Below are 57,406 nucleotides of genomic sequence, written 5' to 3' on the forward strand. Positions count from 1 at the left end.
CCGACCAGCCGCGCGTGAAGCGCCGCGTCGTCATCTCCGGCCGCGAGGCCTTCGGCAATCAGCTGGCGTTTGTCGGACTGGGCCATGATGAAATCTCCTGCGACCGGCTCAAGGCTATGCCGATGACAGGACTATGACAATCAGTCCCCTGCCGGCCCCCGATAATCCTTCCCGTAAACCGCGGCGCGGAAGTCGCGGTGGAGCGTGCCGTCATAGGGCATCGTCTGGACAAAGAAGACTGCAGCCAACCGGTTGGCCGGATCGACCCAGAACAGGGTCGAGGCAGCGCCGTCCCAGAAATATTCGCCGGTCGCGCCGCGATTCTCGGTCGATGTCTGCGGCGGTTTCTTGCGCACAGCAAAGTCGAGGCCGAAACCGACCGCGCCCTTTTCGGGAAGCCACAACCGTTCGGTGATCGCAGGGTCGAGCTGATCGGTCGCCATCAGCCGCACAGTCGAGGACTTCAGGATCCGCGCGCCATCGAGCTCGCCCTGGTTCAACAGCATTCGCGCGAACCGCTGATAATCGTCGAGCGTCGAAGCGAGCCCGAAGCCGCCCGGCGTCAGCGCATGGTCGCGGAAGTTGAGCATCCGGGCGTCGGCATCGGGCATCTGACCCAGCACGCCGTCCTTCTTCACATTCATCGCCGCAAAGCGCGGCAGTCGCGCGTCGGGCTGGCGCCACGCGGTCTCGGTCATCTTGAGCGGCGCGAAGATATGCCGCTGCACATAGTCGGCGAAACGCTCCCCCGACAGCGTCTCGACCAGCGCGGCCTGCACATCGACCGCGGCGCTATAGCTCCATTGGCTGCCCGGCTGGAAAAGCAGTGGCACCCTCGCGAGCCGCCGGCTTGCCTCCGCCAGCGGCACGTCGAGCGCCAGCGGGTCAGCGGCAACATAGGCATCATGCGCCGGCGTCGGCCCCGCGCCATAGGCGAAACCCCCCGTGTGGCGCAGAATGTCGCGCACCGTGATCGGACGATCGGCAGGAACATAGCGCGCCGTCCCGTCGTCATTCTTGCCTGCATAGACCTGCATCGCCGCATATTCGGGCAGATATTTCGCGAGCGGATCGTCGAGGCGGAATTTGCCCGCCTCCCAAAGCTGCATCAACGCGACGCCGGTCACCGGCTTGGTCATCGAAAAAATCTGCGCGATCGTGTCGCGGCGCATCGGCCGCTTTGCCGCGCGGTCGGCCATGCCGGCGGTGCCGAAATAAACCTCTTTCCCATCCCGCCAGATCAGCGCCGAGGTGCCCGCGGCGCGGCCGTCGTCGACCATGGCTTTGAGCGCCGCGTCGATGCGCTTCGTATCGATCGCAAGCATTTCGGCAGGCGCGATCTGCGCCTGCGCCGGAGAAGCAATTGTCGCGGAGCCGGCGGTCGCCAGCATCAATGTCAAAGCCAGTCGCGCGCGGTGCATATTCTCTCCCGTCCGGTCTGACGCCATCATGTGGCGCCCATGACATGCGATAGTGGCGCCCGCGTCAACGCGTTTCGGCGTTGAATAGGTCTGCGTTATTCGGCGGCCGGGGTTTCTGCCGCCGCCAGCGCGCCCTGCCGGATCAGCCATTGCGGATAATCGGCCTGTACCGACGCCATGATACGGTCGACCGCGGCCGCGACCTGTTCCCCCTCGGCTTCACGGTCGCGTTCGACAACGACACGCCGCGCCTGTGTATCGATCAGGATATGGTCGCGGGGCACCAGTTCGCCGACCGTCAGTCCGGCAAGGATCGCCCGGCTATCGGCATCATGCTGCTCGAGCGCCGCGATACGATCGCTGAGGCGCTCCTCGACCTGCACCGCAGCATTGCTCTGCTTCTTGAGCTGCACGATGGTGACTTGCGCAGCGCCCCCCAGTTCGCCGCGAACCTTCGCGGCCAGATCAGCGTTGAGCCGTGCCGCATATCGATCGACCAGGACGACCCCGTCGACCGCGACGTCGTCGCCTTCCATCCGGACATTCAGGCTGTCTACCCGGTCGCCTTCGCCGAGCAGTCGGTTGAGTTCGGTCTGAACTGCCGAACGCGCCCGCACCTCGCGCGCGATTCCGTTGAGCGACAGAGCGAGCGGAATCGACAGGATGCCGAGCGTCACCACGATTCCGAGCACCTGCACCGCCGTGTGCTGCGGTGTCAGCGACGGGCCGAAATGATTGAGCCGCGCCACGATGGTCGCGGCAAAGGCAATCGCGAGCGTGTTGGTAAGGAACAGCAGCGCCGCACCCAGCGCGAAATCGGGGCGACCGGTCACAAGACCGAAACCGACGGTCGACAATGGCGGAACAAGCGCGGTCGCAATGGCGACACCGACCATGACACCCGACAATTTGCGCATGATCGCATAGACGCCGGCGATGCCGCCGACCACCGCCACGCCGAGATCGAGCAAGGTGGGCTGCGTCCGCGCACGCAGTTCAGGGGTCACGTCGCTGATCGGCGAGATCCAGATGATCAGCATCGCGACGAGGACGGCAACGACCATACCCGCTGCCAAGGTCACAAGCGACCGGCGGATAAGGTTGTGCTCGAGCGTCGCGAGTCCAAAGCCGATGCCCATGATCGGCCCCATCAGCGGCGACACAAGCATGGCGCCGATGACGACCGCTGTCGAACTCTGCAGCAGGCCGAGCGTCGCGATGGATGCCGCGAGGATGATCAGGAGCAGGAATTTTTTGTCGAGCCGCGCATCGCGCGCCACACTCGCCAGAATCAACGAGCGGTCGAGGGCGTCATGGCCCTCGACCGCTTCGTCAAGATCGTCATTCCGCGTTGCCCGACGGCCGCCCGCATTGAAGGGGGCATCGCCGATACCGGGCACGCCGGGATGATCGCCGGCCATGATCAGATCTTGCCGGTCAGCTCCGGAACGGCATTGAACAGATCGGCGACGAGGCCGAAGTCCGCGACCTGGAAGATCGGGGCGTCCTCGTCCTTGTTGATCGCGACGATCGTCTTCGAATCCTTCATGCCGGCAAGATGCTGGATGGCGCCCGAGATGCCGATCGCGAAATAAACTTCCGGTGCGACGATCTTGCCCGTCTGGCCGACCTGATAGTCGTTGGGGACGTAGCCCGCATCGACCGCAGCGCGCGAAGCACCCAGCGCGGCGCCGAGCTTGTCGGCGAGCGGCACGATGACTTCCTGATATTTCTCGCTCGAACCCAGCGCACGGCCGCCCGACACGATGATCTTGGCCGAGGTGAGTTCGGGACGATCCTGCTTGGCGATTTCGGCGCCAACGAAGCTCGAGATGCCGGCGTCGCCGCCAGCCGAGACGGCTTCGACCGCACCCGAACCGCCGGTCGCAGCGGCCTTTTCAAAGGCGGTGCCACGGACGGTCAGGACCAGCTTCGCGTCCGAGCTTTCGACGGTCGCGATTGCGTTGCCGGCATAGATCGGGCGGGTGAAGGTCTTCGGACCCTCGACCGACAATACTTCCGAGATCTGCATCACATCGAGCAGCGCGGCGACGCGCGGCGCGATATTCTTGCCGGTCGTGGTGGCGGGCGCAACGAACGCGTCGTGCGACCCCATGAGATCTGCGACGAGCGGCGCGATATTCTCGGGCAGGTTGTGGCCGAAAGCGGCGTTGTCGGCGACATGCACCTTGCCGACGCCAGCGATGCCGGCCGCGGCCTTGGCGACGCCATCGACGCCGGCACCGGCGACGAGCAGATGGACTTCGCCGAGCTTCGAAGCGGCGGTCACCGCGGCGAGCGTGGCATCCTTGACGGCGGCGCCGTCATGTTCGACCCAAACGAGCGTTTTCATGAGTGCACTCCCATCGCCTTCAGCTTGGCAACCAGTTCATCGACGTCGGCGACCTTGACGCCGGCCGAGCGGACGGGCGGCTCCGAAACCTTGACCGTCTTGACGCGCGGTGCGGTGTCGACGCCGTAATCGGCGGGGGTCTTGGTATCGAGCGGCTTCGACTTTGCCTTCATGATGTTCGGCAGCGAGGCATAGCGCGGCTCGTTCAGACGAAGGTCGGTGGTGACGATCGCGGGAAGCTTCAGCTTCACCGTTTCCAGACCGCCGTCGACTTCGCGGGTGACGCTGACATGATCGCCTTCGACGTTCACGGCGCTGGCGAAAGTGCCCTGCGCCCAGCCGGTGAGGGCCGCCAGCATCTGGCCGGTCTGGTTGTTGTCGCCGTCGATTGCCTGCTTGCCAAGGATGACAAGGCCGGGCTGTTCGGCGTCGGCGATCGCCTTGAAAATCTTGGCGAGCGCGAGCGGTTCGACGTCGTCATCTGTCTGCACCAGGATCGCGCGGTCGGCGCCCATCGCGAGCGCGGTGCGCAGCGTTTCCTGCGCCTTCGCGGGACCGACCGAAACGGCGATCACCTCGGTCGCGACGCCCTTTTCCTTCAGGCGGATCGCTTCTTCGATGCCGATCTCGTCGAACGGATTCATCGACATCTTCACATTGGCCAGATCAACGCCCGTGCCGTCGGCCTTCACCCGTGGCTTGACGTTGTAATCGAGCACCCGCTTCACGGGGACGAGGATTTTCATGAGGCTAAAGCTCCTCTCAACAAATTGTGCGCTGCGTCATAGTTACGCTTTACGTAAACGTCAACTAGCAGTCCCTCCCCTCCCTCGCGGAGAGGGGATATGAATTATCACGCGACCTTGCGAACCTCGGCGACGATCTTCCGGGCAGCGTCGCCCAGATCGTTGGCTGCGACGATCGGCAGGCCCGAATTGGCAAGGATGTCCTTGCCCTGCTGGACGTTCGTGCCCTCGAGACGGACCACGAGCGGAACCGACAGGTTCACTTCCTTCGCCGCGGCAACGATGCCATCGGCGATGATGTCGCACTTCATGATGCCGCCGAAGATGTTCACGAGGATGCCCTTCACGGCAGGATCCTTGAGGATGATCTTGAACGCCGCGGTGACCTTTTCCTTCGAAGCGCCGCCGCCGACGTCGAGGAAGTTGGCCGGGAATTCACCGTTCAGCTTGATGATGTCCATCGTCGACATCGCGAGGCCGGCGCCGTTGACCATGCAGCCGATGTTGCCGTCGAGCTTGATGTAGGCAAGGTCATATTCCGATGCCTCGACCTCGGCCGGGTCTTCCTCGGTCAGGTCGCGCAGCTCGGCCAGATCCTTGTGGCGGAACATCGCGTTGCCGTCGAACGCCACCTTGGCGTCGAGCACCAGCAGTTCGTCGCCATCCTTGCCTTCGCAAACGGCGAGCGGGTTGATTTCGATCTGCTCGGCATCGGTGCCGAGGAACGCAGCGTACAGCCCGGCGAGGGTCTTGGCGGCCTGCTTGGCAAGGTCGCCCGACAGGCCGAGCGCGGCGGCGACGCTGCGGCCGTGGTGCGGCTGAAGGCCCGTGGCCGGATCGATGACGATGGTGTGGATCTTTTCCGGCGTGTCGTGCGCGACGGTTTCGATGTCCATGCCGCCCTCGGTAGAGGCGACGACCGCGATGCGGCTCGATCCGCGATCGACCAGCAGCGCGAGGTAGAATTCCTGCTTAATGTCGGCGCCGTCGGTGATGTAGAGGCGGTTGACCTGCTTGCCTGCTTCGCCGGTCTGGATCGTCACCAGCGTGTTGCCGAGCATGTCCTTGGCGTGCGCTTCGACCTCTTCAATGGTCTTGGCGAGGCGGACGCCGCCCTTTGCGTCGGGGCCGAGTTCCTTGAACTTGCCCTTGCCGCGGCCACCCGCATGAATCTGCGATTTCACGACATAAAGCGGCCCGGGGAGCTGCTTCGCCGCCGCGACGGCTTCCTCGACGCTCATCGCGGCAATACCCTTGGGCACGGCAACGCCAAATTTCGCGAGCAGTTCTTTCGCCTGATATTCGTGGATGTTCATGAGGTCTGCCGGGCCTTTCGACTCTGGAAGGGGGAGAAGAATGGCGCCGCATAAGCACAAGTTGCGCGGCAAGGCTACCCCTGCCGCGCCCAGAAAAACTTGGACTGTCGAAAGCGCGAGCTAAGTCGTTAGCGCAGCGCGCAAAGCGCGGCCGAACTGGTCGACACCGTCAGTATCTCCGGGTCCTTCAGCGCGCGGACCTTGTGGAGGAACTGGTCGAGCGACAGATCAGTGATCCGCTTGTCCTTGAGGCTGCCGAGCGCCGACAGGCGGCGGAGCTGCACCAGCGACAGCCGGTCGACCATCCGCTCGGCCATGCACGCCGACATCGCCTGCGACAGGCCCGCGTTATGCAGCCCGTTGCGCAGCCGCGCCTCGGGCGTCGCACAGCCGGCGAGCATCAGCGCGGCGGCGATCAGGGGCAGGACGGCGCGGTTCATCGGCGATTATCTTCCATGAAATTCTGCAACGGCCCCCGATACCGCCTGCATCAACGCCATGCGAGCGGGAATCGACGAGGTCGTGCTGCCCATCATCACGACGATCGCATAGCGCGTGCCGTCGGGCGCCGTCGCGATGCCGATGTCATTATAGCCTGCGGTCATGCCGTTCAGATCCTGACCCGTTCCGGTCTTGTGAACGAAGGTCCAGCCGGGCGGTAGCCCCGCCTTCAGACGCTTCGGTCCGCTCTTGGTCCGGCTCATCACGCCGAGCAGATAGTCGGTCGATTCGGGCGAGAGCAACGTCCCGCGCGCCAGCCGCGTCAGCGCGCTCGCGATCGCGGCGGGGCTCGCACCATCGACCGGGTCGGCGAGATATCTGTTCATCGCCGCCTGCCGCGTCGGCATCGGCAGCGCGGCGCGCGCGGTCTGGAAATTGCGCGCGATCGAATAGCTTTGCTGCCAGGTCAGTCCGGCGGTTCCGCTCTGCAGCAGCCGTTCGCCGGGACCGAAGCGGATCGAACCCAGATCCTTTTTCGCGATGAAGGCGCGCACCGCATTGGGGCCGCCGACGGTCCGCAGCAGGCTGTCGTTCGCCAGATTGTCGCTCTGCGTGATCGCGGTCTCGATCAGGTCGCGGACGCTCATCGTCACCGACCCCTGCGCGCGGACGCGGTCGGCGAGCGGCTGGTGAAAGACGACCAGATCCTCGGGCCCGATCCGCACCTTCTGGTCCATGGTGACGCGGCCATTATCGACGGCGTCGAGGATACTCAGCGACACCCAAAGCTTCGATACGCTCTGCTGCGGGAACAACTCATTGCCGCGCTGCGAGATCGCCCATTCGCCGTCGATCCGCTGCACCGCGATCCCGGTCTTGCCGGGGAAGCCGCGCCACAAGCTTGCGATGCGATCGTTGAGGCCGGGCGCGGGACGGCGAAAGCCGGGGTCGAGCGTCCCGCGCGGCGGCGGCGCTGCCGTGCGGACAGGCGGGCCGATAGGAACGGTCACGGCACCGGAGCCGGTATGCCCCGGCTGCGCTTGGCGCGGCGGCGGCACGACGGCCGCGCTGCTGACGCACCCCGCAAGCAGGGCTGCGCCGAAAATCATGCCGAGCAGAGGTTTGCCCGAGAACATCAATGTCATTCCAACCCCGCGGCTGCCGCCGTCTATATATACCGACCCCTATGGTCGGATCGGTCGTCCCGCAGGGGCGCCGGGCGGGCCAGCGATTTGCGACGAACGATTCCTGAGGCGCGATGAGCGGCGGAACGCCGCCCGGTCAGGGCGCGGGCGCGGCGCTGACGAAGCCGGGAAACAGCCGCTTGAGCGCCGCGAGCTTCGGAGCATCCCAGCGGACGATATAGGGATTCGTCGGGTTCAATCGCATGAAATTCTGGTGATTGGCTTCGGCCCGATAAAAGGTCTTGTAGCTTTCGACCGGCACGATGATCGGCTTTGCAAAATAGCCGCCTTTGCCGATCTGGGCCAGATAGGCGGTCGCGACCTGCCGCTGACCGGCGTCCATCGGGACGATCGCGGCGCGATATTGTCGCCCCGTGTCCGGGCCTTGCCGGTTCTTGAGGGTCGGATCGGCAACGACCGAAAACAGGATGCGGAGCAAGGTGCCGTAACTGACCTGCGTCGGATCATAGACGATCCGCACCGCCTCGGCATGACCCGAGGTGCCGTCATGGGTCAGCTCATATTTCGCGGTCGCCCGGCTGCCGCCATGATAGCCGGCCTCGACCGAGATCACGCCCTTGACGTTCGAAAAGACGCCTTCGACGCCCCAGAAGCAACCGCCGGCGAGGACAGCTGTTGCCCGGCTTGCCTTGACGGCGGGGTCATAGGTCGCAGCGGGCAGCTTGACGACGCTCTCGGCCTGCGCCGGAGCGCATTGCGCGAGCAGCGGCGCGGCCAGCAGGGCAACGACGATCCGCCGCGCGCCCTGCATCAAAAGGCCATAAGGGCCGGTTGCTGGAACAGGATCGCCAGACCGCCGAGCGCGAAGCCGGTGAGCATGGAGGGAAACCAGTCGGAACGGATCATGGAAAGCATGGGAGCCTCTTTGTGTCATATCATTTGTTCGGTGGAGCCTGAACTCCGGTTACACCGAACGATATGGCGCGCCCCTTGCCGTTCGTCAGTGATGGCAATCACCTGTAAGCTACGGGGCCTTACCATCCGGTGAACCGGATGGTTGCCCGAGGTTCAGGAAAGCTGCCGCCCTAGCTAAGGACCGCACAGGCCTGCTGGATGCGCACGCACGCTTCCTTCAACGCCGCTTCGGACGTCGCATAGGACACGCGGAACGCCGGTGACAGGCCGAATGCGCCGCCATGCACCGCTGCGACGCGTGCGCTGTCGAGGAAATAGTCGATCAGCGCCTCATCAGTGTCGATCAGCTTTCCGTCGGGGGTCTTCTTGCCCATGCAGCCGCTGGCGTCGGGATAGACGTAGAAGGCGCCGTCAGGAGTCGGGCAGTTCAGCCCCGGCGCGTCGTTGAGCATCGCGACGACCATGTCGCGGCGCTTGCGGAACGCGGCGTTACGATCGTCGAGGAACTGCTGCGGACCACCGAGCGCGGCAGCAGCAGCGGCCTGCGCGATCGAACAGGGGTTCGAGGTCGATTGCGACTGCAGCTTGCCCATCGCCTTGATGATCCACGCCGGGCCGCCGGCATAGCCGATGCGCCAGCCGGTCATCGCATAGGCCTTCGAACAACCGTTCACGGTGAGGATGCGGTCGATCAGGTCGGGGCAGCGCTGCGCCAGCGTCGAGAAGGCGAAATCGGCGTACCAGACATGCTCGTACATATCGTCGGTCATCACCATCACATGCGGATGGCGGCGGACAACCTCTCCGATCGCATCGAGTTCTTCGGGCGAATAGGCGGCGCCCGACGGGTTCGACGGCGAGTTGAAGATGATCCAGCGCGTCTTCGCCGTGATCGCCTGATCGAGCTGCGCGGGCGTGATCTTGTAATTCTGGGCCGCCGACGCCTCGATCACCACCGGCATGCCGCCGCAGAAGGCGACGATGTCGGGATAGCTCACCCAATAGGGTGCCGGGATGATGACCTCGTCGCCGGCATCGACCGTCGCGACGAGCGCATTGAACAGCGTGTGCTTGCCGCCAACGTTCACGCTGATCTGGTCGAGCCCATAGTCGAGATCATTGTCGCGGCGGAACTTGCCGCGGATCGCTTCCTTGAGCGCGACCGTGCCATCGACCAGCGTATATTTGGTCTGGCCGTTACGGATCGCCTCGATCGCCGCTTCCTTGACGAAATCGGGGGTGTCGAAGTCGGGCTCGCCGGCGCTGAGGCCGATCACATCGACGCCCTCGGCCTTCAGCTTGGTCACGCGCGCGGTCATTGCGAGCGTCGCCGAGGGCTGGATGCGATTGAGGGCGGCGGAGGTATGCGGCTTCAACGACATGAAAGGCGTCCTCTGGTTCGATAAGAAAATTGCGCGCGCAGCGCATAGCCGCGACCTTGCATTGCCGCAACCGCCACCCGAGAAAAAATAGAATTACGCGCGGCCCGAATACGTAGGCGCGAACCTCAGCGGCGTTGCGGCACGGTCAGCGTCGCGATCCCGCGACTGCCGTCGCTTTGCTCCTCGTCCTTCCCGAACCCGATTTCGGCGTCGACAAGCTGCTCCTTGTGGCTCGCGCGACCAAAGTCGCGGATCAGGCGTACTGTCACCCGGCCCGTGCCATTGGGGTTGATGCGATCGGGCGAATAGCCGTGAATGCGAACCTTATATTCGCCCGAACGCGCCCTGCGCATGACATATTCCTCGGGGCCATAGCCGTCGGTCATATCGTTCGAGATCGTTCCGCCGGCCGCGCTCAGCTTGTTCGAATAATAGACGCGTTCGCCATTCGGTTCGATCACCCACAGGTCGATGTCGGCATCGTCGTTCGTCCATTCGATCACCAGCCGGACGTCGGTATCGAGCAAGGCAACGAATTCAGGATCGAGGCGCCAGTTCGCGCCCGCCTTGTCGAGCGCCGGGATAAGCGAATTCGCCTCCATCAGCGCCACGACGTCGATGCCTTCAAAGGCGCTGGGATAGGGCTTCAGCGCGACGTCGGTCAGCAGCGCAAAGGCGCGTTCGAGATCGGCGGGGCGACCCCGCTTGGCCAGCGCGAGCGCCAGCAGACGCCGGGGCTGCGGCCGTTCGGCATTGAGCGCTGCGAAGCGTTCGAGAAGCGCGATCGCGTCGTCGATCCGCCCGTCGCGTTCGAGGCGGAAGGCGACGATCTGCCGCGTTTCCTCGTCGGCGGTCGGCGCATCGAGCGCAGTGAGCAACAGGCGCGTCGCCGTTGCGGCATCGCCCTTCACGCGATACCATTCGGCAACGTCGAGCCAGAAGCCCGCCAGACTGCCATATTGCTTCGCCTGTTCGCGCAGCACTACCTCGCGCGAAGCCGGCGCCGCGGCATCGAGCGCCTTGATATAGGGGCCATCGGACAAAAGGTCGGCGATCTCGACCTTGCTGTCCCCCATCGCATTGCCCGACAGCATACTGATCGCCACCGGCACATCCTGCATCGACGACGAACGGCGCTGCGCGGTCACGATGACCTCGGCACCATAGCCGTCATCGGCCATCTCCGCCGCAGCGCTTTCGGTCGGGGCCGGCAGATAGGCCGGAGGCGGCGGCGCCACCATGGGGGCTGGTGGAGGCGGAGGAGCGGCTTCGAAAGCGGCCGCCGCATCGGCACCACCATCCTGATCCCGGCTCTTCTTCGCGCGGCTTTCGGGATTGAAGCGCGTCTCCCACCAGGCCTTTCGCTCACGCCAGTTTTCGCGAACCATGGCGAGATGGTCTGCCAATACTTCCTGCGCCTCTTCGTCCTTTTCTTTCCGGAGCTCGCGATAGGTCTCGCGCCATTCGGCATCGAACCCCGCCGCAGGCGGCGCGACATCGGCCTCGACATATTGCTCGGGACTTTCGAGCACGAGGAAGGCGAGCGAGGCGCTCGCGACCTGAAATTTGCGCGCCAGATCGACCATCGCGTCGCGGTCGGCGGGGTCGTCGGCTAGGCGAGCGACCTCGCCCGCAGCCCAGAGCGCGGCGGCGCCATCGTGACGCTCGCGTCCGGCACCATCCCATTCGAACCGCTCGATCGTCACCCGCCCCTTGGCGTCGGCGATCCACAATGACACGCCTTCCTCGCCATGCATCGGCGCGACGATGTGCCAGCCGCCACCCGCCGTCGCCAGCGCGCGAAACGGCAAGCGGCGTCCCGACACGCTGCGCACGCGCACCACGCCGGGGCCGGGATTGAGCAGCGCCGTCAGGACCTCGCCGCTGTTTGTGGCCGTCAGCTGGAACAATCGTCCGCCGCTGTCCTGCGCCAGATTGCCGAGATAGGCGGTATCGGCATCGGGCGCCGACGCGATCACCGACAGGCGGCAGTCGGGCGCGAATTCGGCTGCAGGGTCAAGGCTGCGCGCGCCGTCGGTGAACAACAGGCATTGCCCGGCATCGGCAAGCTTCAGCGCGTCGAGCCCGGCCAGCCGCGTGGCGCCCAGATAGATTTGCCCTGCAAGCGCCTTCCGCAAGTCGGCCGGGTTGGCAAAGCTCGCAATCGACGGTGTATCTTCGGCAAAAGTGACAAGGTCGATTGCGCTCGCCGGTCGGGAAGCCAGATAGGCATCGAGCAATGCTATTTCGGCGTCGAGCGCATCGTCGCTGCGCGACCAGCTGCGATCCCAATAGACGCGCAACCGTCCCGGGACCGCGGGATTTGCGCTGCCGGCCACGTCAGACTTTGCCGCGAGTTCGAAAAAGGCCTGTCCATTAGTATGGTCCGAAACGACAAGCTGGTCGGACAGTTTCGTGCCCGTGATCGCGAGAGTGCCGGTCGCGACGGCTACCGACGGGACCGAGGCTTCGGCCTTCCACGCGTTGCCGCTGCGCTTCGCCTGGATCGACGTCCCCCATGGCAGCGCAAGCAGCGGCGCTCCACTGATCGCGGTGCCGCTGTAACGAACCATAACCGACCCGGTGACCGGCGCCCCGATCCACGGCAGGGCAAAGCCTTGCAACGCATCGGCGGGGGCCGAAAAATGCACGCGGATCGTCCGCGACTTGCCCTGCGCGATCGGGAATATGCGCGTATTGAACCGGTTGCCCGAAACTTCGGCAAGGCCGGGGTCGATGCCCTTGCGGACCTCGGCCTCATATACCCGGCGCGCCTTGGGCTGGTCGAGCAACGTGCCCGCAATCAGGGTGCCGTCGATATCGAGCGCATAGCCGGTGATCACCGCCTGCTGAGGCAGCAACAGCGACAGGCGCGCCTCGATCGGATCGTCATTCTGCTGACTGCGATGCGAAAGCTCGGCCTCGATCGTCGCATCGACCATGCCGCCACGCTGGACCAGGTCGACCGTCAGCCGCGTGATCGCCAGATCGCCCGCGGTAACCGGCGAATCATCGTCGGCAATGCCGTTCCAATAGCCCTTGAGGCTCGACGTTGCGGCCGCGGCTTCGGCCATGACAGAAACGGAAAAAAGAGAGATGGCGGCGGCAACGAAAAGAGCAAGATGCGTCGTAAGCCGGTTCGCCATCCTATACCTCCACAAGCCGCGCCGGCACGAGCCCGCGCAGCGAATTGCCGATGAAGAAACCGTCCGCAAGATCGGCGAGGCGCAGGTGCGATTCGACCGCGCGGCCCTTGTCGATCAATTCGGCGCGCAGCACGCCGGGAAGCAGCCCGAGCGCGAGCGGCGGCGTCAGGAGCTGGCCGTCGCGTTCGACGAAAATATTGCTCCAGCTGCCTTCGGTGACAAAGCCCGGCTCGTCAACGAACACGACCTCGGCCGCGCCACTCTCGGCTCGCACCTTGTCATAGGCGCCGCGCAGGCTGGTCTTGTGCACGAGACGAAAATCATCGGCCGCCATCGGCACCGGCCGCACCGCAACGGCGACCGGCAGTTCGGCGAGCCGCGGCAACGGCGACACCTCGACCGCGAGCGCGCCCGACTGTGCAAGCCGCATCCGCACCCGCGCGGCGCTCCGCAGACGAAAGGTCGCCGACTGCAGGCTGTTGCGCGCGCCATGCCGGTCGAACGCAAAGCCGAGCGCGGTGGCGCTCGCCTTCAATCGGGCCAGATGGCCCTCCAGTCGCTGGACGCCCTCGACCGGATCGAACAGCATCGTTTCGATCAGATCGAAGCTTTCGCCGGCTGCGCTCACAAATTCCCCCTTGGCCAGACATTCGCGCCATTCTTCCGCCGGCTGGCTGTCAGCAACGATTCCGGACCCCAGTCCCAGCGTGGCGCAAGCCGCGCCATCCCGCAAGTCGCTCTGCGACGGAAAGACCAGCGTGCGGATCGCGACATTGAACGCCGCATCCCCATCGGGCTCGATGAAACCGATCGATCCGGTGTAAAGGCCGCGGGGTTCGACCTCCAGCTCGTCGATGATCTCCATCGCGCGCACCTTCGGCGCCCCGGTGATCGACCCGCAGGGAAAAGCCGCCCGCAACACATCCACCGCCCCCGCCGACGGCGGCAGATCGGCCGAGACATCCGATACCAGCTGATGGATCGTGGGAAAGCTTTCGACGCGGAACAGCTCGGGCACCGCGACCGTGCCCGGCACCGCGACGCGCGACATGTCGTTGCGGATGAGATCGACGATCATCAGATTCTCGGCACGCTGCTTCGGGTCTTCGGCAAGCATGCGCGCCGCAGCCGCGTCGGCCTCGGGATCGGAAAGTCGTTCGGCCGTGCCCTTCATCGGCCGTGCCATGACCTGCTTCCCGCGCAGCGCAAAGAACAGCTCGGGCGACAGCGATGCGATCGCGCGGTCACCGGTCCAGACAAATCCGCCGTAACCCGCGCGCGCAGTCTGGCGCAGCCGCGCATAGATGGCGAGCGGGTCGCCGGCGAACGGCACATCGGCGCGGAAGGTCAGGTTCGCCTGATAGATGTCGCCGTCGCGGATATAGCCGAGCACCCGCTCGACCGCGGCAAGATAGTCGGCGCGCGCGATCCGCGGGCGCGGCGCACCGACCCAGCCACCTGCGGGATCGGGTAGAAGGTCGACAACCGCATCGCTGTCGATTCGCTCGACACGCTCGAACAGTCCGAACCAGCCAGCTGGCACAGGCTGCTCAGCTACCGTATCGACCGCGCCGCGCCACGCCGGCGCAAGCCCCCTGCCCGCTTCATAGGTTAGATATCCGGCCGCGTGGAGCCCGCGCGACCGCGCCGCGGCAAGCGCATCGAGCAGCGCTGGAATCTCCGCCGCGCCCGCCGCCGTCAGTGTGCCGACCGGTCCGCGAAACAAGCGCGCCGGCGCCGCGCCGACCCGGCGCGCATCGTCGAGCAGGACGAAGGGCGTGGCGTCGTCGCCAAGGGCCAACCGCTCCGGCATCACGCGTTGATCAGAATAGCAGAGCCGACCCGCTCAACGCTCGCGGCGGACGCGGATAGAGGGGCGACCTTCAAGGCTGAGAAAATAGCTGCCGAGCGATGCGGTCTTGATCTGGATTTTCTGCCCTGGTCGCGGCGCGAGCGCCATCCGCCGGTCGTCGATCTGAATCCAGACCGACCCGTCGGCCATCGTGATGCGGTAGCGCCCGCCATCGACCTGTGACGAGGAAGCGACGGTCGTATCGATGCTCTTGATCTGGTCCTCGTCGCCATCGCCGCCGAACAGGCCGAGGCTCGGCAGGGTGAAACCGAAGAGGCCGCGCCGTGTCTTCTTCACCGTCTCGCGGTCGGCGAAAGTGATATCCCGCTTGGTATCGGCCGCCTGCAACTCCCCGACCTCGCGGTCGAAACAGGCAAGCCGTGCGGCGGAATCGGCAATGTCGCGGCAGTTGTAGAGTTCCTGGATCTGCGTCGGGCGCGGCGGCGCTTCCTTGTCCTTGGCGGCGGCGGGCGCTGCGGTGGCAAGAACAATGAACGGCGCTATCAGGCGCAAGGATATATGCGGCATGGCGATCCCCTGGAACAAGATGCTCCTGCCTAGCCGCCGTACCGCTGCGCCGCAAGATTGCGGTCGCGCGCGCGCGTGCTTAGAGTGATGTCAGTAACGAGACGCAAAGGCCCCCCACCTCCATGAACAACGCGTACGACTGGTCGCACGATTACTGCCATCCAACGCCTTGGGATCAGCCTTTCGCGCCGCTCTCGCTTCCAGAGATGCTAGCCGCCAGCGCCACCCGGAAGGGCGATGCGCCGATGCTCGATTTCATGGGACGGCGCTTTTCCTACAACGAGGTTGCAGATGGCGTCGCCCGCGTCGCGCGCGGACTGCAGCAGATGGGGATTGGGAAGGGGAGTCGGGTGGGGTTATTCCTGCCCAACGTCCCGCATTATGTCGCCGCCTATTATGGCGCGCTCGCCGCGGGCGCGACGGTGGTCAATTTCTCGCCGCTCTATACCGTTCACGAGCTCGAGGCGCAGGTCGAGGATTCGGGGACCGACACGCTGGTCACGCTGAGCGCCGCCGCGCTGCTGCCCACCGCGCTGGCGGTGCTCGACGGATCGAGCCTCAAGCGGCTCGTCGTCGGCTCGATCGCCGGCGGACTACCCGCCGCCAAGTCGATCCTCTATCGCCTGTTCAAGAAGAGCGAGGTCGCCGCGCTTCCCGATGATCCACGCATCATCCGCTTCTCGGCGCTCATCGCGAACGACGGACATCCCGAGCCCGTCGCGATCGACGCCGAAACCGACGTCGCGCTCATACAATATACCGGCGGGACGACGGGCACGCCGAAGGGCGCCAAGCTGACGCACCAGAATCTGACCGCCAATGCGCGGCAGGTGAATGCGATCGATCCCGACCATGACGCGGGCGACCGCATCCTTGGCGTGCTGCCCTTCTTCCACGTCTTCGCGAACACCTGCGTCCTCAACCGCACGGTGCTGAACGGCGGGATGATCACGATGCTACCGCGCTTCGATGCCAGGGCGGCGCTGCAGGCGATCACGCGGACAAAGGCGACCGCGCTGCCCGGCGTGCCGACCATGTATCAGGCGCTGCTCGACCACCCCGACCTGGCGAAGACCGATTTTTCCAGCTTGCGTGTCTGCATCTCGGGCGGCGCACCGATGTCCGCCGAACTGCGCGAGAAATTCATCGCCGCGACCGGCGCCTCGCTCGTCGAGGGCTATGGCCTGACGGAGAGTTCGGGCGTCGTCGCGACGAACCCTTATGACGGCCTGGTCAAACCCGGGACGATCGGACAGCCGCTGCCCGCGACGCGAATCCGCCTGCTCGATCGCGATGACCCGACGAAAGATGCATCAGCGGGCGAAACCGGCGAGCTGGCCGTCAAGGGTCCGCAGATCATGCAGGGGTACTGGAACCGCCCCGACGCCGATAAGGACAGCTTCACCGACGACGGCTGGCTGCGCACCGGCGACGTCGCCGCGATCGACGACGAGGGCTATATCCGCATCGTCGACCGGCTGAAGGACATGATCGCGGTCGGCGGCTTCAAAGTCTATCCGAGCGTGATCGAGGCGCATCTGCACGAGCATCCGGCGGTCAAGGAAGCGATCGTACTGGGCGTGCCCGAAGCCTATCGCGGCGAAGTGCCCAAGGCATTCGTAACGCTGGAAGAGGGATTCGAGGTCTCGGGCGAAGCGCTCGCCGCATGGCTCAACCCGCAGCTCGGCAAGCATGAGCGTGTGAGCACCGTAGAGGTCCGCGAGAGCTTGCCCAAAACGATGATCGGCAAACTGGACCGAAAGGCACTCAGGGCCGAAGCCGGCGCATAACGCCACCATCCTTCTGGAGGGCGCCGGCAATGAAATGTTACAATGTTATATTGTAACCTTGGTCATGTTATGCCATATCAAGGTTCACAATTGGACCAACGGAGAATCGGGTGACTCAAGTCGCCAGTCACAGCCATGCATGGCCGCGCCTAGGCGCGATGATGCGGGCTGCGCGCGATTCGCGGCCGCTGACCTCGCTTTCGGGCGATCAGCTGGCGATGGGCCTGTCAGGGCTCTGTCTGGTCCATTGCCTTGCCACGACAGTCTTTTTCGCCTCGATCGCGTCGGTCGGCGGCGTCTTCCTCGAAAGCCATCTGTTCCATGAAATCGGGCTTGCGATCGCGATCGGCTTCGCGTTGGTGACGCTGGTTTCGGGCGTGCTCAGCCACGGTTATATGATGCCTTTCGGCGTCGGCTGCTTCGGGCTTGGCATGATGGCGGGCGCGCTGTCGCGGCCGCATGACGGCAGCGAAGTGCTGGCAACGATGATCGGCGTTGCGATCGTCGCGCTCGGCCACGACCTCAACCGCCGCGCGCGCCAATGATACGCATTGCCCGCAGCTTGCGGGAATAGCGCAAACACCCTACATTGGCGCGTATGGGCAAGCATGATCATGCACATATCGAGGCGAGCGGCGCCTCGCTCGCTGGCGCGGCGCAAACCGCGCTCGAAAGCGCCGGCGAGGCGTGGACCGACATGCGTGCGCAGATATTCGATGCCGTGGCCGAAATCGGCAAGCCCGCGAGCGCTTACGAAATCGCCGACATCGTGTCGCAGAAGCGCGGCAAGCGCGTCGCGCCGAACAGCGTCTATCGCATCCTCGACCTGTTCGTCGCGAACAACCTCGTACGCCGCGTCGAGAGCGCAAACGCCTTCGTCGCGAACAGTCACCCCGGCTGCCTCCACGACTGTATCTTCCTGATCTGCGACAGTTGCGGCACCGCGGTGCATATCGACAATGACAAGCTGTCGAACGGCGTCCGTGCCGCCGCCGATGCGACGGGTTTTTCCGCCGAACGCCCGGTGATAGAAGTGCGCGGCAAATGCGCCGAGTGCCAATAAGTTGAGCCCGAACGTGCTGCCGGCGGCGCGCTGGTGGCATGCAACGCTGCTTTTCGGGATCGGCGTCCTCCTGTTCGGCCTGCTGCTGGGTCAGAGTTTTCCGCAGGACAGCTTCGCCGCCGAACCCGGCTATGGCGCGCCAGTGCTCGCGTTCGAATTTGCCGGCGGTCAGGACGATCTGATCTCCATTTTCGGCCCCGACAGCGACCCGCGGCAGGTCGGCCGCCTCGCCGCGATGCGCACAGGCAACGAACGCGACTATCTCTACATGCTGCTCTACGCTGGCTTTCTGGGCTGCGGGCTGATCGCGCTGGGGCGCGAGGCCGGGCTGAAAGCGATCGCGTTCGCCGCCGCGCTACCCACCCTCGCCGCCCTCTGCGACGCGTGGGAGAATTGGCTGCTCTTCGACATTCAGACGGCTTTTACGGCGGGCGATTATTCACCCGCGATGGCTAGCCTGCCCTATCCGGTCGCCGCGAAATTCGTGCTGCTTGCGCTCACCAATGTCGCGATCGGCCTGGGGTTGGCCCGGCTGGGCGGTCGGTGGTGGATGCTCACCGGAACGCTCGTCATCGTCGCCTGCGTTCCGGCGCTGATGGCGATCGCCATACCCTCGCTTTACGGCTGGACGTTGCTCGCCGCGACCGGCGGCGGCTGGATCGCGCTGCTCGGCACCGCCGCGATCGCGAACTGGTGCGCGCTGCGGAAACGGCCATTGGTGGAGGCCGAACCGCCCGGCGATCGTCAGCGAACGACTACGGCGGCAAGCACGCCGCCCCGCCCGACCTTCGGACGGCGCCGGAGCTAGGGCGATATCCCTCGTTTTCAAACCCCGTGCTCCCGCGAAGGCGGGAGCCCATCTCCGGACGGTGATATTTTGAACGGACAGGAGATGGGTCCCCGCCTTCGCGGGAGCACAATGATGTTTCTATTCCCGTGCGCGCGCAGCGGGTCTAGGGAGACCCCGAATCCTGAAACAGGAAGAGGGGACTGCACCCATGAACACCGTGATCATCCGCGAGGACGACCTCGTCGAAACCATCGCCGACGCGCTCCAGTACATCAGCTATTTCCACCCGATGGACTATATCCGCGCCCTCGCCGCCGCCTATGAGCGCGAGGTATCGCCCGCCGCGAAGGACGCAATGGCGCAAATCCTGTCGAACAGCCGCATGTGCGCCGAAGGGCATCGGCCGATCTGTCAGGACACGGGCATCGTTACCGTCTTCATCAAGTGGGGCATGGACTGCCGCCTCGACAGCCCGCGCAGCCTGCAGCAGGTCGTCGACGAGGGCGTGCGCAAGGCCTATCTCCACCCCGAGAACAAGCTGCGCGCCTCGATCCTCGCCGACCCGGCGTTCAGCCGCGTCAACACCAAGGACAACACGCCCTCGGTCCTCAACGTCGAGATGGTTCCCGGCAACAAGGTCGTTATCGACGTCGCGGCGAAGGGCGGCGGCAGCGAGAACAAGTCGAAGTTCAAGATGATGAACCCCAGCGACAGCATCGTCGACTGGGTGCTCGAAATGGTGCCGCAAATGGGCGCCGGCTGGTGCCCGCCGGGCATGCTCGGCATCGGCATCGGCGGCACCGCCGAAAAGGCGATGCTGCTCGCCAAGCAATCGTTGATGGACCCCATCGACATGACCGAACTGCTCGCGCGCGGGCCGTCGTCGCCGACCGAGGAACTGCGCATCGAGCTCTACGAAAAGGTCAATGCGCTCGGCATCGGCGCGCAGGGGCTCGGCGGCCTCGCCACCGTGCTCGACGTCAAGATCGCCGACTGGCCGACGCACGCCGCATCGAAACCCGTCGCGATGATCCCCAATTGCGCCGCGACGCGCCACGCGCATGTGACGCTCGACGGCAGCGGCCCCGCCTATCTCGAACCGCCGGTGCTCGCCGACTATCCGCAGATCGACTGGGCGCCCGACAAGGCGGCGATCAGCGTCGATCTCGACACGCTGACTCCGGAAGTCGTCGCCAGCTGGAAGCAGGGCGACCGCATCCTGCTCAACGGCAAGATGCTCACCGGCCGCGATGCGGCGCACAAGCGCATCGCCGACATGCTCGCGAAGGGCGAAGAGCTGCCCGTCGAGTTCAAGGGCCGCGTCATCTATTATGTCGGCCCGGTCGATCCGGTCGGCGAAGAAATTGTCGGTCCGGCGGGTCCGACAACCGCGACGCGCATGGACAAGTTCATGGACATGATGCTCGATCAGGGCCTGCTCGCGTGCGTTGGCAAGGCCGAACGCGGCCCCGCCGCGACGCAGGCGATCGCGAAGCACAAGAGCGCCTATCTGATGGCGGTGGGCGGCGCCGCCTATCTGGTCGCGCGCGCGATCAAGGGCAGCAAGGTCGTCGGTTTCGCCGACCTTGGCATGGAAGCGATCTACGAGTTCGAAGTGAAGGACTTCCCCGTCACCGTCGCGGTCGACAGCGAAGGCCAGAACGTCCACGTCAACGCGCCGATGCTGTGGCAGAAGCGGATCGCCGACGAAGGATTGCTCGAGAGGGCGTAAGCAAAGGAGCCGGGCGATGGCGAAGAGCGAAGTAGTCGATCTCTATTCGCCCCTCTCGCCAGAGGCGATCGCCCACAAGCTCAAGGCCATCATGTCCGATCCGATGGACAAGGCGCTGGCGCGGGTCTTCGGTAGCGGCGATCAATATGTGATGCGGCTGCGCTATGCGCGGCGCGGCGTCCAGAATAGCATGGCGCCCGAGCTCGAGGCGTCGATAGAGCCCTATGAAGGCGGCACGCGCCTTACCGGAACCCTCGGCCGCTCGACCGCCGGACGCATGTTCCCCTATATTTGGTTCGGCTTCCTCTCGCTCTTCGTGATCGTCGGCGTGACGATCGCGTGGTTCGTTCCGGGAACCTTGCTGTTCGGGGCGATCTTCGCCGGCATACCGATCCTGATGATGGTGATCGGCGGCGCCGCGATGAAATCGGGCAGCGGCAAGGATGACGAGGACCGCCGCGAGATCATGCGCTTCCTGACCCGTGAACTGAACACGCGGCCAATCGCCTAACGCGCGGCGCGCATCCGTTCGACGAACAGCGCGACGTCCATCGCATCGTCGCCCGGCTCGCGCGGGGCATAGCGGGCGAAGGCGGCATAGACCTCGGCCCAGCGTTCCTCCATCCGCACGACATTATAGGGATGGCTGACGAGGTAGAATTCACCCGCCTCCATCTGCGGCACGATGCGGTCGGCAAAGACATCGGCATCCATCGCGGGCGCGGCATGACGCGTCATGTCGGACTTCACCCAGCCGGGGATGATGACCCCGACTTCGACGCTCTCGGGCGCCTCGTTGCGCAGCGTGTCCATCAGGCCGACGACGGCATGCTTGCTGGCGACATAGATGCCTCCGTTCCTGCGCACCGCATTGAACAGGCCGTTCTCCGACGCGGTCGCATAGATCGCCGAGGGCAAGCCGTCGTCGCGGAAACGCCGCCCGAAGGTCCGGACGCAATTCCACACGCCCCAGAAATTGACCTCCATCAGCGCGCGCGCCGCCGCAGGATCGGTGTCGAGGATTTCGGTACGGACGCCGCCGACCCCGGCATTGGCGATGATCGCGTCGGCGCGGCCAAATTCGGTCCAGGCGAAATCGGCAAGCGCTTCGACCGACGCAGCGTCGGTGACGTCGCCGGCAAAGGCGCGGGCGTCGATGCCGAAGCCTGTCAGCGCTTCCACCGCGTCGGCCAGCTTGTCCTCGCGCGGCTCGAACAGGATCAACCGCGCACCGGCCCGGCCGATCCGCTTCGCCAGCGCAAAGCCGATCCCCGTTGCGCCGCCGGTGACGACCACATTCTTGCCCTGAAAATACATTGGCCCCTCTCCTTTCTTGCAAGGCTAGGCGCGCTGCGCCATCAGCGTCAACGCAGCAGGGGATCATCGATGGACTTCACCCTCACGCCGATAGGCCATGTCCGTGGCGGCCGCGCCGACGCGGTCGACGACGACTGGGGGGCGAGCCGCGCCGTCATCGCCCTCGATGCGGCCGCCTTTACCCCCGACGCGCTCGCAGGCCTCGCCGACTTCAGCCATGCCGAAGTGATCTTCCTGTTCGACAAGGTGCCGCACGAGAAGATCGAGACCGGCGCGCGCCACCCGCGAAACCGCACCGACTGGCCGCTGGTCGGCATCTTCGCGCAGCGCGGCAAGAATCGCCCCAACCGCCTCGGCCTCACCACCTGCCGCATCGTCGGCGTCGACGGCCTGACGGTCGAGGTCGAGGGCCTCGACGCGATCGACGGCACGCCGGTGCTCGACATCAAGCCGGTGATGGAAGAGTTTCTGCCGCGCGGCGACATTCGCCAGCCCGACTGGTCGCACGAATTGATGCAGGATTATTGGGTCAGGCCATAGAGGCGGAAAAAGGGGAATCAGGATGCGCGAGGAATATCAGGCGTTCCGGACGATGCTCGAGCGGCGCGGGGTGCTGCGCGGCGCAGCGATGCTCGGCGCGGGAGCAGCGATACTCAGCCCCCTGCCCGCGCTCGCGGCGAGCAGCCAGAGCGCGGCGATCCGCAAGGCGGCCGAAGCGGGCAAGGAAGCCTCGGTCAAGCGGCTGCGCGACTGGATCGCGCTCCCCTCGATCGCCGCCGAGAACCGCAACATGGCGGAGGGCGCGGCCTATATGGCCGATCTGGCGCGCGACGCCGGCTTCACCAATGTCGAGATCGTCCCGACCGACGGCCATCCCGGCGTCTTCGGCACGATCGACGTCGGTGCCAAACGCACCCTCGGCATCTATTTCATGTATGACGTGAAGCAGTTCGACCCCGCCGAATGGTCGTCGCCTCCGCTGGAGGGCAGGATGGTCGACAAACCCGGTTTCGGCCTGTCGATGGTCGGCCGCGGCGCAGTCAACCAGAAGGGCCCCGAAGCCGCCTTCCTCGCCGCGCTGCACGCGATCCGCGCCGCAAAGGCGACGCTGCCGGTCAATATCGTGCTGATCTGCGAGGGTGAGGAAGAAATCGGTTCGCCGCATTTCCGTCAGGTCGCGACCAAGCCCAATGTTCTTGCGGCGCTGAAGAAATGCGAGGGCATCTTCATTCCCTTCCCCTCGCAGGATCAGACCGGCGCGGTCGACGTCAATCTGGGATCGAAGGGCATCATCGAACTCGAACTGGTCGCGAGCGGCGAGAAATGGGGCCGCGGGCCGAAGGGCGACGTACATTCGAGCCTGAAGGCGATGGTCGATTCGCCCGCCTGGCGGCTGGTGCAGGCACTCCAGACGCTCGTCACCCCCGACGGCAACAAGCCGGCGATCGAAGGCTGGTTCGAAAATGTCCGCCCGCTGACCGAGCGCGAGAAATCGCTGATCCGCGCCGCCGCAGCAGCAGGCGACGAGGCCGAGCAGAAGAAGGCGCTGGGCGTCACGCACTGGATCAACAATCTCAGCTACGACGACGCGCTGATCCGCCTTGCGCAGGAGCCGACGGTCAATATCGAGGGCCTCGTCGCGGGCTATACCGGCCCCGGCGGCAAGACCGTGCTGCCCGGCCGCGCGGTCGCCAAGCTCGACCTGCGGCTTGTCCCCAACCAGACGCGCGCCGAGGCCGAGAAGAAGCTGCGCGCGCACCTCGACAAGCATGGATTCACCGACGTCGAGGTCAATGTGTCGGGCGGCTATGACCCGACCGAGGTCGCCGAGGACAGCATGCTGATCCGGACCGAGCTTGCGACCTATAAAAAGCTGGGCGTCCCGGCGCACATCAACGCGCGCCTCGCGGGAAGCTGGCCGGGCGCGACCTTCACCGCGCCGCCGGTGTCGATCGCGGCGGGGCATTTCGGGATCGGCCACGGCGCCGGCGCGCACGCCCCGAACGAATATTATCTGATCGATTCGACTAATCCCAAGGTCGCGGGGCTGGTCGACGCGACGATGGGCTTTGCCGAATTTCTCTACACGCTGGCGGCGATGAAATGAAAATGGGGGACTATATGAAGAGCATCGGGCACCTCGTGGCGATCGCCGCGCTTGGCTTTGGCATCGCATCGGCACCAGCCGCATCGGCGCGCGACCGGATTGCCGACATGCTCGCCGCGAAATCGGCGATGCAGGGCAAGAAGCTGAAGAAAACCATCGAAAAGGCCGAAGCGTATCCGCTGGGCAGCAAGGAAAATCCGGTGCGCGTCGAAATGCCGCAGGGTCAGATGGCCTATCTTGCCTCGCTGCGCTGCACCGACGGCAAGCCGCCGCAGTTCAAGCGCATCGGCAATTACGGCCTTGGCGTGTACGACAATATCATCGATGGCTATGATGTGCGTTGCGAAGGCAGCGAGCCCGCCAGTTCGACCATCTTCATGGACATGTATCATGCGGGCCATGTCGAGACCCGGCCGGTCCCGGGCTTCACCATCGGCAACGAGGGATGACGGGCGACCTCAACGGCGTCGCGCATGTGATCCTGACCGCAGGCGATTTCGCGCGCTCGACGGCCTTCTGGCGCGACGTCATCGCGTACCTCGATCTCAAGCTCGTTCTCGACAGCGAGCATATGCTCTATGGCGTCGGCGGCCGCACCGCGATCGGCATTCGCACGCCCAGCCCCGAAAATGCCGGCAAGCGTTTCGATCAGGGCGCGCCTGGCCTGCATCACGCCTGTTTCCGGATGCGCGACCGCGCCGCCGTCGATGCCATCCATGATTTCCTGAAAAGCCGGAGCGACATCCACATCGTCCACGCCCCGCAGGAAGAGCCATGGGCGCCCGGCTATTATTCGATCCTGTTCGAAGACCCCGACGGAATCCGCATCGAGTTCAACCATGTCCCCGGCGCCGGCCTGCTCGTCGACGGGGAGGAGATCGGCGGGGCCGACGCGTTCGACGGCAGCTAAAATCCGTAAACGAGCGTGAAGCGCGTGAGCGTGTCGACATTCTCGATCCCCGGCGGCGGGTTGGTGTCGAGCTCGGCGGAATAGGAAAAGCGAGCCGACAGCCCGCCGATCAGCTTTGCGTTGAGCGCGGTCAGCGAACTGGCCGCGGTGTTGCGCTCGCCGATCGTCGTCGAGGCGACCTGCGTCAGCTTGAGCGTCGGCGACAGGGCCCAGCCGAAATCGAGCCCCGCAAGCCCGGTCAGTTCGCTTTCGCTCTGCCCGCGACCGGGGAGATAATCGGTCTCGCGCCATGCTGGCCCGGCTTTCAGGCTGAGCGTCATCGCCTTGCCCGCGACGAACCGGTAACCGAAGCCGGCCGACGCGTTCCAGCGGTTGCCGAACCCCAGAACCCGGTCGCGTTCCCAGCGCCCGAGACCGAAAGCGAAGGCGCGATCACTGACCTTTATCTGCGGCTCATATTCGACCAGATAGCGCTCCATCGACGTGCTGCCGTTGGTGCGCTGATAATCGGCCTGCGCGCGGAAGCGCTGGTCCCAGTCGATCCCCTTGCGGTTCAGCGCCAGACCGAGGCTGAGCCCCGCCGACCTGGTGTTGCCGCTGCTCTGGGAGGCCCCGATCTGCCCCTCACCCTTCCAGTTCTGCCAGAATTTCGCGGCCGCCAGCTTCGCGCGCGCCGCGTCGGCCTCCGCCTTCTTCTCTGCCGCCCGCCTGGCGCGATAGTCGGTCAGCATCGTGTCGATGTCGGCAATACGGTCGGGATTCGTCTTCTTCGCCAGCGCGCCCACCGCCTCGACATCGCCGTCCTTCTTGCTCGCCATGGCGGCGGCAAGCATCTGATGGATCGGGTCGGTATCGGCACCGCCCTTGTTCTGCGCCTGCCAGACGGCGAGAATCGCCTCGATCTCGCCAATCGATTTGGGATTGGTCGCCTTCGCGAGCGACACCACGGTTTCAACGTCCTTGCGCTCGCCGCTCGCGATCGCCGCGTCGATCATCGCGCGCACCGGATCGGGCAGGGGCAGGGTCTCGGGTTCGAGCGGCATCGTCGCCAGCGGAATGACCAGCGACGGCAGCGTCAAATCGGAAACGGCAGCCTGCGCCGGCTGGATACTACCCACGAAGAGGACAGGGGCGGCCAACAGGCTGGGCGCGATGAAGCGGGGGAGAGGTCTCACCGAATGGATCCTTCGCTGGGGCGGGGTTTCGTTCGATCGGCCTGCGGATCGATATCGCGCGGCACGCGGGCCTTATAGACGCAATTTTGCTGGCAATTCCACCCCATACGCTCCATTTGCAGCGCCATGTGGATTACGATCATCGCTATTTTCGGTGCGGGCATCGCGAATTTCGCGATGCACCGCGCTTTCATGGAAAGCGACGATCCGCTGATTCAGCAGATGGTGCGTCCGCTTGCCGAAAAGGTCGGGCCGAACATCACCTATGTCTTCGAATTCCTGTTGCTGGTCGGCGCGATGGCGATCGCGACGCGCAACTGGTTCACCGGCCTGCTGCTCTATGGTCTCTACACCATCTTCAACGCGATGGCGTTCAGCTGGGTGATGCACCGCCCGCGCTAGGGTCAGGATCCCGGCGCGCGCTACCAAGCCGGCCCGCTGATCGGCAGCCCCTTGCGATCGAGCTGATCGAGGACGCCGTCCTTTTCGGCCAGCACGCGAAGCGGCACGACGGCCAGCGTCACGCCCGGCTGCGTCGCCGCTCTATCGATCGCGCTTACCCATTGCTGGCGGATCTCGGGCCCAAAGCCATCGTTCGTCCAAGGCCAGCAGCGGCCGAGCGCTTCCTCAAGCGGGTTCGCCATCACCGCGCGGACATCGAACTCGGTCCACGCCTTGCCGCGCGCCGTTACGACATCGGGGCCCACCTCGGTCGCGGTCATCGCCGCCGCCAGACACGGGATATGCGTTTCGGGCGCCGCGGCGAAGAGATTGTCGAGCATGTCCTCGCCGCGCACTTCACCGACGGGCTGCATCGGGATTTTCGACTGGCGCGCGGCCTTGCGCACGATGTCCGACGCATCGTCGGCGGTGTCCTTGGTGAAGGACAGCCGCTTCGACAGCAGATCGAACGCGGTCATCAGGAAGTTGGACCGCGCATAATCCTGATCGAACCGCGCTTCGAGCGCGCGCAGCCGCGTCAGCTGGGCGGCATCCAGATAATCGGCGGCAACCTTGCCCTTCGGCAGTTTCGTGAGCCCGCCGCCCTTGAAGATCAGCCGCAATATGTCGCCGGGCGAAACCTTTGCCTTGGTGCCGAGGATGACGCGCTGCGCCCGGTCGGTCGCGCCTTCGAGCCGTTCGGGACGCCAGGGCGTCGCTTTCGGCACCGCCGCGATCTCGCCGACGAGGATGACGGTGCCGGCCGAGGTTTCGATCGTCCACATCGGCGCGCCCGAGCGCCGCGCGATGACGACAATCTCGTCATTCGCATCGGCCGCCGTCGCATCCTGTTCCTGCGCGGCCACCCCCGGCGCCAGCGTCAGCGCGGCCGCCAGCAGCAGCGTCGCAAGACCTGTCGTTTTCACGCGATACCCCCCGCTCACGCGACGCCGTGATACCACCACACGCCGTCGCGATCTTCCTTGCGGACGCGTCCTTCAACCTCGAGCCGCTTCAGATGCGCGAAAGCCTCGCCGGTCGCGAGCCCCTGATTATGCCCGCCGATCGGACGATTGAAGAGCAAGGGAAAGCTGTCGACCGCGCGCAGCGGTGCCTTGGCGGCGGCTTCGGCTAGATTGTAGAGCCGCATGCGATGCTCGTCGCGGAGCGCCATCAGGCGGACGTGCAGACCCTTGAACGGTTCGCCATGCGCGGGACAGGTGACGACGTCGGCGGGGATGGTCGCGAGCAGCTTGTCGATCGACGCGAGCCATTCGCCCAAGGGATCAGCGTCGGGCTCGGTGATGTTGACCGACACGTTCGAGCTGATCCGCGGCAGGACCTGATCGCCCGAGACGAGCACGCCCTCCTTCTCGTTCCACAGGCACGCATGTTCGGGGCTGTGCCCCGAACCGGTGACGACGCGCCACTGATGCTTGCCGAAATCGAGCCGCTCGCCGTCGCTCATGCGGACATAGCTGCGCGGCAGCGCGAAGATCATGCGCTGGAACATGTTCCAGCCGCGCGTCCTCTGTTCCTCGATCGCCGCCTCTTCCCACCCTGCGGCGCGCGACTGGGCGAGCACTTCGTCGGGGGCGGTGTCGCTCGAATCGGCAACGATCGCGCGCGCAGTCAGCATCTCGCCGCGCGTCATCCACAGCTTCACGCCCTGTTTCTTGGCGATCCAGCCCGCGAGGCCGATATGGTCGGGGTGCAGATGCGTGCCAAACACGCGCGTGATGCGCTGGCCCGCAAGCGCGCCGGCATAGAGCGCCTTCCACGCGTCCGAACAGATCGTCAGGCAGATGCCGGTATCGACGACCGCGACGCCCTCGCCCGCCTCGTCGGCGTCGTCGAGCAGCCAGCTGTTGATATGGCCGAGCGACCCCGGCATCGGCAGCCGCGCCCAGCTGATCCCGTCGGCGATACGGATCGTCTCGCCCGCACCGGGGGCGGCCTCGCCCCACGGATAGGTGAGCCCGGCGTGGCTCGTCGCGGTAAAGCTGTCGTCCTGCGTCAGCGACGCGTCCGGCGAGCCGCTGGCCGCCGGGATATTGTCGTCGTCGCCGCTCGCCACGGCGTCAGGCTTCGCCCACCGACTGCTCTTCGGCCGCACGCGCTTCGGCGGCCGCGGTGCGCTCGGCGCGCAGCTCTTCGAGCAGCGCTTCGCGGTCGCCCTCGAAACGGCTGTCCTCGGGGGCCTTGATGCCCGCCTTCTTGGCCGCCTTGGCAACCAGCGCGTCAAGTTCGCGCTGCGAGCAGAGGCCAAGCGTCACCGGATCCTTGGGAACGATATTCGAGCTGTTCCAGTGGCTGCGGTCGCGGATCGCGCCGATGGTATTGCGGGTGGTGCCGATCAGCTTGCCGATCGCACCGTCCGAAACCTCGGGGTGATTCTTCAGGATCCAGGCGATGCCGTCGGGCTTGTCCTGGCGCTTCGAAACGGGGGTGTAGCGCGGGCCGCGGGTGCGGCGGATCGTGTCCTGCGCCTGCTTGCTCATCTTGAGCTTGTAGTTCGGGTCGTTCTGACCCTTCTCGATTTCTTCCATCGACAGCTCGTGCGCGCGCACCGGGTCGCGGCCGGTATATTTGGTCGCGGCAGTCTCGTCGGCGATCGCCTGGACTTCGAGGATGTGGATGCCGCAATAGTCGGCGATCTGGACGAAGGTGAGGCCGGTATTGTCGACCAGCCAGGCGGCGGTCGCGTGCGGCATCAGCGGGGTTGCATCGGCATTGGCCATGACTGCTCTCCAAAAGCGCAAATAATAAGGGCCGCCCCTCGCGGGGCGGCCGGACATTGGGGGCGGCTATATGCCGGATCGGCAAATGGGGCAAGTGCGGGGATTTTGCTTTCGGGACAACCCGCAATTCGGGGCGGGAGGCCCGAACCATGATTTCTCAACACGTCATTAACCATGAATCAATCCTGTCATCGTAATTTCACACACGCCTCCGCTTTTCCCTTGCGGTGGGGCGGCGGCATCGCCACGTTGTCTTTCTAAGGGGGCCGCTCTCCCCGGCCTGGTCCCCGCAAGGAGATGAAGACCATGCCGTCCTTTTCGGAAAGCCTCGAAAAGACCCTCCATAACGCTTTGAAGGCCGCTTCGGAGCGTCACCACGAATATGCGACGCTCGAGCATCTGCTCTACGCGCTGATCGACGACGATCATGCCGCCGAAGTGATGCGCGCCTGCGGCGTTGCGCTCGACGACCTGCAATCGGCGGTCGTCCATTATCTCGACACCGAACTCGACAGCCTGAAGGTCGAGGGGCACAGCGACCCCTCCCCGACATCGGGCTTCCAGCGCGTCGTCCAGCGTGCGATCCTGCACGTCCAGTCTTCGGGCAAGGATGAGGTGACGGGCGCCAACGTCCTCGTCGCGCTCTTCTCCGAACGCGAATCCTATGCCGTCTATTTCCTGCAGCAGCAGGATCTGACGCGTCTCGACGCGGTCTCCTACCTCAGCCACGGCGTCGGCAAGGGCGGCAAGCCCTCGCCGCAGGCCGAGCCTGAGGAAAAGGAAGAGGCGAAGGACAAGAGCGAGGGCAAGTCCAAGAAGGAAACCGCGCTCGACCAGTTCACCGTCAATCTCAACGAAAAGGCGAAGACCGGCAAGGTCGACCCGCTGATCGGCCGCACCGCCGAGGTCGACCGCACGATCCAGATCCTCTGCCGCCGCAGCAAGAACAACCCGCTCTATGTGGGCGATCCCGGCGTCGGCAAGACCGCGATCGCCGAAGGCCTCGCGCGCAAGATCATCGAGGGCGACGTGCCCGAGGTGCTGCTGCCCGCAGTCATCTATTCGCTCGACATGGGCGCGCTGCTCGCGGGCACGCGCTATCGCGGCGATTTCGAGGAGCGGCTGAAACAGGTTGTCACCGAACTCGAAGGGCTGCCGCACGCGATCCTGTTCATCGACGAGATTCACACGGTGATCGGCGCCGGCGCCACAAGTGGCGGCGCGATGGACGCGTCGAACCTCCTGAAGCCTGCCCTCTCAGGCGGCGTCATCCGTTGCATCGGCTCGACGACGTACAAGGAGTTCCGCAACCATTTCGAAAAGGACCGCGCGCTGCTGCGCCGGTTCCAGAAGATCGACGTGGTCGAACCGACGCTGGAAGACACGAAAAAGATCCTCGCCGGCCTGCGCAGCGCGTTCGAAGCACATCACCAGGTGCGTTATACGCAGGACGCGATCAACGCCGCGGTCGACCTGTCGGCGCGCTACATCAACGACCGCAAATTGCCCGACAAGGCGATCGACGTGATCGATGAAGTCGGCGCGATGCAGATGCTCGTCGCCCCGTCGAAGCGCAAGAAGACGATCACCGCCAAGGAGATCGAGGCGGTGATCGCGACGATGGCCCGCATCCCGCCCAAGTCGGTGTCGAGCGACGACAAGAAGACGCTCGAAACGCTCGAGACCGATCTGAAGCGCGTTGTCTTCGGTCAGAACACCGCGATCGAGGTGCTGTCGTCGGCGATCAAGCTGTCGCGCGCTGGCCTTCGCGATCTCGAGAAGCCGATCGGCAACTACCTCTTTTCCGGTCCGACCGGCGTCGGCAAGACCGAGGTGGCGAAGCAGCTCGCATCGATCATGGGCATCCCGCTCCAGCGCTTCGACATGTCCGAATATATGGAGCGGCACAGCGTGTCGCGCCTGATCGGTGCGCCTCCGGGCTATGTCGGCTATGATCAGGGCGGCCTGCTGACCGATGCGATCGACCAGAACCCGCACTGCGTGCTGCTGCTCGACGAAATCGAAAAGGCGCACCCTGACCTGTTCAACATCCTGCTGCAGGTGATGGACAACGGCCGCCTGACCGACCACCACGGCAAGACCGTCGACTTCCGCAACGTCATCCTGATCATGACGACCAATGCGGGCGCGAGCGACATGACCCGCGAGTCGATCGGTTTCGGCAACACGACGCGCGAGGATGTGCAGGAAGAGGCGGTGAAGCGCATGTTCACCCCCGAATTCCGTAACCGCCTCGATGCGATCGTGCCCTTCGGCTATCTGCCGCCCGAGGTTGTGGCGCGCGTCGTCGACAAGTTCATCCTGCAACTCGAACTGCAGCTTGCCGACCGCAATGTCCACATCCAGCTCGACGACGCGGCGCGCGAATGGCTGACCGGCAAGGGGTACGACAAGCTTTATGGCGCGCGTCCGATGGGCCGCCTGATCCAGGAAAAGATCAAGCAGCCGCTTGCCGAGGAGCTGCTCTTCGGCAAGCTAGTCCATGGCGGCGAGGTCAAGGTGAAGATGAAGGAGGGCGAGGACGCCAAGGTCGGCAACCCGCTGACCTTCGAAATCACCCCCGCGGCGCCAAAGGCCGCGAAGGGCAAGGCAAAGGCCAAGCCCGAGAAGGCGGCGGAGTAAGCCAGCCAGCTCCCCTCCCGCTTGCGGGAGGGGCAGCGAGACTTGCGGGCTTGCCCGCTAGTCGCAGCGGGGTGGGCCCGGCAACGGTGCTTGCCCACCCCAAACCCCTCCCGCAAGCGGGAGGGGCTTACCGCCCTCGCAATCCGGCGCAAGATAGCCTATATCCTTATCCATGTACGACTATGTCTCCGTAACCGCCGACGAAACGTCGACCCCCGCCCGCGTTCGCGATGGAACGATCAAGCTGCATGACGAGGCCGGCTTTGCCGGGATGCGCAAGGCGGGCCGGCTGTCGGCCGAAATTCTCGACGCGCTTGTCCCCTTCGTTCAGCCCGGCGTGACCACCGGCGCGATCGACGATCTGGTCCGCACGATGATGATCGAGGGCGGCGGCATTCCCGCGACGCTTGGCTATCGCGGCTTCACGCACAGCTGCTGCACCAGCATCAATCATGTTGTCTGCCACGGCATTCCCGATGACAAGCCGGTGCGCGAGGGCGACATCGTCAACATCGACGTCACGACGATCATCGACGGCTGGCACGGCGACACCAGCCGCATGTATCTGGTCGGCGACGTGCCGATCAAGGCAAAGCGGCTGGTCGACATCACCTATGAATGCCTGATGCTCGGCATCGAACAGGCGAAGCCCGGCAACACGATGGGCGACGTCGCGCATGCGATCCAGAGCCACGCCGAGCGCCACCGCTATTCGGTCGTCCGCGATTTCTGCGGCCACGGCCTTGGCCAGATGTTCCACGACGCCCCCGAGGTCGTCCACGCCGGTCGCCCCGGCACCGGCCCCGAACTCCGCCCCGGCATGTTTTTCACCATCGAGCCGATGATCAACACCGGCAAATATGCGGTGAAGATGCTAGCCGACGGCTGGACCGCGGTGACCCGCGACCGCTCGCTTTCGGCGCAGTTCGAGCACAGCATCGGCATCACCGAAACCGGCTGCGAGATTTTCACCGCCAGCCCCAAGGGCCTGAACGCCCCCCCCTGGCAGTAGCACCAGCCCCCCATTTTCCTGCTTGCGCCAGCGATACTTCCAGCGCAGTCTTGACGTTAACGTCAAGCATAGGCGTCGGGAGAATATGGGATGGCGAAACGGGTCTTTTCGGTCGCGCTACTGGGCTGCGCGGCACTGGCACTGGCGGCGTGTAACGCGTCGAAGAATGACAGCATCTCGGGCGGCGGATCACTCGACGATGCCGAAAAGGCCAGCGAGGCCCTGCTCAAGACCGGCGGCAACGGCGATAACTGGGCCGGCATCGGTTACGGTTATGACGAACAGCGCTTCAGCCCGCTCACCGACATCAACGACAAGAATGTCGGCACTCTCGGCATCGCCTGGTTCGCCGACCTCGAGGATGCGCGCGGACAGGAGGCCACGCCCGTCGTCGTCGACGGCACGCTCTATGTCAGCCACGCCTGGTCCAAAGTCGATGCATGGGACGCCGCGACCGGCAAGAAGCTCTGGTCTTTCGATCCCAAGGTTCCCGGCGAGCGCGCGGTCAGCGCCTGTTGCGACGTCGTCAATCGCGGCGTCGCGGTGTGGGGTGACAAGCTGTTCGTCGGCACGCTCGACGGCCGCCTGATCGCGCTCGACAAAAAGACCGGCAAGGAGCTGTGGTCGACACAGACCTTCGACGCCTCTAAGCCCTATACGATCACCGGTGCGCCGCGCGTCGTGAAGGATATGGTGCTGATCGGCAACGGCGGCGCCGAGTTCGGCGTGCGCGGCTATGTCACCGCCTATGACGCCGACACCGGCAAGGAACGCTGGCGCTTCTACACCGCCCCCAACCCCGAGAAGAAGAAGGACGGCGCGGCCAGCGACGACATCTTCGCATCGAAAGGCAATGCGACCTGGTCCGACAAGGGCGAATGGAAGGTCTCCGGCGGCGGCGGCACCGTCTGGGACGCGATTGTTTACGACAAGGATCTCGACCAGATCTACCTCGGCGTCGGCAACGGCAATCCGTGGAACCATGGCGAGCGATCGAACGGCGAAGGCGACAACTGGTTCCTCTCGTCGGTCGTCGCGCTCGATGCATCGACCGGCGCCTATAAATGGCATTATCAGGAAACGCCCGGCGAGACGTGGGACTATACCGCCACCCAGCCGATCATCCTCGCCGAGCAGGCGGTGGACGGCAAACCGACCAAGGTGCTGTACCACGCGCCGAAGAACGGCTTCTTCTTCACCATCGACCGCATCAGCGGCAAGCTGATCGACGCCAAACCCTTCGTCGACGGGATCAACTGGGCCACCGGCTATGACATGGCGACCGGTCGCCCGATCGAAAATCCCGAATCGCGTTTCTACAAGACCGGCAAGCCCTTCATCGCGATCCCCGGCGCGCTCGGCGCGCATAACTGGCATCCGATGAGCTACAATCCCGCGACCGGCCTCGTCTATATTCCGGCGCAGCAGATCCCGCAGGGCTATCTCCAGGACATGGACGAGCTCGACAAGCGCAAGGTGCTGGGCTTCAACGTCGGCACCTCGCTCAACAAGACGATGCTTCCCGACGACAAGGCGGCGTTCAAGGCCGCGATCGCAGCAACGACCGGACGCCTTGTCGCCTTCGACCCGCGCACCGGCAAGGTCGCATGGGGGGTCGATTATCCCGCCGCATGGAACGGCGGGACAATGACCACCGCGGGCAATCTGGTCTTCCAGGGGACAAGTACCGGCCGCTTCCGCGCCTATACCGCCGACACCGGCAAGCAATTGCTCGACCTAGACATGCAGTCGGGGATCGTCAGCGCGCCATCGACCTTCCGCGTCGGCGGCGTCCAGTACATCGCGTTCCAGACCGGCAAGGGCGGGGCTTTCCCGCTCGTCGCCGGCGTCGCCGGCGGCGTGACGCGCAAGCTTCCCAATCTGCCGCGCCTCGTCGTGCTCAAGGTCGGCGGAACGGTGAAGCTGCCCGCTCCGCCCGCGACGACGACGCTTGCGTGGAACCCGCCGCCGCAGTTCGGGACGCCCGCACAGATCGCGACAGGTAAGGCGCATTTCGGGCGCTATTGCATCGTCTGTCACGGCGACAGCGCGATCGGCAACGGCTTCACGCCGGACCTTCGCGTCTCGGGGGCGCTGTCGAACACCGATGCGTGGAAATCGGTGATCCTCGACGGGGCGCTGAAGGATCGCGGCATGGTCAGCTTTGCACGCGTTCTGACCCCCGCCGACGTCGAGGCGATTCGCGCCTATGTCATCGACCGGTCGAACTGGACCAAGGCCAATCTGGCCGACACGGCGGCGCCGATGGGACGCTGATGGAGGCCGACAGACTCGTCATTGCGAGGAGCGCAGCGACGAAGCAATCTCCGGCCATCGTCGTCGAATAATGATAGCTGGAGATTGCTTCGCTTCGCTCGCAATGACGGATCCTCATCGATTGCCTATATTTTAATCAGAGATTCCACGCCGTTGCCCACCTCTTGGGCAGCGGCGCAATTTCCTGTCACAAATCTTGCCGAATGCTTGCGATTCGCCAATTGGCACGGGTCTTGATTGGTGCAAGATGACGGGGCCTCGCAGCGACTCATGGAGGAGCGAACCGGACAGGCTGGCCTGATCCGGCCTTGGCTGCGGGCAAATAAGGCAGACCCAGTGGGGGACAAGGCGCGTGAAGAAGATTGAGGCGATCATCAAGCCGTTCAAGCTCGACGAAGTGAAGGAAGCCCTGCACGAAGTCGGCGTCAGCGGCATCACCGTGACCGAGGCCAAGGGCTTCGGCCGGCAAAAGGGCCACACCGAACTCTATCGCGGCGCCGAATATGTCGTCGACTTCCTGCCCAAGGTGAAGCTGGAGGTCATCGTCGAGGATGGCTTGGCCGAACGGGTGGTCGAGGCGATCGCCGCCGCAGCGCAGACCGGCCGCATCGGCGACGGCAAGATTTTCGTGATCCCGGTCGAAACGGCGCTGCGCATCCGCACCGGCGAACGCAACGAGGACGCCCTCTAAAAGCGCCCGCTCTCCAATCCTGTTCAACCAGACCCCGGCGCGAGCCGGACAACATCGCAAGAAGGAAGTATCTACCATGGCTACGAAGCCCAAGGATATCATCGCGCGGATCAAGGAAAACGACATCGAGTGGGTCGACCTGCGTTTCACCGACCCCAAGGGCAAGTGGCAGCACCTCACCATGGTGGCCTCGGTCCTCGGCGAGGACGAACTCGAAGACGGTCTGATGTTCGACGGTTCGTCGATCGAAGGCTGGAAGGCGATCAACGAGTCCGACATGATCCTGAAGCCCGACCTCGACGCCGTTTACGACGATCCCTTCTCGGCCACCCCGATGCTCGTAATCTTCTGCGACATCGTCGAGCCCTCGACCGGCGAAGGCTATGCCCGCGACCCGCGCACGACCGCGAAGCGCGCCGAGGCCTATGTCGCCTCGACCGGCATCGGCGACACCGTCTACGTCGGCCCCGAAGCCGAATTCTTCATGTTCGACGACGTCCGTTTCGAAACCGGCTACAACAAGTCGGGCTTCGAGATCGACGATATCGAACTGCCGACCAACACCGGCCGCGCTTATGAAGGCGGCAACCTCGCGCACCGTCCGCGCGCCAAGGGTGGCTACTTCCCCGTCGCGCCGGTCGACAGCGCCGTCGACATCCGCGCCGAAATGGTCTCGACCATGCTCGAACTCGGCCTGCCGTGCGACAAGCATCACCATGAAGTCGCCGCCGCGCAGCACGAACTGGGCCTGACCTTCGGCACGCTGACCGAAACCGCCGACCGCATGCAGATCTACAAATATGTCGTGCATCAGGTCGCGCATGCCTATGGCAAGACCGCGACCTTCATGCCGAAGCCGATCAAGGACGATAACGGCAGCGGCATGCACACCCACATCTCGATCTGGGAAAAGGGCAAGCCGCTCTTCGCCGGCAACGGCTATGCCGGCCTGTCGGACATGTGCCTCTATTTCATCGGCGGCGTTGTGAAGCATGCCAAGGCGCTGAACGCCTTCACCAACCCGACGACGAACAGCTACAAGCGCCTCGTCCCGGGCTTCGAAGCACCGGTGCTGCTCGCTTACTCGAGCCGCAACCGTTCGGCCTCGTGCCGCATCCCCTATGGTGCGGGCGCGAAATCGAAGCGCGTCGAGTTCCGCTTCCCCGACGCGATGGCGAACCCCTATCTCTGCTATTCGGCGCTGCTGATGGCGGGCCTCGACGGCATCCAGAACAAGATCCACCCAGGCGACCCGATGGACAAGAACCTCTACGACCTGCCGCCCGAGGAACTGAGCGAAGTTCCGACCGTTTGCGGAAGCCTTCGCGAAGCGCTCGACAGCCTGCTCGCTGACCATGACTTCCTGCTCAAGGGCGACGTGTTCAGCAAGGACCAGATCGAAGCCTATGTCGAACTGAAGTGGGACGAGGTCTATCGGTTCGAGCAGACCCCGAGCCCGGTCGAATTCGACATGTACTACAGCGCCTGATCTGCAGCGATCAGCTTGCGCGGGGCGTCCGGTTCGGGGGAACCGGGCGCCCCACCTGTTTCAGCGGCTCATCATTCCGCGCCGTCCGATCGCAACGAACGATCCGATGATCATCATCGCCGCGAGGGTCGTGACAACGTCGATCGGCGTCAGCGCGAAACCGAAGCCCAGAAAATCTGCCGCGGCCCACAGCGTCAGCAAAACCCAACTCAGGCAGAACGCCCAGAAGCTTCCCTCAAGCCCCAGTTGGCGATTGAGTTCGTCATAGCGGTCGCGCCACGCCCGGCTCGCGATCACGCCGCCAACGATCGCCAGCACAAGCCCGCCAAAAGCCAATCCTGCGGGGACCGGCCCCGCAAAGCCCGGCGCGCTCGCAAGCGCGAGCAGTATCAGCACCAGTCCGATCGCGCCCATCGTGACAACCGACAGCATCATGCCCGCGCGTTCTTCCCGCAGCTCCTCGGCATCGCCGACATTGAGCAGCTTCGCACCGGCGCGCGGCGCGGCGAGACCGAAGCCGACCATTGCCGCCATCAGCAGATAGACGAAACCCACAGCCGCAAGCGCAAGCCGCGACGGCCCCATCGCGTCGAGCAGCGGGGCGCCAGCAAGTGTCGTCCCCGCCACGCTCGCGCCCAGCCCGACCGCGGCGCCGATCAGCATCTTTACTGCCGACTTCTTCCACTTGGGGCCGCCATCTTGCGTCATCGCGTTCATCCTTCGTCCTCCGGCATCCAGTGATCGATAAACAGCTCGCGCACCTCAAGCCCGAACAGCCGCGCCATACGCAGCGCGAGCGGCAGGCTCGGGTCATATTTGTCGGTTTCGACTGCGTTGACCGTCTGGCGCGAGACCCCGAGCCGCCGGGCCAGTTCGCCTTGGCTCCAGCCCGCCTGCTCGCGGCAATCGCGCACCCGGTTTTCCAACACCCGCTCCCCGTTCTGTCAAACACTCTTTACATGGCAGAGTGCCGAAGTGTCAAACACTCTTTACACTTCTTTCCCGCGCCGCGCTTACGCTTTGGTAAGCGGGCGTGCGCTATGCAGGGCGCGATTGCTGTCAGGGGCCGGGATCATGTTTCGTTCGACGATGCTTTTCGCTGCAATGCTGCTGCTCGCCGGGTGCGGCGACGCCATTCAGCTTGCGAACCAGACAAAGACCGTCGCCGCGCCGCGCGAGGCGGTGTTCGCCAAGATGTTCGGTGACGAAGGCGCCTTTGCCGGCCTGCCGCTCGTCACCAATGGCGGCTCCGACCGTCTGTATGAACTGGTGATCACCCGGAACGATCCCGCGTGGGCGCAGATCGTGCCGAAGGAGCGGCCCGACGCGCACAAGATCAAGATCGCGGTCCAGATGGAAATCCCGCGCGAGGCGCATCTGATCTACAGCATCGACGATGGCGCGGTCGCAACGGGGCTCAAGTTCAATTTCGAGGAGCTCGCACCCGACCGGACACGCGTCACCTTCACGGTCGACGATTTGAGCGGCCACGACAGCGACGGCCTGACCGTCAACACCGGCAAGCTGCGCGGCATCGCATATGATGCGCTGAAAAAGCTGGACGCTTTCGATGAGGTCAAGGAAAGCGCCTGACGCGGGCCGCGCTTGCGGTGTACCCCGCACGATGGCACAGTTGCACGAGAGATCGATCCGGGGGGGCTGATCGCGAAAGGTGGTGTCACCATGCCGAAGCGTCTTGCCCTTCTTCTCACGCCGCTGATCCTGACCTCGTGCGGTGGAGGCAGCGGAGGCGGCAGTGGCGGCAATCCCCCCGCGAACACATCCCCGCCCAACTTCACGTCGGCGCAGACCGCCAGCCTGGTCGAGAACCAGACCGCCGCCTATCAGGCGACGGCGAGCGATCCCGATGGCGGGACGCTGACCTTCACGATCGACGGCGGCGCCGACGCGACGCTCTTTTCAATCACTTCGGCGGGCGCGCTGCGCTTCAACACGGCCCCCGATTACGACCTGCCCGGCGACGCCAATGGCGACAATGTCTATGCGGTCCAGCTACGCGTCAGCGACGGCACCAACAGCGTGACGCAGCCGGTCAACATCACCGTCACGAACAGCCGCGAAGGTATTTCGGTCGTGCGCGTCGGCACCGGCTTCAACCAGCCGCTCCACGTGACCGCGATTCCCGGGAGCAGCAACGTCTACGTTGTCGAAAAGGGCGGCGACGTATACCGGCTCGATCCCGCCACGGGGACGAAGACACGGGTTCTCGACATCACCGATATTGCGACCGATGGCGAGCGCGGGCTGCTCGGCCTCGCCGCCTATCCCGACCATGCGACCTCGCAGCGCCTGCTCGCGGTCGCGACCGCGCCCAACGGCGCAGTACAGGTTCGCCGCTACACGCTCGGCCAGCCGAACAGCTCGACCGTCTATGATACGGTGCTCAGTGTCCCGCACGCAGCGAACAACAATCACAATGGCGGCTGGATCGGCTTCGGCCCCGATGGCCTCGTCTATGTTGGCGTCGGTGACGGCGGCGGCGGCGGCGACCCCGACAACAACGCCCAAAACCCGAACGTCCGGCTCGGCAAGATCTTGCGCTTCTCCGTCGGTGCCAATGGCAGCACCTACGCTCCCGCGCCCGGCAATCCCTATATCGCCGGCGGCGGCGATCCCTATGTTTATGCGCTGGGCCTCCGCAATCCATTCCGCGCTGCCTTCAACGGATCGACGCTGGTGATCGGCGACGTCGGCCAGGATGCCCTCGAAGAGGTCGACCTGCTCACCACGTCGCAGCCCGGCGCCAATTTCGGCTGGCGCTTCCGCGAAGGAACGCAAACCTATTCGGGCTCGCCGCCCGCCGGCCTGATCAACCCCGTCGCCGAATATGGCCATGGCAGCGGCCCGCGGCAGGGCAGCTCGATCACCGGCGGCTATGTCTATCGCGGCCCGGTGACCTCGTTGCAGGGGCAGTATATTTTCGCCGACTTCGTTTCGAACAACATCTGGTCGGTCCCCTTCTCCAGCCTCGTCGCGGGGCAGACCCTGCCCTCGTCGCGCTTTGCACGGCGCAATGAGGATTTTCTGCCGAACGTCAGCGGCCTCGCCAATATCGCCTCCTTCGGCGAGGATAGCGCCGGCAATCTGTTCATCGTGATCTTCGGCGGCGATGTGTTCATGGTGCAGCCCGGCTGACGGCTTGCCGTGGCTCGGTCTCCGCGCCACAAGGGCGACGTCCAGAGGAGTCCCCCCATGAAATCATTGCCTTTCGCCGCCCTCGTCGCGCTTCAGCTTGTGCTCGCTCCCGCTGCGGCGGCGAAGCTAACCCCCGCCGAGCAACGCATGACGAAGACCGTCGAGACCGAGAAAGGCCGCACGCTCGCGCTGCTCGAACGCCTGGTGAACCAGAACAGCGGCTCGCAGAATCTGGAAGGCGTCGAGAAGGTCGGTCAGATGATGCGCGCCGAACTCGAACCGCTGGGCTTCACGGTCGAATGGAAGCCGATGCGCGACACCGGCCGCGCCGGCCATCTGATCGCGACGCACACGGGCAAGCCGGGCGCCAAGCGGCTGCTGCTGATCGCGCACCTCGACACGGTGTTCGAACCCGACTCGCCATTCCAGACATTCACCCGCAAGGGCGATATGGGCGAAGGGCCCGGTGCCGGCGATGACAAGGGCGGGATGGTCGTCGTCGTGGCGGCGCTGCGCGCGATGCAGGCAGCGGGAACGCTGAAGGATGCGAATATCGAGTTTCACATGACGGGTGACGAGGAGGATTCGGGCACCCCGATCGAAAAGGCGCGCGCCGATCTGGTCGCCGCGGGCAAGCGCGCCGATGTCGCGCTCGATTTCGAGGGGCTCGTCCGCGATGAAGGCGCCGACATGGGGTCGATCGCGCGGCGCTCGTCGGACAGCTGGACGGTCACCGCGACGGGCAAGAGCGCGCACAGCTCGGGCATCTTCAGCGCCGCGGCGGGCGATGGCGCCATCTATGAGCTGACGCGCATCATCTATCGCTTTCGCACCGAACTTCCCGAACCCAATCTGACCTTCAACGTCGGGTTGATCGCAGGCGGGCAGCAGGCCGACCTCGACGCGGGGGGCATCCGCGCCACCGCGAACGGCAAGACGAACATCATCGCGCCGATCGCGATCGCGCGCGGCGATCTGCGCGCGCTGTCGCCCGAGCAGATCGAGCGGGTGAAGACGAAAATGACCGCGATCGTCGCCCAGCACGCACCGGGAACCGACGCAAAGATCAGCTTCGATCCCGGCGGCTATCCGCCGATGGCGCCGACCCAGGGTAACAAGACGCTGCTTGTGAAGCTCAACGGGGTGAACCGCGACCTCGGCCTCGCCGAAATGGCGCCGCTCGATCCGCTGAAGCGCGGCGCCGGCGACATCAGCTTCGTCGCAGCCGACGTCGACGGCCTCGCGGGGCTCGGGCCGTACAGCACCGGCGACCATGCACCGGGCGAAGCGGTCGACATCCCGAGCATTTCGCGGCAGGCAACGCGCGCTGCCATCCTGATGTCACGCCTTTCTGCTGAAAAGCGCTGAGCTGCCGCAATTGGCAGTTGGCCTTTCCTTGATTCATACGCCACAGTGATTAGGTAGCAATCCGAGACGGATTCACCGCGATTGGGAGAATGACGATGAGCGATACCGAAACCCACCTGAAGCAGAACTACATCGGCGGCCAATGGGTCGATTCGAAGGGCGGCAAGCTCCACGACGTCATCAACCCCGCGACCGAAGAAGCGGCCTCGACCGTCGTGCTTGGCACCGCAGCCGACGTCGACGACGCCGTCGCCGCAGCGAAGGAAGCCTTCAAGACCTTCTCGCAGACCACCCGCGAAGAACGGCTCGACCTGCTGAACCGCATCGTCGAGGAATATAAGAAGCGCGGCGCCGACCTTGCCAAGTCGATGGCGAGCGAAATGGGCGCCCCGGTCAGCTTCGCGGGGACCGCGCAGGTCGGCGCCGGCATCGGCGGCTTCCTCGGCACCATCGCTGCGCTCAAGGATTTCAGCTTCACCGAAAAATATGCCGCGGGCGTCATCGCGTATGAGCCGATCGGCGTCGTCGGCATGATCACGCCGTGGAACTGGCCGCTGAACCAGATCGCGCTGAAGGTCGCCCCCGCGCTCGCCGCCGGCAACACGATGATCCTGAAGCCGTCGGAAGAATGCCCCGGCAACGCGGTGATCTTCGCCGAAATCCTTGAAGCCGCGGGCGTCCCCGCCGGCGTGTTCAACCTCGTCCAGGGCGACGGCCCCACCGTCGGCAACGCGATCTCGTCGCATCCGGGCATCGAAATGGTCAGCTTCACCGGTTCGACCCGCGCCGGCATCCTCGTCGCCAAGGCGGCAGCCGACACCGTCAAGCGCGTGCATCAGGAACTCGGCGGCAAGTCGCCGAACATCGTGCTGCCCGACGCCGACCTTGAAACTGTGCTGCCGCCGACGGTGCAAGGCGTGCTGGTCAACACTGGCCAGAGCTGCATCGCGCCGACGCGCATCCTCGTCCAGAAGGACCGCGAAGCCGAAGCGGTCGGCGTCATCAAGGCGATGTTCGACGGCACCTCGGTCGGCGACCCGCAGAGCGAAGGCGGTCACATCGGCCCCGTCGTCAACAAGGCGCAGTTCGACAAGATCCAGGGCCTGATCCAGTCGGCGATCGACGAGGGCGCGACGCTCGAAACCGGCGGAACCGGCCTGCCCTCGAACGTCAACCGCGGCTATTATATCAAGCCGACCGTCTTCTCGGGCGTGACGCGCGACATGCGTATCGCCAACGAGGAAATCTTTGGCCCCGTCGCGACGATCATGGCCTATGGCGACCTCGACGAAGCCGTCGATATCGCCAACGACACCGAATATGGCCTTTCGGCCGTGATCTCGGGCGACCCCGCCAAGGCAGCCGATGTGGCGCCGAAGCTGCGCGCCGGCATGGTCGCGGTCAACGCGTGGGGCCCCGGTCCGGGCGCGGCGTTCGGCGGCTACAAGGCGTCGGGCAACGGCCGCGAAGGCGGCGTGTTCGGCCTCAAGGATTTCATGGAAGTGAAGTCGATCAGCGGCATCCCCGCCTGATCGCACCCAAAGCCTGATTGACGTCGGGGGCGTAGCGGTTAAGCGGGCGGCATGACCACCCGCTCGCCGCTCGCCCCCGATGCCTTTCCGGCCCTCCCCGACATCGCCGGGGTCACGCGCCGCGTCGCGCGTGCGAAGTACAAGAATTGGGATCGCTGCGACCTCACCTATGTCGAGCTCACGCCCGGCACGACAGTCGCGGGCGTCTTCACGCGCAATGTCTGCTGCTCGTCCGAGGTCGAACTCGGCCGCGAGCAGGTCAAGGACGGCGTAGGCCGCGCGCTGATCGTCAACGCAGGCAACAGCAACGCCTTCACCGGCTATCGCGGCCGCGAGGCGGTCGAACAGATCATGGAGCAGGTCGCGCACCACCTCGGCTGCGACGCCCGCGAAGTCTTCGTGAGTTCGACCGGCGTCATCGGGGTGCCGCTGCCCAAGGACAAGGCGCGCGCCGGGGTCGAGGCCGCGCTGACCGCCGAGCCTTGTTCGTGGGAAGCCGCCGCCGAAACCATCTGCACGACCGATACCTTCGCAAAGGGCGCGACGGCGAGCGCGATCGTCGGCGAGCGCACGGTCCACATCGCAGGCATCGTCAAGGGTTCCGGCATGATCGCCCCCGACATGGCGACGATGCTCGGCTATATCTTCACCGACGCCGCGGTCGCACCGGCGCTGCTGCAGGAGATGCTGAGCGAGGCGACCGGCGGCAGCTTCAACAGCATCACCGTCGACAGCGACACCTCGACCAGCGACACGGTGCTGCTGTTCGCGACCGGGCAGGCGGGCAACGCGCCGCTCACCACCCGCGACGATCCGGGCGCCGACGCGCTTTACGCCGCAATCCGCGAAGTCGCGCTCGACCTTGCGCATCAGGTTGTCCGCGACGGCGAAGGCGCGTCGAAGTTCATCGAGATCGAGGTCACCGGCGCGACCAGCAACGACAGCGCGAAGCGCGTCGCGCTTGCCATCGCCAACTCGCCGCTCGTGAAGACTGCAATCGCGGGCGAGGACGCGAACTGGGGCCGCGTGGTGATGGCGGTGGGCAAGGCCGGCGAACCCGCCGACCGCGACCGCCTCGCGATCCGTTTCGGTGATCATTGGGTGGCGAAGGACGGGCTGCCCGTCGACGGCTATGACGAGGCGCCGGTCGCAGCGCATCTGAAGGGCCTGGACATCCGCGTCGGCGCCGATCTCGGGCTGGGCGATGGCCGCGCGACGGTGTGGACCTGCGACCTCACGCACGGCTACATCAGCATCAATGCCGATTACCGGAGCTGAGCCGGTGCTCACCATCTGGGGCCGCCTGAACTCGCACAATGTCAAAAAGGTCGCGTGGTTCGCGGTCGAACTCGGCCTTGGCTTCGAACGCCACGATGTCGGCGGCCAGTTCGGCATGGACGCCGCCTATCTGGCGAAAAACCCCAATGCGCTGATCCCGACGATCGAGGACGATGGCGTCATCCTGTGGGAATCGAACGCGATCTTGCGTTACCTTGCCGCGAAACATGGTGGCGAGCGGTTCTGGCCCGCCGATCCCGCCACACGCGCCTATTCCGATCGCTGGATGGACTGGCAGATCGACTATGCCGAAGGCCAGCGCGATGCCTTTGTGAACCTCGTTCGCAAGGAGCCCGGACAGAGAAATCCGGCGGCGATTGCCGCGTCGGCGAAGCGCTGCGCGAAGCGGATGACGATCCTCGACGCCGCACTCGCGCAATCGCCCTGGCTGTCGGGCGGCGAGTTCGGGATCGGCGATATTCCGATCGGCGTCTATGCCTACACCTGGTTCTCGCTCGATATAGAGCGGCCCGCCCTGCCCCATGTCGAGGACTGGTATTCCCGGATCAGGGCGCGTCCCGGATACATGGAACAGGTGATGATTCCACTGACCTGACGATCGGGCTATCGCCCGACTATCGGAACACATCGCGCTCTGCTAAGCGGCGCGAGCGCGCGATCGGTGCGCGCCCAACCAAAGGAGGCTGTCATGGCACATATGCAAGACTTCGCCGACCTGCCTTGCTTTCGAGCCCAGCTCTAAGCGACGCAAAGGTTATCCGTCAGAAACGCAGGTCAAGCGGGGGCATCGCTTCGTTCACGGCGATGTCGAGCTGATCGAGAAACTCGGGCGCAAGGATCCCTGCCCCTGCGGATCGGGCCAGAGGTTTCCGCAATTGCTGCCTGTCCTCGGGCCGGTTTCGATGGTTCGGAACGTCACGACTATTGGCGTGACTGACCGATAGAATATCTCCGACGCCGGGTTCCGGCGTCGGAGAACAGAAATCAGAGTGCGCTTTCGAGCCAGCCCTTGAGCGCGCTCTTCGGCGCCGCGCCGACCTTGGTGTCGGCGATCTCACCGTTCTTGAACAGGATCATCGTCGGAATTCCGCGCACGCCATATTTGCCCGGCGCGTCGGGATGATCGTCGATGTTGAGCTTGGCGATCACGACCTTGCCCGCGAGTTCGTCCGAGATTTCCTCGAGCGACGGGCCGATCATCTTGCACGGACCGCACCATTCGGCCCAGAAATCGACGAGCACGGGGGTGTCGCTGTCGAGCACGTCGGCCTGAAAGCTGGCGTCGGTAATGGCTTTGGTACCCATGGTCTGAACTCCTGAAATATCGTTACCCCCAAGCTAAGGCGTCGGCGCGTCCGGCTCAAGGCCTCAACCCTGCAAATTCGCCTTGGTTGCCAGCAAGGCGGGCTTGTGCGCGTCGAGCAGTGCGTCATCGAGCAGGATCAGCCGCGGCGCGGCGGTATAAAGCAAGGCGCCCTCGACGCGTTTGCCGGGAAAGATCACGCGCAGCGCGTCGCGATAGGCGGCCATCTGGCGCAAATAGGCCGGCTGCACCGTATCTGCGCTGTCGGGCATATGGCGCCCGGTCTTGTAGTCGATCACCGTCACCGCATCGTCGGTGACGCGCAAACGGTCGACGATGCCCGCCACGACCATTCCGTCGACCACCGCCGACAGCGGCACCTCGGCAAGACTGCCGGGGCCGAAGATCGCGGCGTGGGCGGGATCGTCGAGCACCGTCAGCACCTCCCCGACCATCGCCCCGCGCGCGGCCTCGTCGAGCGTCGGCGCCTGCTGCGCCAGCCATTGCATCGCCACCACGCGCCGCCGCGCGGGCGCAACCGGAGGCAATCGCTCGAACAAGGCATGAAGCAACAGGCCGCGCTCGACCGCCTGCGCGCGGCCGCCACCCTGCGGCGGCACCGCGACATCATCCTCACCCAGCGCCGACGGCGCGAGCGGGCGTGGCGGTCGCGCCTCTTCGGGCGCCGGCCGCAGGGCCCATTCGGGCAATGCAAGCGCCGGTTCCAAAACCCTCGCCGTCTTCTCCTTCTTCGCCCATTTTCCGGCATTGGCGCGGTGGACGCGACGCTGGCCCCACGCCCCGGCGTCTTCCCATTCGCTGCCAATCGCCGACAGGGCGCCCTCGACGGCCGCGTGCCAGCTCGCATCGGGAATCGTCCGGTCGGCCTTTTTGGTCACGCCGGCGACGACCAGAATCTCCTCGGCGCGAGTCATCGCGACGTAGAAGAGCCGCCAATGCTCCTGCTCTGCCGCATCTGCCGCGTCCTGATACGCTTTCGCCAAGGCGCCTTGCCGTTCGTCGGCGGGCAGCGCGAAGACGGGCAGCTTCTCCCACGCCGCGACGTCGACGCTGAACGGGCGGTGCCCGATCCCGGGATCGTCGGTCGCGTCGGCGAGGATGACGATCGGTGCCTGCAGCCCCTTCGACCCGTGCACCGTCATCACGCGCACGACGTCACTGCGCGCCTCGGTCTGGCGTTTGATGTCGGCCGCGCTCGCCGACACTTGCGTAAGAAAGCCGAGCAGCGACACCGTCTCGCGCTGCTCGAAAGCGAGCGCCTGATTCAGAAGCTCGTCGATCGGATCGCGCGCTTCGCGCCCCAGCCGCATATAGAGCTTGCGCCGGCCGTCGATCGGCCCCGACAGGACCGCTTCCAGAAAGCGGAAGGGCGTCGTGAAATCGGCCATGCCGAGCAGGCTCCGCAGCGCCGCCATCGTCGCGGCGGGCGCATCGCCCTCCGCCCTGCGCAGATGCTCCCACAGCGCAGCACGCCCGCGTTTGTGGCCGCGCGCGTAAAGTTCGTCCTGGGTCCAGCCGATCAGCGGCGACACGAGCAGCGACGCAAGGTTGAGATCGTCAAGCGGCTGCACCGCGAACCGCATTGCCGCGATCAGATCCTGAACCGCGAGCGGCTGCGTCAGCGCAAAACGGTCGACACCCGCCACCGGCACATGCAGCGCCTGCAAGCGCGCGACGATCCGCGCCGCAAGGTCGCGGCGGCGGCGGACGAGGATCATGATATCGCCCGGCGAAACCGGCCGGCCGTCCTTGCCGTGCGCGATCCAGTCCTGCACCTCGCCCGCGATCGCCTTTGCGAGCCGCATCGAGGCCGGGTCGGACGCCGGCGCACTGCCGTCACCCTCGCCTTCGTCACTCTCTTCGGCCGCCGCGTCGAGTGCCTTGCCGACCGGCAGCGGCTGCCATAGCTCGACCTGCCCCGCATGACCCGACCGGAAGGGTCGATGCGGCGGCTCTGCACCATCGAGCCCCATCGCTTCGGTCCCGCCCGCCGCCAGCCATGTATCGACGACATCGAGCACGGCGGGCGTCGAACGATAGTTGGAGACCAGATTGACATTGCGGAACGCCTGTCCGGCGCGCTCGCCCAAGATATGAAAAAGCTCGCGCGCCGTCGCGAAAGCCTTCGGCTCGGTGCCCTGAAAGCCGAAAATGGCCTGCTTGCGATCGCCGACAGTGAAGAGCGTACGCGTGCGTTCGGCATCGTCCGGTGCCACCGCGAAAAACTCTTCGGCCAGCGACAATATGATGCCCCACTGACGCATGTTGGTGTCCTGCGCCTCGTCGACGAGAATATGGTCGGTGCGCTGATCGAGCTTGAAGCGCACCCATTCGCCGAAGCTGCTGACGCGCAGCAACGACCCCGCAAGCGTGATCAGATCGTCGAAATCGGCGAGCCCCCGCTCGCGCTTGGCGAGCGCATAAGCCTCGGCAAAACGGCTTCCGAGTTTCCATGCTGCGGCAAGATCATCGGCAACGCGCATCGCGGTCGCGGTCCCGAGTAGCCCCTGCACCGCGTCGACGATCCGCACGGCACTCTCGACGCAGTCGGTCATCTTGCCCTTCTCGCCGGCGAAGTCGGCGCGTAGCTCGCCCTTGCCGGTGAGGAAGCATCCGACCAGCTCGCCCAGCATCGCCGCGCGTTTGGCGGAATCCGCGATCAGCCAGCCAATCATCACGTCGTTACAGGCAAGTCCTGTCTTGGTGCCCCAGTTCGCCCCGCTGGTGGCGACCGCCCTGACGTCGTTTTCGTCGATGGCTCCAGCCGCCAGCTCGCCCGCAATCCAGGCCTCGGGATCGCCGCCCGGCAATTCGAAAGCCGCGCGCAGGTCATAGGCCGAGGGCGGCAACGCTGCGTTGGGACCACCGAAGACCGCTGCACAGCTCGACAGGAAGGACAGCGCGGCGTCCTGCCCCAGCCGCTGCGACAGCATTGCCGCGGCCGCGCGCAGTGCCATGCGTTCATCGCCGGCTTCGAGCAGATCGGCCAGCACCTGCCGCTGCAATGCCCCCGCCTCGTCCTCCTCGATCGCGCGAAACCCCGGCAGCAGTTTCGCCTCGAGCGGGAAGCTCGCGAGCAGGGTCTGGCAAAAGGCGTGGATCGTCTGCACGCGGATCGCGCCGCCCGGACTGTCGATCACCGTCGCGAACAGCGACCGCGCGCGCGTCATGACCCCGGGCCGGTCCCAGTCGAACCCGAGCGCGCGAAGGTCGAGCCGCAAATCGCCGTCATCCATCCGCACCCACGCCGCAAGACGCTCGTGGATGCGATGCGCCATCTCGGCCGCGCCCGCCTTGGTGAAGGTGATGCACAGGATCGCCTCGGGCGACACACCGTCCAGCATCAGCCGCAGCACGCGCGCCGACAGCACCTGCGTCTTGCCGGTCCCCGCCGACGCGCCGAGCCAGACATGGCTTGCGGGGTCGGCAGCGGCGGCCTGCTGCGGATGCAATTCGGCGAGGCCCGATGGCTTGGTCATCGATCCGCCTCCCCGCGCCCGAACCATTCATCGCGGCGCATCAGCTGATCATAATCGCCATAGCCTGCGCCCTCACCGGGCCCGAAGGGCGCGTTGCCGAACAGATAATCTGCCGCCAGTCCGGACAAGGCATCGGCGGCATGGTCGATCGCCTGCCCGGCATTCTTGAGGTCGCTGCGCGATCCATAGGTGTTCGAGATTTTGCCGATGCCACCGGCGCGGCGATCGGGCCGCAGGCTCCAATATTCCAGCGCCTCGACCGGCGCTTCGGCGATGTCCTTCATCCCGCCACGCTGCGCGATCAGCCCGAGCAGCCCGAGCTGGTTGTCGAGCTTGTCAAAGGCCGCCTTCGCGCTCGGCGCGCCGCCCGATTTATAGTCCACGATCGCCAGCCGCCCCTCGGCGTCGCGGTCGACCCGGTCGGCCTTGCCGTGCAGCGTCACGCCGTCGATGGTGATCTCGCCCTTCACCTCGACATCGAGCGGTTTGCGATCGTCGCGGTCCCAGACCTGCGCTGCCGCCCAGCGCAGCGCGGGCTCGATGCGCGGCAACCAGAAGGCACGCGCGATCGCATCGAGCGCCGCGTCCTCGCGAAGTGCCGTCAGTTCGGCCTCGAAGCCCTCGCGTGTCGCACCACCGCGCACCCAATCCTCGAACAATTTATGCACCCGCGTCCCGCGCCAGCGCGGATCGGGGGCGGCGCTCAACGGATCGAGCGCCGACAGGCCGAGCATCTGGTTCGCGTAATAGGCGAAGGGATCGCGCGCGAGCCGGTCGACCCCGGTCACGCTGATCTTGCGCGGGCGATCTTCGGCGGGCGGTTGCGGTGCAGGCCGGCCCGCCGGCTGGGCGCGGCCCGGCGGCACGTCGAGTCCGGCCGCAAGCCGCGTCAACAGGACGCCACCGGGTGCGGGCTCGGGCAGATCGCCTGCGAGCGCCGCAAGCCGCAGCCAGAAGCGCGATGCAACCGCCGGATCACCGCCGCTTCGCTGCGCGCGCGTGACGACGATCTCGCGCGCACCGAGCGCGCTGGCAAAATCATGTGCCGCCATCCCCTGCTGCCGTTCCGGCGCCGGCAGGCCGAGCAGGCGGCGGATACCCGGCGCGAGCCATGGGTCGGGCTGGGTCGCTGCGGGCCAGCGCCCCTCATCGAGCCCGCCCAGAATCATCAGATCGGCGCGCTGCAACCGCGCCTCGAGCAAGCCCCAGATGAACAGGCGCGGATGCCCCCCGTAAGGCGGCCGCACGCTCGCCTGCCCGAGTAGCTGCGCCAGCATCTCCGGAAAATCCTGCGGATCGACAAGCGCGGGCCCGTCGCCGCGCGCCAACGCCCACTGGTCGAACAGCTCGGCGAGCATCCGTCCTGCGGGCCCGGCCCAGACCGCATCGCCGGTCAGCCATTCGGTGCCCGCTTGCAGCGCAGCAAGCAAGGTCGCGGGCGCCGCCGGCGCCGAGAAGGGAGCGAGCATGGCGCCAAGCGCGCCCGACACCTCCTCCCACCAAGGTTGCAATTCGGCAGCGCGGCCATGCCCGCGCGCCTGGGGATCGGCCGCCTGCCGGGCAATCCGCGCGCCTACCCCGTCCCAGCCGGGCAAAAGGCCCGGCTCGCGCAAGATGAGGTCGAGCCGCCGCAACTGGTCGAGCCACGCCGTCCGCCGCTCGCCCTTCCGGACGAGCGGATGGCCGAGCAGCGATATCAGCGCGACCGGGTCGAAGTCCGCCGCCAGCCTGGCGAGCAACAGAAGCATGGCCCCCGGAGGCGTGCGCGACAGGGGCTGCCCGGCGCTGTCGTCGACCGAAATCCCCCAGCGCGAGAGCGCTGCCGCGACGCGTTCCGCAAGCATGCGGTCGGGCGTCACCAGCGCCGCGGTGCGCTCCGGCGTTTCGATCGCCTCGCGCATCAGCAGCGCTATACCCTGCGCCTCCTGCCCGTCGTCGGCGAAGATCGCGCCGGATATCCCCGCGACGTCTGCCGACAGGTCACCTGCCGCCTGCCATTGCGCGGTATAGTCGGCGGGCGCGAAGAGCAGCGACACAAAGGGCGTCCGCGCATCGGGGCCATCGAAGGCCGAGACGCCGTTCCATTCCATGACCTCGTGGCGGCTTATGCCCATCCGGTCGAGGAGCAGCTTCAGATGATATTGCGGATGCGTTTCGAGCGGACGCGCCGGATTTTCGGGATCGGGCCACGTCGGTCCAAGCGCGTCCCACTCGCCCGCCGCCATCACGCAATCGACGCCTGGCAGCACGACCATCCCGCGCTCCATATCGGCGACGGTCCGCAGCAGCCGGGCAATCGCCGGCGCTGCGGTCGTGATACCTGCGGCGACGATGAAGCGTGCGGGCGGTGCCGCGCGCCATCCCCCCGTTACCCGGTCGAGCAACCGGTTGCGCCGCTCGGCACGATCGACGCTTCCGGTCTTCGCGAGCACATCCGGCCAATGGTCGGCAAGCAGCCGGAGTCGCCCGAGCGACGCCTGCCAATGTCCGGCAAAGGCTCCGAGGTCGAGGTCGACGAGGTCGGCGACGCGCACTTCCTCATAATGGAGCTGGTCGATCACCCGCGCGAGCCCGTCGGCAAGCTGGAACGCCGCGGCCCCGGCGATCGGCGGCTCGCCGGCCGGCGTATAACGCTCGATCAGCGCAGCGAGCAGCAGTCGCCGCCGGAGCGGTTCGATTGCAGGGGGGATCGGTTCATCATCGATCGGGTCGAGCGCGAGCGCCACGCTCTCGTCGAGATCGGCATCGCCGATCACCGCGAGCCGCGGCATCAGCAGCCCCGCCCCGCCCGCGCGCACGAACGCGGCCTGCACCGCACCTCGCGCGCGATTGCTTGGCAGCAGGATTAGCCCCTCGGCAAGGCCCAGTGCCCCGTCGGCATATTTCGCGATGATACCTGACGCGAGCGCGTCGGCGAAAGCCCGGTGGACCGGAATCGAAAAGACGGTCGGCTTTGCGTCAGCCATCCGTCAGCGCGGCTTCGGTGGGCGCGATGGCCGCGGGCGCGCCGACGTCGAACCACTGCCCCATATGCGACAGGCCATAAAGGCGTCCCGCCGCGATTGCGCGATCCCAGAGGATATTGGTCGAAAAGGGCCCGTCGGGCGCGTCGACGAGCAGCCGCCGCGAAACCAGCTGGATGCCGGTATAGACGAACGGCGCGACCCGGCCCACCTTGCGGCGCGACAGCTGGCCATTGGGATCCATATGGAAATCGCCCTTGCCGCCGTGCCCCGAGGCACTCGCCTGCCGGATGACGAGCAACAGGGCGTCCATCTTCGCATCGTCCCAGTGGCGCGCGAGATTCCGGATGCTGTCCTGCGGTCCGTCGGTCCAGATATTGTCGCTGTTGACGATCAGGATCGGGTCGCCGGTCAGGAGCGGCAGCGCCTTCATCATCCCGCCGCCGGTTTCCAAGAGCTGGCTGCGCTCGTCGGACACCGCAATCGTGAAGTTCCGCTTCTGTGCCGCCAGATGCGCCTCGAGCGCGTCCGCCAGATAATGGACGTTGACGACGACATGGCCGATCCCCGCCGCCTCGATCCGGTCGAGGCTATGATCGATCAGCGCCTTGCCCGCGACGCGCACCAAGGGCTTCGGCCGCGTCGCGGTGAGCGGGCGCATCCGCTTGCCGATGCCCGCCGCCATCACCATCGCACTTTCGATCTTCGCACTCACGACCATGCCTCCGCCCGTTTCGAAGGCGGGACATTGGCGTCGAACCATTGCCGAACGGGGACAAGCGCCGGATGGTGCAGATCGCGTTCGAGGAGGCCCCACATGCGCGGCTGGAACTTGCGATATCCTTCCTTGCCGTCGCGTTTCCACAGCCGCACGAAGACGCCAAGAATGCGCGTGTTGCGCTGCGCCGCGAGCGCCCAATAGGCATTGCGGAACGCATCGCCATTCCCCGTTGCCGCGACATAGCGGTCGACCATCTGCGCCTCGATCGCAGGCGTTACGTCGCGCCGCGCGTCTTCGAGCACCGAGGCGAGATCATAGGCCGGATGACCGACGAGCGCGTCCTGGAAGTCGAGCAGGCCGAAATGCGCCACCCCATCCTTGCCGCCAACGAGCATGATATTCTCGGCATGGAAATCGCGCAGCACGGTGACGCGCGGCAGCCCGTCGGCTTCGACGGGCGCCAGCACCTGTTCCCACACGGCGCGGAAGCCGTCACGGTCGATCTCGATCTCCAGCGCCGGACAATACCAGTCGGTGAACAGCATCACCTCGTCCAGCCACTGTTCCAGCCCGTGAACCGGCAGGCCCTCCATCGCCGGGCGCGCGTGCAGGTGGACCAGCAGGTCGGTGACCCCGGTATAATAATCGGCTTCGGTATGCGGGGCTTCGTCGACCGTCTCGCGCAGCCGGACGTCGCCGAAATCTTCGATCAGCAGCAGCCCCTGTTCCAGATCGCGGGCAAGGATCGTCGGGGCATTGAGACCGAGTTCGCACAGATATTCGGCGACCGCGATAAACGGGCGCGGGTCTTCGTGCGGCGGCGGCGCGTCCATCAGCACCGCCTGCCGGTCGCCGTCCACGACGCGAAAATAGCGACGGAAGGATGCATCCCCCGCGAGCGGCAAAATCCGGGCGTCGCCCCAGCCGTGCGCGGCGAGGAACGCCGGGGCATGGGCGGGCGGAATCATCAAAGCGGCCATCGCGCTTTCCAAGCCGCCGGCACCCCGGCTGTCAAGACGCGCGCGTCGCCGCTTCCCGAAATCGTCAGGTCCAGCGCGCCGGACCAGCCCTGCGTGCCCAGCCGATCGGGCCATTCGATCAGCAGAACGCCATCGTAGAGATAGTCGTCGAGCCCGAGTTCGATCAGTCCGTCCGCGTCCTCGATCCGGTAAAGATCGACATGCGCGATCGGCAGGTCGACCTCGGGCGGCGCATAGGGCTGGACGATCGCAAAGGTCGGGCTCGGCGCTTCCCCCGCAAGCCCGCGCTGTTTCAGCATCGCGCGCGCCAGCGTCGTCTTGCCCGCGCCGAGATCGCCCGACAGCAGCACGACGTCGCCGGGCTTCAGCGCCGCGCCGATCGCCGCACCGATGCGTTCGGCCTCCGCCAGAGTGTAGTCGGCAACGAAGCTCATGCGCGCGGCAGGCTCACGCGCACCAGCGTCCCCTGCCCCTTCTCGCTCATCACCTCCATCGTGCCGCCGTGCGCGGCGACGAGTTGACGCGCGAGCGCGAGGCCTATGCCGCCGCTCTGCGTCCCCGCCTGCGTGCCCTTCGTCACCGCGGCGACCGTGTCGGGCATGCCGGGGCCATTGTCGGAGACGACGATCTCTACGCCCTTCTCGTCGCCATCGGCATGGAGCAGCACGCGCCCGCCGCTTCGCTTCACCGGCGCCGTAAAGCGGATGGCGTTATCGAGCAGTCCGGCCACGACCCGCGACAGTCGCTGCGCGTCGCCCTCGACAGTGCCGAGCGTCGCCGACAGCTGCCCCGCAAGTTCCATCCGCTCGGCGTCGGCAAAAATCTTCGCATCGGCGAGCGCGCCTTCGAGCAGCGCGCGGATGTCCACCGGCGCGCGCTCGACCGCCAGCGTCCCCGCCTCGCCCTGCGCAAGGTCGAGGACATTGTCGATCTGCCGCCCGAGCACCCCGACAGAATCCATGATCGCATCGACATAGGTCTTGGCCGACGCCGGCAACTCGCCGGCATAGCCCGCCTGCAGCATCTCGCCGAACCCGCCAATCGAGGTCAGCGGTGTGCGCAGCTCGTAACTCATCCGCGAGAGGAAGGCGGTCTTGACCTTGTCGGCCGCCTCCAGCGCCTCGTTGCGTTCGCGCAGCGCGCCTTCCATCTTCCGGCTGGCGGTGATGTCGAGCATGATGAGCAGCGCGTTGCCGTCGGGCAGCGGGATCGACGCGAAATCGAAATGGCGCCCGTCGGCAAAACGCACCTCGCCGACGCGCTGCGTACGCTCCAGCGTCGCGGCGCGGATCACTTCCTGAACGATGCTGATCTGGTTGGGCTTCGCGAGCCGGTCGGCGAGACCGCCCATCAGAACATCGACGCGCGGATGCGCCGCGAGCACATGCTCCTCGACGTTCCAGAGCCGGCGGAAACGCTGGTTCCAAAGGTGAAGGCGGCCGTCGGGCGCGAAGACCGCGATCGCCTCGAACAGATTGTCGAAGGTCGCGGTGCGAACGCGCAGCAACGTGTCGCGCGCGCCCGCGAGCTGCACCTGCTCGGTCTTGTCTTCGGCGATCAGCAACAGGCCGCCGTCGGGGGTCGGCTGGGCAACGACGTGCAGATGCGTGCCGTCGCGCAGCAGCCAGTCTTCCTCGCTGGCGCCGGGCCGCGCGAACCAGTCGACATGCGCCTGCCGCCATTCGGGATAGTCGCGCACCTCGGGCGTGCGGCCGCCCTCGCGCCACAGGTCGAGCAGCCGCGCAAAGGGTCGCGCTTCCGACACATCCTCGGCGGACAGTTCGAAGAGCCGGCGGAACGGCTGATTGGCGAAGACGAGACCCTGATCGGGACCGAACTGCGCGACCGCCGCCGACAGCCGGTCGAGCAATTCGCGCTGCGTATCGACAAAACGCCGGTGTGCGCCGCGTTCGCTCTCCAGTTCCTGAACGTCGATCGCATAGCCCGCGATGCCGATCGCGCGGCGGCCGCCGGTCGCGAGCGGGACATCGACGACGCGCATGATCCGCCGCTCGCCCTCGATCGTCACCGGCACGGTGCGCTGCTGCGCCGATCCTTCGGCGCGTGCGGCTTCGGCCGCGTCGGTTGCGCTGACGCCGGCGACCGGCTCGCACAGTTCGATGCCGGCGTCGATCACTGCCGCAGCGCTCTTCGCCTCGACCGCGCGGACATAAGCGGTGTTGACGAGCGCAAGACGAAGGTCGGGCTCGCGGAACCACATCGGGAAGGGCGCTGCCTCGATCAGCCCCGAAAGCGCCTCGAACGCCGCCATTGCCTCGTCGCGCTCACGGCGCGCCTCGGCCAGCGATTGCTGACCGTCGGTCGCATCGCTGATCCACAGGAGCACGCTACCGGCACCCGCAACCGCGGGCGGCGCGGCGGCACCGTGAAAGACGATCGTCCGGCTGCTGCCCGCAGGCCGCAAACTGAGTGTAAAAGGCTTCGCGCCGCGTTGCGCGCCGAGGATTGCCTGGCGCAGCGCCTCGTGCCCCGGCTGGTCGAGACCGGCCTCGATGCCGCGAAGCTCGTCGAAATTGCGCGGACCCTGATCGAGCCCCAGCCAGCGCCCGAGCCGCTCGCTCGCCTCGATGCGCCAGTCGGCGCGCACGACGACGGGAAGCTGCGGCGATGCTTCGAGCAGACTGGCGAGCCGCTCGGTCTGTCCGGCCACGAACGCCGACCGCCGCTGCATCGCGATTCCGCGCGCCACCGCCCACAGCCCGGCGAGCAGCCACAGCGCCGCGAACAGGCCAACGGCAAAGAGCGCCCCCGACGACAAGGTCATGGGTGCGTCACCGCGGGAGAGAGAGGGTGGGCCGAGGGGCGAATTGCCATCCGACCGCCCTATCGCCTGTATCCCGCGGTTTCAATCACCCGGCGTCGGGGCGGGCGAGAGCGGCGACCGCTGCGGCGAGAGCGCTGTGACATTTGAGTCACACACATATGCGTAAAAGTGTCGCAAAATGTGTCAACGGGTTGATTTGATCTCTAAGCTTTGGAAATCTCGGGCTGCTCGGGTCGTCCCCCCATTTCACTCCGAGAGGGCTTGAACCTTGTGTTAAGGCCTATCGGGCAAAGGCGACCTGGACTGTCTAAACCAGGGAAGATCATATGATGAAAATTCAAGGAGCCGCCTCGCGGGCGCGGCGGCATTCGGCTTT

At 65.7% G+C, this 57,406-nt stretch carries 51 protein-coding genes (2 of these 51 only partly in view); 24 read left to right on the forward strand and 27 right to left on the reverse strand.

Going from position 1 to position 57,406, the window contains the following annotated elements; genetic code table 11:
• From ACQY80_RS04380 to ACQY80_RS04440, 13 genes are all read right to left on the reverse strand, one after another.
• Positions 1-86 carry the start of a cupin-like domain-containing protein gene (locus ACQY80_RS04380; RefSeq protein ID WP_428684017.1) on the reverse strand. It extends 910 nt beyond the left edge of the window, so only the first 86 of its 996 coding nucleotides appear in the window; the start codon lies at positions 84-86; its stop codon lies off the left edge, out of view.
• A 54-nt stretch (positions 87-140) separates the two neighbouring features.
• Entirely contained in the window at positions 141-1,448 is a 1,308-nt protein-coding gene (locus ACQY80_RS04385; protein ID WP_428684019.1) for a serine hydrolase domain-containing protein, read from the reverse strand.
• A 68-nt stretch (positions 1,449-1,516) separates the two neighbouring features.
• Positions 1,517-2,842 (reverse strand): DUF389 domain-containing protein, encoded by a 1,326-nt coding sequence (locus ACQY80_RS04390; RefSeq protein WP_428684021.1) that lies wholly within the window; start codon positions 2,840-2,842, stop codon positions 1,517-1,519.
• A gap of 2 nt (positions 2,843-2,844) precedes the next feature.
• Positions 2,845-3,774 carry an electron transfer flavoprotein subunit alpha/FixB family protein gene (locus ACQY80_RS04395; RefSeq protein WP_428684023.1) on the reverse strand — a complete coding sequence of 310 codons (930 nt, stop codon included), beginning with the start codon at positions 3,772-3,774 and terminating at the stop codon, positions 2,845-2,847.
• Entirely contained in the window at positions 3,771-4,520 is a 750-nt protein-coding gene (locus ACQY80_RS04400; RefSeq protein WP_428684025.1) for an electron transfer flavoprotein subunit beta/FixA family protein, read from the reverse strand. The genes ACQY80_RS04395 and ACQY80_RS04400 overlap by 4 nt, the downstream gene beginning before the upstream one ends.
• A gap of 107 nt (positions 4,521-4,627) precedes the next feature.
• Positions 4,628-5,836, reverse strand: coding sequence for an ADP-forming succinate--CoA ligase subunit beta (gene sucC / locus ACQY80_RS04405; protein WP_428684027.1), 1,209 nt, complete (start codon positions 5,834-5,836; stop codon positions 4,628-4,630).
• 128 nt (positions 5,837-5,964) lie between these two features.
• The gene (locus tag ACQY80_RS04410) at positions 5,965-6,276 is read right to left on the reverse strand and encodes a hypothetical protein (protein WP_428684029.1); all 312 of its coding nucleotides are present in this window, start codon (positions 6,274-6,276) and stop codon (positions 5,965-5,967) included.
• A 6-nt stretch (positions 6,277-6,282) separates the two neighbouring features.
• Positions 6,283-7,422, reverse strand: a complete 1,140-nt coding sequence (gene bla / locus ACQY80_RS04415) for a class A beta-lactamase (RefSeq protein WP_428684031.1) — start codon at positions 7,420-7,422, stop codon at positions 6,283-6,285.
• A gap of 136 nt (positions 7,423-7,558) precedes the next feature.
• Positions 7,559-8,233, reverse strand: coding sequence for a peptide-methionine (S)-S-oxide reductase MsrA (gene msrA, locus ACQY80_RS04420; protein ID WP_428684033.1), 675 nt, complete (start codon positions 8,231-8,233; stop codon positions 7,559-7,561).
• A gap of 274 nt (positions 8,234-8,507) precedes the next feature.
• Complete coding sequence (locus ACQY80_RS04425) at positions 8,508-9,719, reverse strand: pyridoxal phosphate-dependent aminotransferase (protein ID WP_428684035.1); 1,212 nt, start codon at positions 9,717-9,719, stop codon at positions 8,508-8,510.
• Positions 9,720-9,844: 125 nt separating this feature from the next.
• A complete protein-coding gene (locus ACQY80_RS04430) occupies positions 9,845-12,865 on the reverse strand; it encodes a VIT domain-containing protein (RefSeq protein WP_428684037.1) in 3,021 nt (1,006 codons plus the stop codon).
• Between the two features lies 1 nt (position 12,866).
• Positions 12,867-14,678 carry an aminodeoxychorismate synthase component I gene (gene pabB / locus ACQY80_RS04435; RefSeq protein WP_428684039.1) on the reverse strand — a complete coding sequence of 604 codons (1,812 nt, stop codon included), beginning with the start codon at positions 14,676-14,678 and terminating at the stop codon, positions 12,867-12,869.
• A 33-nt stretch (positions 14,679-14,711) separates the two neighbouring features.
• Positions 14,712-15,245 (reverse strand): hypothetical protein, encoded by a 534-nt coding sequence (locus ACQY80_RS04440; RefSeq protein WP_428684041.1) that lies wholly within the window; start codon positions 15,243-15,245, stop codon positions 14,712-14,714.
• Between the two features lie 122 nt (positions 15,246-15,367).
• Here ACQY80_RS04440 and ACQY80_RS04445 point away from each other — a divergent pair, with 122 nt between their 5' ends.
• The 6 genes from ACQY80_RS04445 (at position 15,368) to ACQY80_RS04470 (ending at position 21,131) form a co-directional block, all read left to right on the forward strand.
• Positions 15,368-17,035 carry an AMP-binding protein gene (locus ACQY80_RS04445; RefSeq protein ID WP_428684043.1) on the forward strand — a complete coding sequence of 556 codons (1,668 nt, stop codon included), beginning with the start codon at positions 15,368-15,370 and terminating at the stop codon, positions 17,033-17,035.
• 158 nt (positions 17,036-17,193) lie between these two features.
• A complete protein-coding gene (locus ACQY80_RS04450) occupies positions 17,194-17,580 on the forward strand; it encodes a MerC domain-containing protein (protein ID WP_428685740.1) in 387 nt (128 codons plus the stop codon).
• 53 nt (positions 17,581-17,633) lie between these two features.
• A complete protein-coding gene (locus tag ACQY80_RS04455; RefSeq protein ID WP_428685742.1) occupies positions 17,634-18,098 on the forward strand; it encodes a Fur family transcriptional regulator in 465 nt (154 codons plus the stop codon).
• A gap of 1 nt (position 18,099) precedes the next feature.
• Positions 18,100-18,906, forward strand: coding sequence for a hypothetical protein (locus ACQY80_RS04460; protein ID WP_428684045.1), 807 nt, complete (start codon positions 18,100-18,102; stop codon positions 18,904-18,906).
• A gap of 190 nt (positions 18,907-19,096) precedes the next feature.
• Complete coding sequence (locus ACQY80_RS04465; RefSeq protein WP_428684047.1) at positions 19,097-20,620, forward strand: fumarate hydratase; 1,524 nt, start codon at positions 19,097-19,099, stop codon at positions 20,618-20,620.
• A 16-nt stretch (positions 20,621-20,636) separates the two neighbouring features.
• Positions 20,637-21,131 carry a hypothetical protein gene (locus tag ACQY80_RS04470; RefSeq protein WP_428684049.1) on the forward strand — a complete coding sequence of 165 codons (495 nt, stop codon included), beginning with the start codon at positions 20,637-20,639 and terminating at the stop codon, positions 21,129-21,131.
• On the opposite strand, the gene ACQY80_RS04475 is transcribed toward ACQY80_RS04470, so the two are convergent.
• A complete protein-coding gene (locus tag ACQY80_RS04475) occupies positions 21,128-21,937 on the reverse strand; it encodes an SDR family NAD(P)-dependent oxidoreductase (protein WP_428684051.1) in 810 nt (269 codons plus the stop codon). The two genes, ACQY80_RS04470 and ACQY80_RS04475, sit on opposite strands and share 4 nt — an antisense overlap.
• Positions 21,938-22,006: 69 nt before the next feature.
• Between ACQY80_RS04475 and ACQY80_RS04480 the strand changes: the two genes are divergently transcribed.
• The 4 genes from ACQY80_RS04480 to ACQY80_RS04495 are packed head-to-tail and all read left to right on the forward strand — an operon-like array spanning position 22,007 to position 24,954.
• The gene (locus ACQY80_RS04480; protein ID WP_428684053.1) at positions 22,007-22,477 is read left to right on the forward strand and encodes an SAM-dependent methyltransferase; all 471 of its coding nucleotides are present in this window, start codon (positions 22,007-22,009) and stop codon (positions 22,475-22,477) included.
• 22 nt (positions 22,478-22,499) lie between these two features.
• Positions 22,500-24,044, forward strand: coding sequence for a M20/M25/M40 family metallo-hydrolase (locus tag ACQY80_RS04485; protein WP_428684055.1), 1,545 nt, complete (start codon positions 22,500-22,502; stop codon positions 24,042-24,044).
• A gap of 14 nt (positions 24,045-24,058) precedes the next feature.
• On the forward strand, positions 24,059-24,493 hold the full coding sequence (locus tag ACQY80_RS04490) for a hypothetical protein (protein WP_428684057.1): 435 nt from the start codon (positions 24,059-24,061) through the stop codon (positions 24,491-24,493).
• Positions 24,490-24,954, forward strand: a complete 465-nt coding sequence (locus ACQY80_RS04495; RefSeq protein ID WP_428684059.1) for a VOC family protein — start codon at positions 24,490-24,492, stop codon at positions 24,952-24,954. The genes ACQY80_RS04490 and ACQY80_RS04495 overlap by 4 nt, the downstream gene beginning before the upstream one ends.
• Here the strand turns inward: ACQY80_RS04495 and ACQY80_RS04500 are convergent.
• Positions 24,951-26,129: a DUF481 domain-containing protein gene (locus ACQY80_RS04500; RefSeq protein WP_428684061.1), complete on the reverse strand. Its 1,179-nt coding sequence runs from the start codon at positions 26,127-26,129 to the stop codon at positions 24,951-24,953. The genes ACQY80_RS04495 and ACQY80_RS04500 overlap by 4 nt on opposite strands.
• Before the next feature lie 126 nt (positions 26,130-26,255).
• Between ACQY80_RS04500 and ACQY80_RS04505 the strand changes: the two genes are divergently transcribed.
• Positions 26,256-26,531 (forward strand): hypothetical protein, encoded by a 276-nt coding sequence (locus ACQY80_RS04505; protein ID WP_428684063.1) that lies wholly within the window; start codon positions 26,256-26,258, stop codon positions 26,529-26,531.
• A gap of 20 nt (positions 26,532-26,551) precedes the next feature.
• Here the strand turns inward: ACQY80_RS04505 and ACQY80_RS04510 are convergent, their stop codons facing one another.
• From ACQY80_RS04510 to ACQY80_RS04520, 3 genes are read right to left on the reverse strand one after another with little or no spacing between them, the layout of a single operon-like run.
• Complete coding sequence (locus ACQY80_RS04510) at positions 26,552-27,496, reverse strand: TraB/GumN family protein (RefSeq protein WP_428684065.1); 945 nt, start codon at positions 27,494-27,496, stop codon at positions 26,552-26,554.
• 14 nt (positions 27,497-27,510) lie between these two features.
• Positions 27,511-28,647 carry an MBL fold metallo-hydrolase gene (locus ACQY80_RS04515; protein WP_428684067.1) on the reverse strand — a complete coding sequence of 379 codons (1,137 nt, stop codon included), beginning with the start codon at positions 28,645-28,647 and terminating at the stop codon, positions 27,511-27,513.
• Positions 28,648-28,651: 4 nt separating this feature from the next.
• On the reverse strand, positions 28,652-29,284 hold the full coding sequence (locus ACQY80_RS04520) for a cell cycle transcriptional regulator TrcR (protein ID WP_428685744.1): 633 nt from the start codon (positions 29,282-29,284) through the stop codon (positions 28,652-28,654).
• A gap of 333 nt (positions 29,285-29,617) precedes the next feature.
• Here ACQY80_RS04520 and clpA point away from each other — a divergent pair, with 333 nt between their 5' ends.
• The 5 genes from clpA (at position 29,618) to glnA (ending at position 37,423) form a co-directional block, all read left to right on the forward strand.
• Positions 29,618-31,954 carry an ATP-dependent Clp protease ATP-binding subunit ClpA gene (gene clpA, locus ACQY80_RS04525; protein ID WP_428684069.1) on the forward strand — a complete coding sequence of 779 codons (2,337 nt, stop codon included), beginning with the start codon at positions 29,618-29,620 and terminating at the stop codon, positions 31,952-31,954.
• A gap of 172 nt (positions 31,955-32,126) precedes the next feature.
• The gene (gene map / locus ACQY80_RS04530; protein ID WP_428684071.1) at positions 32,127-32,966 is read left to right on the forward strand and encodes a type I methionyl aminopeptidase; all 840 of its coding nucleotides are present in this window, start codon (positions 32,127-32,129) and stop codon (positions 32,964-32,966) included.
• Positions 32,967-33,056: 90 nt separating this feature from the next.
• Positions 33,057-35,243, forward strand: a complete 2,187-nt coding sequence (locus tag ACQY80_RS04535) for a PQQ-dependent dehydrogenase, methanol/ethanol family (protein ID WP_428684073.1) — start codon at positions 33,057-33,059, stop codon at positions 35,241-35,243.
• Between the two features lie 352 nt (positions 35,244-35,595).
• On the forward strand, positions 35,596-35,934 hold the full coding sequence (locus tag ACQY80_RS04540) for a P-II family nitrogen regulator (protein WP_058816207.1): 339 nt from the start codon (positions 35,596-35,598) through the stop codon (positions 35,932-35,934).
• Positions 35,935-36,010: 76 nt separating this feature from the next.
• Positions 36,011-37,423: a type I glutamate--ammonia ligase gene (gene glnA / locus ACQY80_RS04545; protein WP_037518108.1), complete on the forward strand. Its 1,413-nt coding sequence runs from the start codon at positions 36,011-36,013 to the stop codon at positions 37,421-37,423.
• A gap of 60 nt (positions 37,424-37,483) precedes the next feature.
• Here glnA and ACQY80_RS04550 read toward each other — a convergent pair whose 3' ends face one another.
• Both ACQY80_RS04550 and ACQY80_RS04555 read right to left on the reverse strand, forming a co-directional pair.
• Positions 37,484-38,131 (reverse strand): hypothetical protein, encoded by a 648-nt coding sequence (locus ACQY80_RS04550; protein WP_428684076.1) that lies wholly within the window; start codon positions 38,129-38,131, stop codon positions 37,484-37,486.
• A gap of 5 nt (positions 38,132-38,136) precedes the next feature.
• Entirely contained in the window at positions 38,137-38,349 is a 213-nt protein-coding gene (locus ACQY80_RS04555; protein ID WP_428684078.1) for a helix-turn-helix transcriptional regulator, read from the reverse strand.
• A 148-nt stretch (positions 38,350-38,497) separates the two neighbouring features.
• Between ACQY80_RS04555 and ACQY80_RS04560 the strand changes: the two genes are divergently transcribed.
• The 7 genes from ACQY80_RS04560 (at position 38,498) to ACQY80_RS04590 (ending at position 45,722) form a co-directional block, all read left to right on the forward strand.
• Positions 38,498-39,016, forward strand: coding sequence for a hypothetical protein (locus tag ACQY80_RS04560; protein WP_428684080.1), 519 nt, complete (start codon positions 38,498-38,500; stop codon positions 39,014-39,016).
• Between the two features lie 90 nt (positions 39,017-39,106).
• Positions 39,107-40,579, forward strand: a complete 1,473-nt coding sequence (locus ACQY80_RS04565) for a PQQ-dependent sugar dehydrogenase (protein WP_428684082.1) — start codon at positions 39,107-39,109, stop codon at positions 40,577-40,579.
• Positions 40,580-40,636: 57 nt separating this feature from the next.
• Positions 40,637-41,947, forward strand: coding sequence for a M20/M25/M40 family metallo-hydrolase (locus ACQY80_RS04570; protein WP_428684083.1), 1,311 nt, complete (start codon positions 40,637-40,639; stop codon positions 41,945-41,947).
• A 95-nt stretch (positions 41,948-42,042) separates the two neighbouring features.
• Positions 42,043-43,479, forward strand: coding sequence for an aldehyde dehydrogenase family protein (locus ACQY80_RS04575; protein ID WP_428684085.1), 1,437 nt, complete (start codon positions 42,043-42,045; stop codon positions 43,477-43,479).
• Between the two features lie 51 nt (positions 43,480-43,530).
• Positions 43,531-44,757, forward strand: a complete 1,227-nt coding sequence (gene argJ / locus ACQY80_RS04580) for a bifunctional glutamate N-acetyltransferase/amino-acid acetyltransferase ArgJ (RefSeq protein ID WP_428684087.1) — start codon at positions 43,531-43,533, stop codon at positions 44,755-44,757.
• Between the two features lie 4 nt (positions 44,758-44,761).
• Complete coding sequence (locus ACQY80_RS04585) at positions 44,762-45,373, forward strand: glutathione S-transferase family protein (RefSeq protein ID WP_428684089.1); 612 nt, start codon at positions 44,762-44,764, stop codon at positions 45,371-45,373.
• Positions 45,374-45,593: 220 nt separating this feature from the next.
• Complete coding sequence (locus ACQY80_RS04590; RefSeq protein WP_428685746.1) at positions 45,594-45,722, forward strand: SEC-C metal-binding domain-containing protein; 129 nt, start codon at positions 45,594-45,596, stop codon at positions 45,720-45,722.
• A gap of 40 nt (positions 45,723-45,762) precedes the next feature.
• Here ACQY80_RS04590 and trxA read toward each other — a convergent pair whose 3' ends face one another.
• The 7 genes from trxA to ACQY80_RS04625 all read right to left on the reverse strand — a co-directional run bounded on the left by trxA (position 45,763) and on the right by ACQY80_RS04625 (position 57,030).
• On the reverse strand, positions 45,763-46,083 hold the full coding sequence (gene trxA, locus ACQY80_RS04595) for a thioredoxin TrxA (protein ID WP_056345532.1): 321 nt from the start codon (positions 46,081-46,083) through the stop codon (positions 45,763-45,765).
• A 63-nt stretch (positions 46,084-46,146) separates the two neighbouring features.
• Complete coding sequence (addA, locus tag ACQY80_RS04600; protein ID WP_428684091.1) at positions 46,147-49,581, reverse strand: double-strand break repair helicase AddA; 3,435 nt, start codon at positions 49,579-49,581, stop codon at positions 46,147-46,149.
• The gene (addB, locus tag ACQY80_RS04605; RefSeq protein ID WP_428684093.1) at positions 49,578-52,547 is read right to left on the reverse strand and encodes a double-strand break repair protein AddB; all 2,970 of its coding nucleotides are present in this window, start codon (positions 52,545-52,547) and stop codon (positions 49,578-49,580) included. The genes addA and addB overlap by 4 nt, the downstream gene beginning before the upstream one ends.
• Positions 52,540-53,259, reverse strand: a complete 720-nt coding sequence (locus ACQY80_RS04610) for a nucleotidyltransferase family protein (protein WP_428684095.1) — start codon at positions 53,257-53,259, stop codon at positions 52,540-52,542. Before ACQY80_RS04610 ends, addB begins: the two co-directional genes overlap by 8 nt.
• Entirely contained in the window at positions 53,256-54,245 is a 990-nt protein-coding gene (locus ACQY80_RS04615; RefSeq protein WP_428684097.1) for an aminoglycoside phosphotransferase family protein, read from the reverse strand. The genes ACQY80_RS04610 and ACQY80_RS04615 overlap by 4 nt, the downstream gene beginning before the upstream one ends.
• Positions 54,233-54,679: a tRNA (adenosine(37)-N6)-threonylcarbamoyltransferase complex ATPase subunit type 1 TsaE gene (gene tsaE, locus ACQY80_RS04620; RefSeq protein WP_428684099.1), complete on the reverse strand. Its 447-nt coding sequence runs from the start codon at positions 54,677-54,679 to the stop codon at positions 54,233-54,235. The genes ACQY80_RS04615 and tsaE overlap by 13 nt, the downstream gene beginning before the upstream one ends.
• Positions 54,676-57,030: a PAS-domain containing protein gene (locus ACQY80_RS04625; protein WP_428684101.1), complete on the reverse strand. Its 2,355-nt coding sequence runs from the start codon at positions 57,028-57,030 to the stop codon at positions 54,676-54,678. The genes tsaE and ACQY80_RS04625 overlap by 4 nt, the downstream gene beginning before the upstream one ends.
• 326 nt (positions 57,031-57,356) lie before the next feature.
• Between ACQY80_RS04625 and ACQY80_RS04630 the strand changes: the two genes are divergently transcribed.
• Positions 57,357-57,406 carry the start of a TonB-dependent receptor domain-containing protein gene (locus ACQY80_RS04630; RefSeq protein ID WP_428684103.1) on the forward strand. The gene runs 3,052 nt beyond the window's last position, so 50 of the gene's 3,102 nt are visible here — the first part of the coding sequence; the start codon lies at positions 57,357-57,359; its stop codon lies off the right edge, out of view.

This window comes from Sphingopyxis sp., assembly GCF_965279755.1.
In the GTDB taxonomy this organism is placed as follows: Bacteria; Pseudomonadota; Alphaproteobacteria; order Sphingomonadales; family Sphingomonadaceae; genus Sphingopyxis.

Excerpts from the sequence above, each read along its gene's own strand:
- ACQY80_RS04490 (WP_428684057.1), top strand. The coding sequence starts at position 24,059 with ATGAAGAGCATCGGGCACCTCGTGGCGATCGCCGCGCTTGGCTTTGGC.
- argJ (WP_428684087.1), top strand. The coding sequence starts at position 43,531 with ATGACCACCCGCTCGCCGCTCGCCCCCGATGCCTTTCCGGCCCTCCCC.
- ACQY80_RS04520 (WP_428685744.1), bottom strand. The coding sequence starts at position 29,284 with ATGCCGCACGCGACCGCCGCCTGGCTGGTCGACAATACCGGCCTCACC.
- msrA (WP_428684033.1), bottom strand. The coding sequence starts at position 8,233 with ATGCAGGGCGCGCGGCGGATCGTCGTTGCCCTGCTGGCCGCGCCGCTG.
- ACQY80_RS04410 (WP_428684029.1), bottom strand. The coding sequence starts at position 6,276 with ATGAACCGCGCCGTCCTGCCCCTGATCGCCGCCGCGCTGATGCTCGCC.
- pabB (WP_428684039.1), bottom strand. The coding sequence starts at position 14,678 with ATGCCGGAGCGGTTGGCCCTTGGCGACGACGCCACGCCCTTCGTCCTG.
- ACQY80_RS04550 (WP_428684076.1), bottom strand. The coding sequence starts at position 38,131 with ATGACGCAAGATGGCGGCCCCAAGTGGAAGAAGTCGGCAGTAAAGATG.
- ACQY80_RS04575 (WP_428684085.1), top strand. The coding sequence starts at position 42,043 with ATGAGCGATACCGAAACCCACCTGAAGCAGAACTACATCGGCGGCCAA.
- ACQY80_RS04485 (WP_428684055.1), top strand. The coding sequence starts at position 22,500 with ATGCGCGAGGAATATCAGGCGTTCCGGACGATGCTCGAGCGGCGCGGG.
- ACQY80_RS04385 (WP_428684019.1), bottom strand. The coding sequence starts at position 1,448 with ATGGCGTCAGACCGGACGGGAGAGAATATGCACCGCGCGCGACTGGCT.
- ACQY80_RS04625 (WP_428684101.1), bottom strand. The coding sequence starts at position 57,030 with ATGACCTTGTCGTCGGGGGCGCTCTTTGCCGTTGGCCTGTTCGCGGCG.
- ACQY80_RS04465 (WP_428684047.1), top strand. The coding sequence starts at position 19,097 with ATGAACACCGTGATCATCCGCGAGGACGACCTCGTCGAAACCATCGCC.
- ACQY80_RS04430 (WP_428684037.1), bottom strand. The coding sequence starts at position 12,865 with ATGGCGAACCGGCTTACGACGCATCTTGCTCTTTTCGTTGCCGCCGCC.
- ACQY80_RS04390 (WP_428684021.1), bottom strand. The coding sequence starts at position 2,842 with ATGGCCGGCGATCATCCCGGCGTGCCCGGTATCGGCGATGCCCCCTTC.
- ACQY80_RS04535 (WP_428684073.1), top strand. The coding sequence starts at position 33,057 with ATGGCGAAACGGGTCTTTTCGGTCGCGCTACTGGGCTGCGCGGCACTG.
- ACQY80_RS04470 (WP_428684049.1), top strand. The coding sequence starts at position 20,637 with ATGGCGAAGAGCGAAGTAGTCGATCTCTATTCGCCCCTCTCGCCAGAG.
- ACQY80_RS04570 (WP_428684083.1), top strand. The coding sequence starts at position 40,637 with ATGAAATCATTGCCTTTCGCCGCCCTCGTCGCGCTTCAGCTTGTGCTC.
- ACQY80_RS04480 (WP_428684053.1), top strand. The coding sequence starts at position 22,007 with ATGGACTTCACCCTCACGCCGATAGGCCATGTCCGTGGCGGCCGCGCC.
- bla (WP_428684031.1), bottom strand. The coding sequence starts at position 7,422 with ATGACATTGATGTTCTCGGGCAAACCTCTGCTCGGCATGATTTTCGGC.
- ACQY80_RS04565 (WP_428684082.1), top strand. The coding sequence starts at position 39,107 with ATGCCGAAGCGTCTTGCCCTTCTTCTCACGCCGCTGATCCTGACCTCG.
- map (WP_428684071.1), top strand. The coding sequence starts at position 32,127 with ATGTACGACTATGTCTCCGTAACCGCCGACGAAACGTCGACCCCCGCC.
- ACQY80_RS04615 (WP_428684097.1), bottom strand. The coding sequence starts at position 54,245 with ATGGCCGCTTTGATGATTCCGCCCGCCCATGCCCCGGCGTTCCTCGCC.
- glnA (WP_037518108.1), top strand. The coding sequence starts at position 36,011 with ATGGCTACGAAGCCCAAGGATATCATCGCGCGGATCAAGGAAAACGAC.
- ACQY80_RS04455 (WP_428685742.1), top strand. The coding sequence starts at position 17,634 with ATGGGCAAGCATGATCATGCACATATCGAGGCGAGCGGCGCCTCGCTC.
- ACQY80_RS04395 (WP_428684023.1), bottom strand. The coding sequence starts at position 3,774 with ATGAAAACGCTCGTTTGGGTCGAACATGACGGCGCCGCCGTCAAGGAT.
- ACQY80_RS04445 (WP_428684043.1), top strand. The coding sequence starts at position 15,368 with ATGAACAACGCGTACGACTGGTCGCACGATTACTGCCATCCAACGCCT.
- ACQY80_RS04400 (WP_428684025.1), bottom strand. The coding sequence starts at position 4,520 with ATGAAAATCCTCGTCCCCGTGAAGCGGGTGCTCGATTACAACGTCAAG.
- addA (WP_428684091.1), bottom strand. The coding sequence starts at position 49,581 with ATGACCAAGCCATCGGGCCTCGCCGAATTGCATCCGCAGCAGGCCGCC.
- ACQY80_RS04425 (WP_428684035.1), bottom strand. The coding sequence starts at position 9,719 with ATGTCGTTGAAGCCGCATACCTCCGCCGCCCTCAATCGCATCCAGCCC.
- ACQY80_RS04560 (WP_428684080.1), top strand. The coding sequence starts at position 38,498 with ATGTTTCGTTCGACGATGCTTTTCGCTGCAATGCTGCTGCTCGCCGGG.
- ACQY80_RS04440 (WP_428684041.1), bottom strand. The coding sequence starts at position 15,245 with ATGCCGCATATATCCTTGCGCCTGATAGCGCCGTTCATTGTTCTTGCC.
- clpA (WP_428684069.1), top strand. The coding sequence starts at position 29,618 with ATGCCGTCCTTTTCGGAAAGCCTCGAAAAGACCCTCCATAACGCTTTG.
- ACQY80_RS04505 (WP_428684063.1), top strand. The coding sequence starts at position 26,256 with ATGTGGATTACGATCATCGCTATTTTCGGTGCGGGCATCGCGAATTTC.
- tsaE (WP_428684099.1), bottom strand. The coding sequence starts at position 54,679 with ATGAGCTTCGTTGCCGACTACACTCTGGCGGAGGCCGAACGCATCGGT.
- ACQY80_RS04495 (WP_428684059.1), top strand. The coding sequence starts at position 24,490 with ATGACGGGCGACCTCAACGGCGTCGCGCATGTGATCCTGACCGCAGGC.
- trxA (WP_056345532.1), bottom strand. The coding sequence starts at position 46,083 with ATGGGTACCAAAGCCATTACCGACGCCAGCTTTCAGGCCGACGTGCTC.
- ACQY80_RS04450 (WP_428685740.1), top strand. The coding sequence starts at position 17,194 with ATGATGCGGGCTGCGCGCGATTCGCGGCCGCTGACCTCGCTTTCGGGC.
- sucC (WP_428684027.1), bottom strand. The coding sequence starts at position 5,836 with ATGAACATCCACGAATATCAGGCGAAAGAACTGCTCGCGAAATTTGGC.
- ACQY80_RS04475 (WP_428684051.1), bottom strand. The coding sequence starts at position 21,937 with ATGTATTTTCAGGGCAAGAATGTGGTCGTCACCGGCGGCGCAACGGGG.
- addB (WP_428684093.1), bottom strand. The coding sequence starts at position 52,547 with ATGGCTGACGCAAAGCCGACCGTCTTTTCGATTCCGGTCCACCGGGCT.